This window comes from Mycobacterium sp. E787 (assembly GCF_001668725.1).
Taxonomy (GTDB): Bacteria; Actinomycetota; Actinomycetes; order Mycobacteriales; family Mycobacteriaceae; genus Mycobacterium.
Genome location: NZ_LZKL01000050.1, coordinates 110,899 through 165,795 on the forward strand (window position 1 = coordinate 110,899; position 54,897 = coordinate 165,795).

At 69.9% G+C, this 54,897-nt stretch carries 60 protein-coding genes and 3 pseudogenes (1 of these 63 only partly in view); 32 read left to right on the forward strand and 31 right to left on the reverse strand.

Annotated features, from left to right (window positions below):
* On the reverse strand, positions 1–1,149 hold the 5' portion of the coding sequence (locus A5705_RS10550) for a glycosyltransferase (protein ID WP_068277398.1). The gene continues 27 nt to the left of window position 1, outside the view; the window shows 1,149 of its 1,176 coding nt (coding positions 1–1,149); its start codon is at positions 1,147–1,149; its stop codon lies beyond the left edge, outside the window.
* Between the two features lie 88 nt (positions 1,150–1,237).
* On the opposite strand from A5705_RS10550, the gene A5705_RS10555 reads away from it, so the two are divergent.
* Positions 1,238–2,164 (forward strand): cation diffusion facilitator family transporter, encoded by a 927-nt coding sequence (locus tag A5705_RS10555; protein WP_068277322.1) that lies wholly within the window; start codon positions 1,238–1,240, stop codon positions 2,162–2,164.
* Here the strand turns inward: A5705_RS10555 and A5705_RS10560 are convergent.
* The 5 genes from A5705_RS10560 to A5705_RS10580 form a co-directional block, all read right to left on the reverse strand.
* Complete coding sequence (locus A5705_RS10560; RefSeq protein ID WP_231982402.1) at positions 2,158–3,036, reverse strand: alpha/beta fold hydrolase; 879 nt, start codon at positions 3,034–3,036, stop codon at positions 2,158–2,160. The two genes, A5705_RS10555 and A5705_RS10560, sit on opposite strands and share 7 nt — an antisense overlap.
* Positions 3,037–3,095: 59 nt before the next feature.
* A complete protein-coding gene (locus A5705_RS10565) occupies positions 3,096–3,809 on the reverse strand; it encodes a hypothetical protein (protein WP_231982403.1) in 714 nt (237 codons plus the stop codon).
* Positions 3,810–3,860: 51 nt separating this feature from the next.
* On the reverse strand, positions 3,861–4,220 hold the full coding sequence (locus A5705_RS10570; RefSeq protein WP_068277327.1) for a DUF732 domain-containing protein: 360 nt from the start codon (positions 4,218–4,220) through the stop codon (positions 3,861–3,863).
* A 12-nt stretch (positions 4,221–4,232) separates the two neighbouring features.
* Positions 4,233–5,171, reverse strand: coding sequence for a cytochrome c oxidase assembly protein (locus A5705_RS10575; protein WP_068277330.1), 939 nt, complete (start codon positions 5,169–5,171; stop codon positions 4,233–4,235).
* 473 nt (positions 5,172–5,644) lie between these two features.
* Positions 5,645–5,977 (reverse strand): DUF732 domain-containing protein, encoded by a 333-nt coding sequence (locus A5705_RS10580; RefSeq protein ID WP_369829594.1) that lies wholly within the window; start codon positions 5,975–5,977, stop codon positions 5,645–5,647.
* Between the two features lie 101 nt (positions 5,978–6,078).
* Here A5705_RS10580 and A5705_RS10585 point away from each other — a divergent pair, with 101 nt between their 5' ends.
* The 3 genes and pseudogenes from A5705_RS10585 to A5705_RS10595 form a co-directional block, all read left to right on the forward strand.
* On the forward strand, positions 6,079–6,816 hold the full coding sequence (locus A5705_RS10585) for a Clp protease N-terminal domain-containing protein (RefSeq protein WP_068277333.1): 738 nt from the start codon (positions 6,079–6,081) through the stop codon (positions 6,814–6,816).
* Between the two features lie 21 nt (positions 6,817–6,837).
* Entirely contained in the window at positions 6,838–7,347 is a 510-nt protein-coding gene (locus A5705_RS10590; RefSeq protein ID WP_068277335.1) for a hypothetical protein, read from the forward strand.
* Positions 7,335–7,847 (forward strand): annotated as a pseudogene (locus A5705_RS10595) (GNAT family N-acetyltransferase); the annotation flags it as partial. The gene A5705_RS10590 and the pseudogene A5705_RS10595, both read left to right, overlap by 13 nt.
* On the opposite strand, the pseudogene zapE reads toward A5705_RS10595, so the two are convergent.
* Positions 7,831–8,908 (reverse strand): annotated as a pseudogene (zapE, locus tag A5705_RS10600) (cell division protein ZapE). The pseudogenes A5705_RS10595 and zapE overlap by 17 nt on opposite strands.
* Here zapE and A5705_RS10605 point away from each other — a divergent pair.
* The 4 genes from A5705_RS10605 to msrB all read left to right on the forward strand — a co-directional run bounded on the left by A5705_RS10605 (position 8,907) and on the right by msrB (position 13,041).
* Positions 8,907–9,650 carry a pyrimidine reductase family protein gene (locus tag A5705_RS10605; RefSeq protein ID WP_068277339.1) on the forward strand — a complete coding sequence of 248 codons (744 nt, stop codon included), beginning with the start codon at positions 8,907–8,909 and terminating at the stop codon, positions 9,648–9,650. The pseudogene zapE and the gene A5705_RS10605 overlap by 2 nt on opposite strands.
* A gap of 24 nt (positions 9,651–9,674) precedes the next feature.
* Complete coding sequence (locus tag A5705_RS10610) at positions 9,675–11,234, forward strand: alpha/beta fold hydrolase (RefSeq protein WP_068277342.1); 1,560 nt, start codon at positions 9,675–9,677, stop codon at positions 11,232–11,234.
* Positions 11,235–11,308: 74 nt separating this feature from the next.
* On the forward strand, positions 11,309–12,619 hold the full coding sequence (gene aftC, locus A5705_RS10615; RefSeq protein WP_068277344.1) for an arabinofuranan 3-O-arabinosyltransferase: 1,311 nt from the start codon (positions 11,309–11,311) through the stop codon (positions 12,617–12,619).
* 11 nt (positions 12,620–12,630) lie between these two features.
* Positions 12,631–13,041, forward strand: coding sequence for a peptide-methionine (R)-S-oxide reductase MsrB (gene msrB / locus A5705_RS10620; RefSeq protein WP_156738484.1), 411 nt, complete (start codon positions 12,631–12,633; stop codon positions 13,039–13,041).
* A gap of 64 nt (positions 13,042–13,105) precedes the next feature.
* Here the strand turns inward: msrB and A5705_RS27115 are convergent.
* The 5 genes and pseudogenes from A5705_RS27115 to hemE form a co-directional block, all read right to left on the reverse strand.
* Positions 13,106–13,955: pseudogene (locus A5705_RS27115) on the reverse strand (endonuclease domain-containing protein).
* A gap of 109 nt (positions 13,956–14,064) precedes the next feature.
* On the reverse strand, positions 14,065–14,820 hold the full coding sequence (locus A5705_RS10625) for a class I SAM-dependent methyltransferase (RefSeq protein ID WP_068277349.1): 756 nt from the start codon (positions 14,818–14,820) through the stop codon (positions 14,065–14,067).
* Positions 14,817–15,524 (reverse strand): hydrogen peroxide-dependent heme synthase, encoded by a 708-nt coding sequence (hemQ, locus tag A5705_RS10630; protein ID WP_067882459.1) that lies wholly within the window; start codon positions 15,522–15,524, stop codon positions 14,817–14,819. The genes A5705_RS10625 and hemQ overlap by 4 nt, the downstream gene beginning before the upstream one ends.
* Positions 15,525–15,529: 5 nt before the next feature.
* Positions 15,530–16,882 carry a protoporphyrinogen oxidase gene (locus tag A5705_RS10635; RefSeq protein WP_068277352.1) on the reverse strand — a complete coding sequence of 451 codons (1,353 nt, stop codon included), beginning with the start codon at positions 16,880–16,882 and terminating at the stop codon, positions 15,530–15,532.
* On the reverse strand, positions 16,879–17,961 hold the full coding sequence (gene hemE, locus A5705_RS10640; protein ID WP_068277358.1) for a uroporphyrinogen decarboxylase: 1,083 nt from the start codon (positions 17,959–17,961) through the stop codon (positions 16,879–16,881). Before hemE ends, A5705_RS10635 begins: the two co-directional genes overlap by 4 nt.
* Positions 17,962–18,013: 52 nt before the next feature.
* Between hemE and A5705_RS10645 the strand changes: the two genes are divergently transcribed.
* From A5705_RS10645 to A5705_RS10655, 3 genes are all read left to right on the forward strand, one after another.
* Entirely contained in the window at positions 18,014–18,820 is an 807-nt protein-coding gene (locus A5705_RS10645; protein ID WP_068277405.1) for an enoyl-CoA hydratase/isomerase family protein, read from the forward strand.
* A 119-nt stretch (positions 18,821–18,939) separates the two neighbouring features.
* A complete protein-coding gene (locus A5705_RS10650) occupies positions 18,940–19,524 on the forward strand; it encodes a DUF3000 domain-containing protein (protein WP_231964505.1) in 585 nt (194 codons plus the stop codon).
* Position 19,525: 1 nt separating this feature from the next.
* Positions 19,526–20,821: a ribonuclease D gene (locus tag A5705_RS10655; RefSeq protein ID WP_068277359.1), complete on the forward strand. Its 1,296-nt coding sequence runs from the start codon at positions 19,526–19,528 to the stop codon at positions 20,819–20,821.
* Between the two features lie 165 nt (positions 20,822–20,986).
* Here A5705_RS10655 and dxs read toward each other — a convergent pair whose 3' ends face one another.
* Complete coding sequence (dxs, locus tag A5705_RS10660; RefSeq protein WP_067882468.1) at positions 20,987–22,912, reverse strand: 1-deoxy-D-xylulose-5-phosphate synthase; 1,926 nt, start codon at positions 22,910–22,912, stop codon at positions 20,987–20,989.
* A 175-nt stretch (positions 22,913–23,087) separates the two neighbouring features.
* Here dxs and A5705_RS10665 point away from each other — a divergent pair, with 175 nt between their 5' ends.
* Entirely contained in the window at positions 23,088–23,531 is a 444-nt protein-coding gene (locus tag A5705_RS10665) for a CBS domain-containing protein (protein ID WP_067882470.1), read from the forward strand.
* Positions 23,532–23,583: 52 nt separating this feature from the next.
* Positions 23,584–24,876, forward strand: coding sequence for an ArsB/NhaD family transporter (locus A5705_RS10670; protein ID WP_067882472.1), 1,293 nt, complete (start codon positions 23,584–23,586; stop codon positions 24,874–24,876).
* Positions 24,877–24,879: 3 nt separating this feature from the next.
* Here the strand turns inward: A5705_RS10670 and A5705_RS10675 are convergent, their stop codons facing one another.
* Both A5705_RS10675 and A5705_RS10680 read right to left on the reverse strand, forming a co-directional pair.
* Complete coding sequence (locus tag A5705_RS10675; RefSeq protein ID WP_068277360.1) at positions 24,880–26,073, reverse strand: class I SAM-dependent RNA methyltransferase; 1,194 nt, start codon at positions 26,071–26,073, stop codon at positions 24,880–24,882.
* On the reverse strand, positions 26,070–28,064 hold the full coding sequence (locus A5705_RS10680; protein ID WP_068277363.1) for an APC family permease: 1,995 nt from the start codon (positions 28,062–28,064) through the stop codon (positions 26,070–26,072). Before A5705_RS10680 ends, A5705_RS10675 begins: the two co-directional genes overlap by 4 nt.
* Positions 28,065–28,194: 130 nt before the next feature.
* Between A5705_RS10680 and A5705_RS10685 the strand changes: the two genes are divergently transcribed.
* Both A5705_RS10685 and A5705_RS10690 read left to right on the forward strand, forming a co-directional pair.
* Positions 28,195–28,878 carry a TrkA family potassium uptake protein gene (locus tag A5705_RS10685; protein WP_067882478.1) on the forward strand — a complete coding sequence of 228 codons (684 nt, stop codon included), beginning with the start codon at positions 28,195–28,197 and terminating at the stop codon, positions 28,876–28,878.
* Entirely contained in the window at positions 28,875–29,549 is a 675-nt protein-coding gene (locus A5705_RS10690; RefSeq protein WP_068277366.1) for a TrkA family potassium uptake protein, read from the forward strand. The genes A5705_RS10685 and A5705_RS10690 overlap by 4 nt, the downstream gene beginning before the upstream one ends.
* Here A5705_RS10690 and A5705_RS10695 read toward each other — a convergent pair whose 3' ends face one another.
* Together A5705_RS10695 and A5705_RS10700 are read right to left on the reverse strand one after the other, a co-directional pair.
* The gene (locus tag A5705_RS10695) at positions 29,550–30,185 is read right to left on the reverse strand and encodes a DUF3159 domain-containing protein (RefSeq protein ID WP_068277370.1); all 636 of its coding nucleotides are present in this window, start codon (positions 30,183–30,185) and stop codon (positions 29,550–29,552) included.
* A complete protein-coding gene (locus tag A5705_RS10700) occupies positions 30,182–30,550 on the reverse strand; it encodes an OB-fold nucleic acid binding domain-containing protein (RefSeq protein ID WP_067882483.1) in 369 nt (122 codons plus the stop codon). Before A5705_RS10700 ends, A5705_RS10695 begins: the two co-directional genes overlap by 4 nt.
* 136 nt (positions 30,551–30,686) lie before the next feature.
* On the opposite strand from A5705_RS10700, the gene A5705_RS10705 reads away from it, so the two are divergent.
* On the forward strand, positions 30,687–31,385 hold the full coding sequence (locus A5705_RS10705; protein WP_067882485.1) for a hypothetical protein: 699 nt from the start codon (positions 30,687–30,689) through the stop codon (positions 31,383–31,385).
* Positions 31,386–31,391: 6 nt separating this feature from the next.
* Here A5705_RS10705 and A5705_RS10710 read toward each other — a convergent pair whose 3' ends face one another.
* Entirely contained in the window at positions 31,392–32,132 is a 741-nt protein-coding gene (locus A5705_RS10710; RefSeq protein WP_068277373.1) for a DUF3710 domain-containing protein, read from the reverse strand.
* Complete coding sequence (gene dut / locus A5705_RS10715; RefSeq protein ID WP_067882489.1) at positions 32,132–32,608, reverse strand: dUTP diphosphatase; 477 nt, start codon at positions 32,606–32,608, stop codon at positions 32,132–32,134. The genes A5705_RS10710 and dut overlap by 1 nt, the downstream gene beginning before the upstream one ends.
* A gap of 25 nt (positions 32,609–32,633) precedes the next feature.
* Here dut and A5705_RS10720 point away from each other — a divergent pair, with 25 nt between their 5' ends.
* Positions 32,634–33,119 (forward strand): DUF3093 domain-containing protein, encoded by a 486-nt coding sequence (locus A5705_RS10720; RefSeq protein WP_067882491.1) that lies wholly within the window; start codon positions 32,634–32,636, stop codon positions 33,117–33,119.
* Positions 33,120–33,128: 9 nt separating this feature from the next.
* Here the strand turns inward: A5705_RS10720 and A5705_RS10725 are convergent, their stop codons facing one another.
* Positions 33,129–33,431 (reverse strand): DUF4193 domain-containing protein, encoded by a 303-nt coding sequence (locus A5705_RS10725; protein WP_003919098.1) that lies wholly within the window; start codon positions 33,429–33,431, stop codon positions 33,129–33,131.
* Between the two features lie 182 nt (positions 33,432–33,613).
* Between A5705_RS10725 and cei the strand changes: the two genes are divergently transcribed.
* The gene (gene cei / locus A5705_RS10730; RefSeq protein ID WP_068277376.1) at positions 33,614–34,264 is read left to right on the forward strand and encodes an envelope integrity protein Cei; all 651 of its coding nucleotides are present in this window, start codon (positions 33,614–33,616) and stop codon (positions 34,262–34,264) included.
* Positions 34,265–34,269: 5 nt separating this feature from the next.
* Here the strand turns inward: cei and A5705_RS10735 are convergent, their stop codons facing one another.
* Positions 34,270–35,163 (reverse strand): inositol monophosphatase family protein, encoded by an 894-nt coding sequence (locus A5705_RS10735; protein WP_231964506.1) that lies wholly within the window; start codon positions 35,161–35,163, stop codon positions 34,270–34,272.
* A 104-nt stretch (positions 35,164–35,267) separates the two neighbouring features.
* On the opposite strand from A5705_RS10735, the gene ppgK reads away from it, so the two are divergent.
* The 3 genes from ppgK to A5705_RS28855 all read left to right on the forward strand — a co-directional run bounded on the left by ppgK (position 35,268) and on the right by A5705_RS28855 (position 38,501).
* Positions 35,268–36,074, forward strand: coding sequence for a polyphosphate--glucose phosphotransferase (ppgK, locus tag A5705_RS10740; RefSeq protein ID WP_067882497.1), 807 nt, complete (start codon positions 35,268–35,270; stop codon positions 36,072–36,074).
* Between the two features lie 179 nt (positions 36,075–36,253).
* Positions 36,254–37,819 (forward strand): RNA polymerase sigma factor, encoded by a 1,566-nt coding sequence (locus A5705_RS10745; RefSeq protein WP_082956405.1) that lies wholly within the window; start codon positions 36,254–36,256, stop codon positions 37,817–37,819.
* A gap of 31 nt (positions 37,820–37,850) precedes the next feature.
* A complete protein-coding gene (locus tag A5705_RS28855; RefSeq protein ID WP_068277379.1) occupies positions 37,851–38,501 on the forward strand; it encodes a cutinase family protein in 651 nt (216 codons plus the stop codon).
* A gap of 116 nt (positions 38,502–38,617) precedes the next feature.
* Here A5705_RS28855 and A5705_RS10755 read toward each other — a convergent pair whose 3' ends face one another.
* Positions 38,618–39,034 (reverse strand): nuclear transport factor 2 family protein, encoded by a 417-nt coding sequence (locus A5705_RS10755; RefSeq protein WP_067882503.1) that lies wholly within the window; start codon positions 39,032–39,034, stop codon positions 38,618–38,620.
* Positions 39,031–39,513: a DUF4352 domain-containing protein gene (locus A5705_RS10760; protein ID WP_082956407.1), complete on the reverse strand. Its 483-nt coding sequence runs from the start codon at positions 39,511–39,513 to the stop codon at positions 39,031–39,033. The genes A5705_RS10755 and A5705_RS10760 overlap by 4 nt, the downstream gene beginning before the upstream one ends.
* Before the next feature lie 83 nt (positions 39,514–39,596).
* Between A5705_RS10760 and A5705_RS10765 the strand changes: the two genes are divergently transcribed.
* Complete coding sequence (locus A5705_RS10765; protein WP_067882506.1) at positions 39,597–40,013, forward strand: RidA family protein; 417 nt, start codon at positions 39,597–39,599, stop codon at positions 40,011–40,013.
* Here A5705_RS10765 and A5705_RS10770 read toward each other — a convergent pair.
* Positions 39,959–40,321, reverse strand: a complete 363-nt coding sequence (locus A5705_RS10770; RefSeq protein ID WP_067882508.1) for a DUF952 domain-containing protein — start codon at positions 40,319–40,321, stop codon at positions 39,959–39,961. The genes A5705_RS10765 and A5705_RS10770 overlap by 55 nt on opposite strands.
* Before the next feature lie 132 nt (positions 40,322–40,453).
* On the opposite strand from A5705_RS10770, the gene A5705_RS10775 reads away from it, so the two are divergent.
* The gene (locus A5705_RS10775) at positions 40,454–40,639 is read left to right on the forward strand and encodes a hypothetical protein (protein WP_067882666.1); all 186 of its coding nucleotides are present in this window, start codon (positions 40,454–40,456) and stop codon (positions 40,637–40,639) included.
* Positions 40,640–40,704: 65 nt separating this feature from the next.
* Entirely contained in the window at positions 40,705–41,667 is a 963-nt protein-coding gene (locus tag A5705_RS10780) for a YihY/virulence factor BrkB family protein (RefSeq protein WP_067882510.1), read from the forward strand.
* Here A5705_RS10780 and A5705_RS10785 read toward each other — a convergent pair.
* A complete protein-coding gene (locus A5705_RS10785) occupies positions 41,654–41,893 on the reverse strand; it encodes a DUF3039 domain-containing protein (RefSeq protein WP_067882512.1) in 240 nt (79 codons plus the stop codon). The two genes, A5705_RS10780 and A5705_RS10785, sit on opposite strands and share 14 nt — an antisense overlap.
* A gap of 45 nt (positions 41,894–41,938) precedes the next feature.
* Here A5705_RS10785 and A5705_RS10790 point away from each other — a divergent pair, with 45 nt between their 5' ends.
* From A5705_RS10790 to A5705_RS10800, 3 genes are all read left to right on the forward strand, one after another.
* Positions 41,939–42,376, forward strand: coding sequence for a DUF3099 domain-containing protein (locus A5705_RS10790; RefSeq protein WP_156738481.1), 438 nt, complete (start codon positions 41,939–41,941; stop codon positions 42,374–42,376).
* Between the two features lie 149 nt (positions 42,377–42,525).
* On the forward strand, positions 42,526–43,485 hold the full coding sequence (gene sigB / locus A5705_RS10795; RefSeq protein ID WP_067882516.1) for a sigma-70 family RNA polymerase sigma factor SigB: 960 nt from the start codon (positions 42,526–42,528) through the stop codon (positions 43,483–43,485).
* 135 nt (positions 43,486–43,620) lie between these two features.
* On the forward strand, positions 43,621–44,316 hold the full coding sequence (locus A5705_RS10800; RefSeq protein ID WP_067882518.1) for a metal-dependent transcriptional regulator: 696 nt from the start codon (positions 43,621–43,623) through the stop codon (positions 44,314–44,316).
* Between the two features lie 58 nt (positions 44,317–44,374).
* Here A5705_RS10800 and A5705_RS10805 read toward each other — a convergent pair whose 3' ends face one another.
* Complete coding sequence (locus A5705_RS10805; protein ID WP_067882521.1) at positions 44,375–45,430, reverse strand: DUF4192 domain-containing protein; 1,056 nt, start codon at positions 45,428–45,430, stop codon at positions 44,375–44,377.
* Between the two features lie 113 nt (positions 45,431–45,543).
* On the opposite strand from A5705_RS10805, the gene sthA reads away from it, so the two are divergent.
* Positions 45,544–46,950 (forward strand): Si-specific NAD(P)(+) transhydrogenase, encoded by a 1,407-nt coding sequence (gene sthA, locus A5705_RS10810; protein ID WP_156738486.1) that lies wholly within the window; start codon positions 45,544–45,546, stop codon positions 46,948–46,950.
* 13 nt (positions 46,951–46,963) lie between these two features.
* Here sthA and A5705_RS10815 read toward each other — a convergent pair whose 3' ends face one another.
* Complete coding sequence (locus A5705_RS10815) at positions 46,964–47,788, reverse strand: serine protease (RefSeq protein WP_369803368.1); 825 nt, start codon at positions 47,786–47,788, stop codon at positions 46,964–46,966.
* 141 nt (positions 47,789–47,929) lie between these two features.
* Between A5705_RS10815 and A5705_RS10820 the strand changes: the two genes are divergently transcribed.
* Genes A5705_RS10820 through A5705_RS10830 form a run of 3 tightly spaced genes read left to right on the forward strand, consistent with a single transcriptional unit; the run spans position 47,930 to position 50,700 of the window.
* Positions 47,930–48,901 carry a proteasome assembly chaperone family protein gene (locus tag A5705_RS10820; protein ID WP_067882527.1) on the forward strand — a complete coding sequence of 324 codons (972 nt, stop codon included), beginning with the start codon at positions 47,930–47,932 and terminating at the stop codon, positions 48,899–48,901.
* Positions 48,902–48,948: 47 nt separating this feature from the next.
* Positions 48,949–49,980 carry an alpha/beta fold hydrolase gene (locus A5705_RS10825; RefSeq protein WP_067882667.1) on the forward strand — a complete coding sequence of 344 codons (1,032 nt, stop codon included), beginning with the start codon at positions 48,949–48,951 and terminating at the stop codon, positions 49,978–49,980.
* Between the two features lie 33 nt (positions 49,981–50,013).
* Positions 50,014–50,700 carry a PhzF family phenazine biosynthesis protein gene (locus A5705_RS10830; protein ID WP_067882529.1) on the forward strand — a complete coding sequence of 229 codons (687 nt, stop codon included), beginning with the start codon at positions 50,014–50,016 and terminating at the stop codon, positions 50,698–50,700.
* A gap of 5 nt (positions 50,701–50,705) precedes the next feature.
* On the opposite strand, the gene A5705_RS10835 is transcribed toward A5705_RS10830, so the two are convergent.
* From A5705_RS10835 to A5705_RS10845, 3 genes are all read right to left on the reverse strand, one after another.
* The gene (locus A5705_RS10835; RefSeq protein ID WP_067882531.1) at positions 50,706–51,200 is read right to left on the reverse strand and encodes a peroxynitrite isomerase; all 495 of its coding nucleotides are present in this window, start codon (positions 51,198–51,200) and stop codon (positions 50,706–50,708) included.
* Positions 51,201–51,209: 9 nt separating this feature from the next.
* Positions 51,210–51,689, reverse strand: coding sequence for a transcriptional regulator NrdR (nrdR, locus tag A5705_RS10840; protein ID WP_067882533.1), 480 nt, complete (start codon positions 51,687–51,689; stop codon positions 51,210–51,212).
* Positions 51,690–51,790: 101 nt separating this feature from the next.
* Positions 51,791–52,288 carry a LysM peptidoglycan-binding domain-containing protein gene (locus A5705_RS10845; protein ID WP_067882535.1) on the reverse strand — a complete coding sequence of 166 codons (498 nt, stop codon included), beginning with the start codon at positions 52,286–52,288 and terminating at the stop codon, positions 51,791–51,793.
* A gap of 292 nt (positions 52,289–52,580) precedes the next feature.
* Between A5705_RS10845 and lexA the strand changes: the two genes are divergently transcribed.
* Complete coding sequence (gene lexA, locus A5705_RS10850; RefSeq protein ID WP_068277382.1) at positions 52,581–53,270, forward strand: transcriptional repressor LexA; 690 nt, start codon at positions 52,581–52,583, stop codon at positions 53,268–53,270.
* Positions 53,271–53,291: 21 nt separating this feature from the next.
* Here lexA and A5705_RS10855 read toward each other — a convergent pair.
* Positions 53,292–54,897, reverse strand: a 1,606-nt coding sequence (locus A5705_RS10855) for an LGFP repeat-containing protein (protein ID WP_082956412.1), incomplete at its 5' end; no start/stop codon positions are given.

Consider the following 54,897-nt stretch of genomic DNA (forward strand, 5'->3'; position numbering starts at 1 on the left):
GTCCTCCAGGAGATCGGCCGCGCGGGCGAGGCTGTCGGCGGATGTAGTCATCTGGGCCGCCACCTCGCGGGCGCGGGTCGCGTAGTCCGGGGCGAGGATGCGGCGCAGGTCGGCGACCAGCGTCTCCTCGGTGGTGAGCGTCAACTGGCGCCCCGACCCGACCTTGAGCCGCTCGAGGCCGGCCGCCCAGAACGGCTGGTCAAGCCAGAGCCAGAGCACCAGCGCGGGGATTCCGGCCCGCAGCCCGGCGGCCGTGCTGCCGGCGCCGCCGTGGTGCACGACCGCGCGGCACGCCGGCAGGACGGCCGCGTGGTTGACCGCGCTCACCACCTTGACCTGGTCGAAGCGCGGAACCCCGGCGAAGTCGTTGGGGCCGGCGCAGATCAGCGCGCGCTGCCCCAGCTGCGCGCAGGCCGCGCCGATCATGGCGACCAGCTCCGCCCCCGACGAGATCGGCGTGCTGCCCAGCCCGAAGCAGATCGGCGGCGGCCCCTCGGCGATCCACGACGAAACCTCGTCGTCGGCGTCGGTCGGCGCCCCGAGCGTCAGCGCGCCGACGAAGGGCCGCCGGCCGTCGGGCTCCACCCATTCGGCGGACGGTCCGGGCAGGCAGAGCTGGTCGTAGGCCTGGATTTCCAGCGGCTCATCCGGGGATCCGGCCTCGGGCAAGCCGAGCGCACTGCGCTGGGCCGCCGCGACGTCCTTGGTCATGCCCGCATACAGCGCCCCGGTGGACAGTAGCCGCGCCGGGAAGAAGTGCAGCGCGGCCAGCGGGATGCCGCAGTACTCGGCCACGACGCCGGCCACGTCCTGCTCGTTGAAGCCCGCCAGGAGCAGGTCGGCGCCCTTCGCCAGCGCCGTCAGCGTCGCCGTCTTCGCCGTCCAGACCCACGTCAGATGCTCCATGACCGCCGGCAGCGCGCCGATCGGATCCTGGGTTGTGCGGACGAACTGCGCCGCCGAGTCCATCTGCTCCCGGGTGTCCGGTCCGTAGGCGACCGCGGTGACCCCGGCCGCCTCGACGAGGGCCATCCTGTCGGGCGAGACCGCCATCCGCACGTCGTGACCCCGACGGAGCAGCTCCCGACCGACGGCGGCGCAGGGCTCGACGTCGCCCCGACTCCCATACCCGGCCAGCACGAACTTCACCGCCGGACCGTAGCAGTAAACCCGTTGCCGCACAGCGCCACCCGGGGCCGGCTTGAGTCACACCGCCCGCCCGGGCATATTAGGCGGTATGCATGTGATCAGCGGAGTCCGGGACCCGGCCGCGAGTTTCCCCCTCGCGACCACCGCCGACGACGCGCACGAGCGTCGCCAGGCCAACCGTGCCGTGGCCGTCAGCGCCGTCGGCCTGGCGGTGACGGGCCTCATCGAGTTGGCCATCGCACTGGTGTCCGGGTCGGTGGCCCTGCTCGGCGACGCGCTGCACAACCTGTCGGACGTGTCGACCAGCGCGCTGGTGTTCGTGGGGTTCCGGGCCTCCCGCAAGGTCCCGACCGAGCGGTACCCGTACGGCTACGAACGCGCCGAAGACCTCGCCGGAATCGGTGTGGCCCTGGTGATTTGGGGCAGCGCCGCCGTCGCCGGATTCGAAAGCGTCACGAAGCTGCTGCGTCATGGCGGCACGGTCCACCTGGGCTGGGGCATCGCGGCGGCGGCGGTGGGCATCGCGGGCAACCAGCTGGTGGCCCGCTACAAGTTGGTGGTGGGCCGGCGGATTCGCTCGGCGACCATGGTGGCCGACGCGAAGCATTCCTGGCTGGACGCGCTGTCCTCGGCCGGGGCGATGCTGGGGCTGATCGGCGTGGCGCTCGGCTGGGGCTGGGCGGACGCGGTCGCCGGGATCGTCGTCACGGCGTTCATCTGCCACGTCGGCTGGGAGGTCACCGCCGACATCGCTCACCGCCTGCTCGACGGGGTGGACCCCGAGATCATCACGACGGCCGAAACGGCGGCCGCCGCGGTGCCCGGCGTCCTGCACGCGCACGCCCGCGCCCGCTGGACGGGGCGCACCCTGCGGGTGGAGGTGGAGGGCTTCATCGACCCGAACACCCCGCTGGCGTCGGCCGACGAGATCGGCCGCAGCGTGGCCGCGGCGCTGACCCCGCAGATCCCCGAGATGCACAGTTTCACCTGGAGCGCGCGCGCCGCAACTCAGTGAAACGACTCGACGACCTCGATCAGCGCTTCGGGCGCTTCCCAATTCAGTAGGTGCCCGGCGTCGGGGACGCTCACCAGCCGCGCGCCGGGCACACCCTCGACGAGCCGGCGCGAATGGCTTTGCGGCGTCGTGCGATCCGCGGTGCCGACCATGACCACGGTCGGCACCCCTATCTCGCCCAGCCGCGGATACCGGTCTTCGCGCGAGAAGGCCCGCACGATCGGCAGCAGCGGCCCGTGTTCGTCCAGGTGTTGGTTGAACGCCTCCATGAACACCGAGACCATCACGGGCGACGGGCGCTTCCCGCACTGCGCGGCACCGAACAGCGCGGCGACGGTCGGGTTGCGCATCAGCCGTTGCAGGATGCCGAGTTGCAGCAGCGGGATCTGCAGCCGGTTCTGCGGCGCGCCGTCCAGGATCCGGCCCGCCCAGGTCGCGAACAACACCAGCCCGCGCAGCCGCCCCTGCACGTGGGCGTGGTCGAGCATTGAACGGATGCTGACGAACCCGCCCATCGAGTGGCCGACGAGCACGCCCTCGCGTACGTCGAAGTGCTCGAGGACCGCGGCGATGTCGGCCGCCATGGGTTCGGATCCGATCCCGTCGGAGCCGAGCGTGGAGCGACCGTGCCCGCGCTGGTCGAAGGCGATGACGCGAAAGCCGCGCGCCTGCAGCTCGTCCCACACGAGGTTCCACTCGACGACGCGGGCGGTGTAGCCGTGGACCAGGATGACCGGCGGTCCCTGCCCGGCGACCAGGGCGCTGAGCACCGTCCCGTCGGGGCGCTCGATGAAGACGTGCTCACCCTCCGGCTCGGCGGTAAGGCGTTCGCGCGGAAACGGATCCGGGTTGCGCGCTATCCGCGCCGCCACCGCCCGCGCGGCACCCCAGCCGACCAGGCCGGCCGCGCCGAGCGCCGCCGCACCGGTTCTCAGGACGGCAGCCCGCTCTTGACGGCCGCATCCTGCTTGCGCCCGAGGTCCAGAACGAAGTCCGGCGGCAGCGGATCGTTTGGCGGGCTTTCGAACTCGAGGACCGTGAACACCTTGCCCTCGGTGAACATCACGATCCCCTTCGACTTCGAGCCGTCGGGAGAAGGCCCCACGGCCATCTGGCCGGCGGTGCCCACGTCGGCCGGTGACGGGGCGGCCTTGACGCTCAACTCCTGAATCCCCTTGGCGCTCTGGTCAAGCGCCTGCGACGCGGCGCCCGCGTCGGGGTAGACGTAGATGGTGTCGTCGACCTTGCGCGAGCCGCCCTGATTCATGAACACACCCTCGACACCGGCCGGGTTCGAAACGGGCAGCGTCTGAAACAGGGTGAAGGTGTCGCCCGGCACCACGATGTCGGTTGGCTTGATCAGCAGGTTGCTGTAGTCGGACGGCTGGGCGGCGGCGCTGCTCGACGTCGGCGACGCCGACGACGCGGCGGATGTCGAGGACGTTGCCGACGTCGACGACGACGGGCCCGACGACTTGTTGCTTCCGCAGCCCGTGACGGCCACGCCGACCGCCAGGGTGCTCGCCGCCAAGCCGGCCGCCATCACCGATACCTTCATCTCCGTTGGCTCCTTTTGGGTGCGGTCGGCCCGCGCCGACGTCTCGCGCAACATAGCCGACCGCTCGCGCCACTGCACGGTATTCATGCGGATTTCACGTTTGCCAGAGCGGCGGGCTTCGCAAACCCCGAGCCGCGGCTAGTCGCCGACCGCGCCCTCGGGTTTGGGGCCGCGGCCGTCGCCGGTGATGTATTTGGGGCAGTAGGCGCCGACGGCGATCACCGTGAACTTGGCGGCGCCGTTGCCGGTGAAGCCGTTGCGCTGCTGCAGGTTTCCGATGATCTCGTCCTCGGACGCGCCGGTGTCCTCCAATTGGCACAGCGTCTTGGCGGCCGATACGGCGGCGTTCGGATCCTGGTAGCTGATGCCGGCGAATCTGAGCGCGGACAGGAAGTCGGCGTCGGTGGCCGGGTCGGAGTTGGGGTCCGGGTCGGCATACACCGGCGCGGCCAGGCCGATCGCGGCGACGGCGATTGCTGCCCCCCACAGAAGTCTCATGGCCTTGCCAGCTTAGCGCCGCCGGAACCGTTCGCGCAGTTCGGGATCGTTCTCCCACCACAATCCCGACGGCGCCGCGGTGTCGTCCGCGGTGGCCGGCGCCGCGTCCAGCTCGGCGTCGACCGCGACCGCGTGCGCCTTCTCGTCACGGGACAGCGCGCGCATCAGCACCAGCACGAACGGCCAGCCCACCACGTCGCCCAGGATCCACAGCACGCCGGCGCCGATCGTCTGATCGAGCCGCTGATCCGGGCCCCAGGTGCGGTGCAGCGCCGCGTAGTACGCCGCGCCGATCAACGAGCCCTGCCAGATGATCAAGCCCAGCACGCCGTCGCCGAGCGCCTCGACGACGGTGATCAGCAACGAGATGCCCTGGGGATAGCGTCGCGGCACGGGGTCGGCTTGCAGCCGGGCGTAGAAATAGCCAAAACCGATAGCCACCAACACGATTCGAGTGGGCGCGCCGATCCATTCGTTGTCCAGCGCCGCGGTGTACCAGGGTGTCAGGTAGAGCAGCCACGGCGTGCCCAGCATCGCCAGCGACGTGGTCAACGGGTGAGCGAGCACGCGCGCGAACCGGCTCGCCAACAGCCGGTCGAGGCGGTCGCGCCCGGCGGCGCCGAGCGCGTCGCGCAGCACGCTGATCGGCTTGCCCTGCGCGAGGAAGAACGGCACGACGTAGAGCAGCAACAGCACCTGCAGCGCGCGCATCCAGAACAGGACGTAGGAGTAGGCGCCGACCGCGCTCATCGTCGCCAGGACCCACACCGCCAGGCCGACCCAGAAGCAGCCGGCCTGCGCGGGCGTTACCGGTCGTTCGGCGGTGCGGCCGCGCCGGTAACACCAGGCGTAGGCGGCGGCCACCACCACGATCGCCGCCGCTGAGGCCAGGTCCAGACGCCAGGTCTGGACCAGGGCGGCCCACGTCAGCGGCCCCGGATCGGCGCGCATAGCCCCCTAGCCTATTGCCGAATGCCGCGTCCACCGCGATCGCCTCCGGGCTTCGCGTGTAGATTGGTTGGGGAAGCCATTCGAGTCGGGATTGCCACCTTCGAAATTTTCTCTGTAGATGAGCAGCTCACCATCGATTCGCCCATTCCTCATTAAGGACCCCGCCCGATGAACTCGTCGGAATTGTTTTCACATCGCTACGAGCCCGAGGTCGTGACCCGCAGCGGTCAGGATCTCGAACCGGTTCAACTTCCCACCTTTTCGGACCGCCCCAACAGCGACTCCGCGGCCACGACGCCACGCTGATCGGCGGGGCGCATCGGCAAACTGCGCTCGTTCTCGTGCGAGCGAGCCGGACGCCGGGCCAAAACGGTTGTGTGTCAGCACTATTCGGGTAACCGGCGCGAATCTGCAGGCGCACCAGGAGTTTCGGGGGCGGCCGGGGTCTCGTCTCGGCCCGACAAGGCGCGCGGCTACCCGCCGCCGTCGACCTTGGTGCTGGTGACCGTCAGCGACTGCGGGCAGTACACGTTGGCCGCGATGGCCGTGAACCTGGCGGCGTTGTCGCCGTGCAGCCCGGGATTCTGGGCCTGGACGGTCTTGACGACGTCGGCCATCTGCGTCCCCTTTTCCACCGCCTGGCACACCCATCGGCCGGCCCCGATGGCCGGGCCGGGGTCGGGAAAGGTGATGCCGGCCGCGTGCAGCGAGGCGATGAACGCGTCGTCGCTGCTGTCGGCGCGCGCCGGCCCGGCCATGCCGACCAGCGCGGCAAGGCTCGTCATCGTCAGGAGCAGCGGTTTCACGGCCCACTGATCGTCGCAGAACGACGGCGGCGGCGCATCTCCAAGTTCTATCGTCAACCGAAGGTTGACAACACGCGCGACGTCAACCTAGCGTTGACGGCATGTCCGAACCGACGCCCATCGCCTACCCCGTCCGCCTCGACGAGCTGATCAACGCGATCAAACGCGTGCACACCGACGTGCTCGACCAGCTCGCCGACGCGGTCCTGGCCGCCGAGCACCTCGGCGAGGTGGCCGACCACCTGATCGGGCACTTCGTCGACCAGGCCCGCCGCTCGGGGGCGTCGTGGAGCGACATCGGCAAGAGCATGGGCGTCACCAAACAGGCCGCCCAGAAGCGGTTCGTCCCCCGGGCCGAGGCCACCACGCTGGATGTCGAGCAGGGCTTCGGGCGCTTCACGCCGCGGGCCCGCGGCGCGGTGGTGGCGGCCCAGAACGCCGCGCACGAGGCCGGCAACGGCGAGATCACCCCCGACCATCTGCTGCTCGGCGTGCTCAGCGACCCGGCCGCGCTGGCGACGGTGTTGCTGCACCTGCAGCAGGTCGAGGCCGACACCATCCGGGCCGCCGTAACCCTGCCGCCGTCAGCCGGCGAACCCCCTGAGCTGATCCCGTTCAGCGGTCCGTCGCGCAAGGCGCTCGAGCTGACGTTCCGCGAGGCGCTTCGGTTGGGCCACAACTACATCGGCACCGAACACCTGCTGCTGGCGCTGCTCGAGCTCGAGGACGGGGCCGGCCCGCTGCACCGATCCGGCGTCGACAAGGAGCGCGTCGAGGCCGATCTTGTCGCCGCGCTCGAATCGCTGAGCGCCGGGAAGAACCCCTCCCCTTCGCCGTAGCGCGTGTGCGATCATGCGAGCATGCACCGCTGGCTGGTCGTCGTGTCCGCCTTGCTCGTCGCCGCCGCGAGCCTCGCGGCGCCCCGCGCGTGGGCCGGCGACGCACCGATCGGCCACATCGGCGACACCCTGCGGGTCGACACCGGCGACTACGTCGCCGACGTCACGGTCAGCAGCGTGGCCCCGTGCGACCCGCCCCCGGGGTTCGGCTACACGCGCAGCGGCGTCCCGATCAAGAGCTTCCCGGGGAGCACCCCCAACCGCGCCGACGTGACGGTCCGCGCGATCCGGGTGCCCAACCCGTACATCATGGCGACCGTGTTCAGCTTCGACGGGGTGACCCCCTTCGCCGACGCCTACAAACCGCGCGCCACCGACGCGCCCGACGCGCTGGACAACGTGCTCGTCAACGCGCCGAACGGGGCGATCGTGCGCGGTGGCGTGTATTGGGACGCCTACCGCGACCCGGTGTCCACCGTCGTCCTGCTGGACAAGAAGACGGGTTATCACCTCGCCCAATGGAATCTGTGACACTGGACGTCCGCGTCGTCACGGCGGGTGCGGTGGACGCCGCGCGGCTGGCTGACGTTGCCGCGCAGACCTTTCCGCTGGCCTGTCCCCCCGAGGCGGGCGCGGACGACGTCGCGTCGTTCATCGACACCAACCTGTCCGCCGGGCGCTTCGCCGAATACCTGGCCGATCCGGACCGCGCGATCATCACCGCGGCGCGGGGCGGCCGAATCATCGGCTACGCCATGCTGATTCGCGACGCCACCGACCCCACCACCGCCGAGCTGTCGAAGATCTACGTGCTGGCCGAGCACCACGGCACCGGGGCGGCGGACGCGCTGATGGGCCTGGCGCTGGCCACCGCCGAGGGCTGGGGCGCGCGGCAAGTGTGGCTGGGCGTCAACCAGGCGAACCAACGCGCCCAACGTTTTTACGCCAAGAGCGGTTTTACGGTCAACGGCACCAGAACCTTTCAGGTGGGCACCCGCACCGAGAACGACTACCTCATGGTCCGCCGGCTCGGGTCAGCGCCACCAGCCGTGACGTGGCCCGCAGGTACTTCTTCCGATAGCCGCCGGCCAGCATCTCGTCGCTGAAGATCCTGTCCAGCCGCTCCCCCGAAGCCACCACCGGGATGCCGGCGTCATACAACCTGTCGGTGAGCGAGACCAACCTCAGCGCGACGTTCTGGTCGTCGAGGCGGTGCACGCCGGTGACGAACACCGCCGTCACGCCCTCGATCAGCGTCAGGTAGCGCGACGGGTGCATGGTGGCCAGGTGTGCGCACAACGCGTCGAAGTCGTCCAGCGTCGCCCCGTGCACCTTCGCGGCGCGCGCGGCCACCTCCGCGTCGGACGGCGGCGGCGGGGCCGGCGGCAGGCCACGGTGCCGGTAGTCGGGGCCGTCGATGCGCACCGTGGTGAAAATACTTGCCAGCGCGCGCAGGAAATCCTGGGCGGCGAAGCGGCCTTCGCCGAGTTGCTCGGGCAGGGTGTTGGAGGTCGCGGCCACCGACACGCCCCGCTCGACCAGCGACGAGAGCAGCCGCGAGATCAGGGTGGTGTTGCCGGGGTCGTCGAGCTCGAACTCGTCGATGCACACCGCCGTGTAGTCGGCCAGCATCTCGATGCATTCGACGAAGCCGAACACCCCGGCGAGCTGGGTCAGCTCGCCAAAAGTGGCGAACGCCTTGGGAGTTGGCGGCTCGGGTCCCCCGCCGGGCAACTGGTAATAGGCCGAGGCCAGCAGGTGGGTCTTGCCCACGCCGAAGCCGCCGTCGAGATACAACCCCACGCCGGGCACGACGGCCCGCTTCCCGAACAGCTTTCGCCGGCCGGCCCGGCGCTGCACGGCCTGCCGGCAGAAGTCCCTGCACGCCTCGACGGCGGCGGCCTGGGTCGGCTCCGCGGGATCGGGTCGGTAGGTGGCGAAGCTCACGTCGGCGAACGTTGGCGGCGGCCGCAATTGGGCGATCAGTCGCTCCGGAGACACGCTCGGATGCCGGTCCACCAGGTGCGCCACCCGGGCAGCGGCGGACCCATCCATGCACCGAACTGTAGCGGCGTGCTGCAATCAAGCTCATGCTGACGCAGCTGGGGTCGACGCGTGAACTCGACGACGCCGAACTCTCCCGGCTGTACGGCTACCCCGACCGCGACGGCACCTGGCTGCGGGCGAACTTCATCACCAGCCTCGACGGCGGCGCCACCGCCGACGGCAGCAGCGGCGCGATGGGCGGGCCCGGCGACCGGCAGATCTTCAACCTGCTGCGGGAACTGGCCGACGTCGTCGTGGTGGGCGCGGGCACGGTGCGGATCGAGGGCTACTCCGGCGCGCACCTGGCCGTCGCGCAACGCCAGGAGCGGCAGGCCCGGGGCCAAAGCGAGGTCCCCCAACTGGCGATCGTCACCGGGTCGGGTCGCCTCGAGCGCGACCTGGCGGTGTTCACCCGGACCGAGGTGCCGCCACTGGTGCTCACCTGCACCGCGGCGGCCGACGAGACCCGCAGCCTGATCGGCGACCTGTGCGAGGTGCTCGACTGCTCCGGCGCCGATCCCGCGAAGGTCGACGAGGCCGCCCTGCTGCGGGCGCTCGCGGCGCGGGGAATGCGCCGCATCCTGACCGAGGGCGGGCCGACCCTGCTCGGCGCGTTCATCGAGGCCGACCTGCTCGACGAGCTGTGCCTGACGATCGCGCCGTACCTCGTCGGCGGCCTGGCGCGGCGCATCGCGGCGGGCCCGGCGCAGGTGCTGACCCGCATGGGCCGCGCCCACCTGCTCACCGACGACGCCGGCTACCTGTACGGCCGCTACGTCAAGGTTTGAAAAGTCGAAGCTACTGTGGTCGGCATGAGTCGGCAGATCGCATCCGCCACGGCGCTCCTCGCGGTGACCGCGCTGGTGGCCGGCTGCGTTCCCGGGCTGGCCGCCGACCCGCGCTTCGCGACCAATTCCGGCGCCCGACCGCAGGGCGTGGCCCCGAGCAAGCCGAAGCCGGCCGGTCCGCCACCGATCGCGGCGCCCAAGAACGACCTGGCCTGGCACGACTGCACGTCGAAGGTCTTCTCCGATGCGGCCGTCCCGGCGGCGCCGGGCGTGCAGCTGGATTGCGCGACCTACGACAGCGACCTCGACCCGGTCAACGGCCAGGGCGGGACGTTGACAATCGGTGTGGTGCGGGCGCGCTCGAACCAGACGCCGCACGACGCGGGCCCGCTGGTCTTCACCACCGGCTCGGACCTGCCGTCGTCGACGCAGTTGCCGGTGTGGCTGTCGCACGCGGGCGGCGACGTGCTGCAAACCCACCCCATCGTCGCCGTGGACCGGCGCGGCATGGGCATGTCGAGCCCGATCGACTGCCGGGATCAGCTCGACCGCCAGTCGATGCGCGACCAGGCGCAGTTCCAGCCCGGCGACGACCCGGTCGCCAACCTCTCCGACATCTCCAACACCGCCACCACGAACTGCACCGACGCCATCGCGCCCGGCGCGTCCTCCTACGACAACTCGCACGCCGCCTCCGACATCGAGCGGCTGCGCACGCTGTGGGACGTGCCCGCCGTCGCCCTGGTCGGGGTCGGCGACGGCGCCCAGGTGGCGCTGGCCTACGCCGCGTCGCGCCCCGACCGGGTCGCCCGGCTGATCCTCGACTCCCCGATTGCCTTGGGCGTCAACGCCGAAGCGGCCGCCGAGCAACAGGTCAAGGGTCAGCAGGCCGCGCTCGACGCGTTCGCCGCGCAGTGCGTCGCGGTCAATTGCGCGCTGGGGCCCGACCCCAAGGGCGCCGTCAGCGCGATGCTCGCCGACGCGCGCGGCGGCAAGGGCCCCGGCGGCGCACCGGTGGCCGCTGTCGCCGACGCCATCACCGTCGCGTTGGGCTTCCCGGCCGGAGGCCGCGTCGGCGCCACCACGAGCCTGGCCAACGCGCTGGCCGCCGCCCGGTCCGGCGACGCCGGCCAGCTGAACAACCTGATCAGCCACGCCTACGCGGTCACCGACTCGGACGGCCAGTTCGTCGGCTCCTGCAGCGACGCCATCAACCGCCCCACCCCCGACCGGGTGCGCGAGCTCGTCGTCGCGTGGGCGAAGCTCTATCCCCAATTCGGCACCGTCGCCGCGCTCAACCTGGTCAAGTGCGTGCACTGGCCCACGATTCCGCCGCCGGCGCCGCCGAAGAGCCTCAAGGTCGACGTCCTGTTGGCCGGCGTGCAGAACGACCCGATCGTCGGCACCGAGGGGGTGGCCCAGACGGCGGCCACCATCATCAACGCCAACGCGGCCAGCAAGCGGGTGATGTGGCAGGGCATCGGTCACGGCGCCAGCATCTATTCGCCCTGCGCGGTCCCGCCGCTGATCGGCTACCTCAACAGCGGCAAGCTACCCGGCACCGACACCTACTGTCCCGCCTGAGTTTCGGGGGCGCTCAGGCTCAATTGCCCGCCTCACCTTGCCCGCGACGCGGCCGCATCGTCGCCGGGCGGCCGGTGTACCGTGCGCTGGTGACCGCAGCTGACTCGACCCGAACCGGCCTGCGCGAGGGGATCCTGGCCGCCTTTCGCCCCCGCACCAGCGCACCGAGCGTCGCGACGATACTGCGATCGGTGCTGTGGCCGCTGGCGATCATGTCGGTGCTGCACCGCAGCATCATCCTGACCCTCAACGGCAACATCACCGACGACTTCAAGCCGGTCTACCGCGCGGTGCTGAACTTCCGGCACGGCTGGGACATCTACAACGAGCACTTCGACTACGTCGACCCGCACTACCTGTACCCGCCCGGCGGCACGCTGCTGATGGCGCCGTTCGGGTACCTGCCGTTCACGCCGTCGCGGTATTTGTTCATCCTGATCAACACCGTGGCCATCCTCATCGCCTGGTACCTGCTGCTGCGGATGTTCAAGTTCACCCTCTCCTCGGTGGCGGCGCCCGCCCTGCTGCTGGCGATGTTCTGCACGGAAAGCGTGACCAGCACCCTGGTGTTCACCAACATCAACGGCTGCGTGCTGCTGGCGGAGGTGCTGTTCCTGGGGTGGCTGCTGGACGGCAAAGTCGGGCACCAGTGGTGGGCCGGCCTCGTCATCGGGCTCACCCTGACGCTCAAACCCGTGCTCGGGCCGCTGCTGTTGCTGCCCTTGCTGAACCGCCAATGGCGGACGCTGGTGCCCGCCATCGCGGTCCCCCTCGTCGTCAACCTGGTCGCGTGGCCCCTCGTCAGCGACCCGATGGACTTCGTCACGCGCACGCTGCCCTACATCGGCGGCACCCGGGATTACTTCAACAGCTCGATCGAGGGCAACGGGGTGTACTTCGGCCTGCCGACCTGGCTGATCGTGTTCCTGCGGATCCTGTTCACGCTGCTCGCGATCGGCGCAATGTGGCTGCTGTACCGCTACTACCGCACCCGGGACCCGCTGTTCTGGTTCGCCAGCTCGTCGGGCGTGCTGCTGCTGTGCTCCTGGCTGGTGCTGCCGCTGGCCCAGGGCTACTACTCGATGATGCTGTTCCCGTTCGTGATGACCGTGGTGCTGCCCAACTCACTCATCCGCAACTGGCCCTCCTGGCTGGGGATCTACGGCTTCCTGACGCTGGACGACTGGCTGATCTACAAGTACATGCGGTACGGGCGCGCGCTGCACTACCTGAAGATCACCTACGGCTGGTCGCTCCTGCTGATCGTGACGTTCACCGTGCTCTACTTCCGCTACCTGGACGCCAAGGCCGAGGACCGGCTGGACGACGGCATCGATCCGGCGTGGCTGACGGCGGAACGGGAGAAGGCTAGCGTGGACGCATGACCTCTCCTGACTTGTCGCGTCCGAAGGTGCAGCTGTCCGACGACGAGTGGCGCCGAAAGCTGAACCCGCAGGAGTTCGAGGTGCTGCGCCGCGCCGGCACCGAGCGGCCGTTCACCGGCGAGTACACCGACACCAAGACCGAGGGCGTGTACCAGTGCCGGGCCTGCGGCGCCGAATTGTTCCGCAGCACAGAGAAATTCGAGTCGCACTGCGGCTGGCCCTCGTTCTTCGACCCGGCCAACTCCGACGCGGTGATTCTGCGCCCCGACCACTCGATGGGAACGACGCGCACCGAGGTGCTGTGCGCGAACTGCCACAGCCACCTGGGTCACGTGTTCGCCGGCGAGGGGTACCCCACCCCGACGGACCAGCGGTACTGCATCAACTCGATCTCGCTGCGGCTGGTGCCGGCGGGCTCGTAGTTACCCCTGCGTTCCCGCGACATATAACCAGTTGCGACGACACGCCGAAGCGCGTCGCAACCATTTATATCTCGCAGCATCCGCGGCGGATGAGTGCATCGCGCACGCGTCGCACGACGTCTGCCGGGCTTGTCCTCGGCGATCACCCGGATGACGATCCAGCCCAGCGCTTCGAGCCCGCGTATCCGCCGCTGGTCCCGGGCGTATTGGCGTCGGTCGCTGCGGTGCTGGTCACCGTCGTACTCGGCGGCGACTTTGTATCTTTCCCAGCCCATATCGAGCACGCCGACCGTTCGCCAGTTCTCGTTCACCGGTATCTGTGTCTCGGGAGCCGGCAGTCCGGCATCGATCAGCAAGAGTCGTAGCCAAGTCTCCTTTGGCGAGGCGGCGCCCGCGTCGACAAGCGGGAGTGCCGTGCGCAGCCGTCGCAGACCCCGCGCACCCGGGTACCGTTTGGCCAACTGCGACACGTCCTCGACACAAAACGGTGTTGCCCGCATCAAGGCGTCGAGTCGCGCCACCGCCTCGCCGGTGGGCAATTGCCGGGCCAGGTCGAACGCCGTGCGCGCAAGGGTGGTCACGGGCAGACCCGCGACCCGGGTGACCTCATCCGGTTGAACTCGCTGATTACGCGTGACCACGCCGATCGGCGCGTGCTGGTTACGCCAGATCAACTCGATGGGCGCGTCGTCGTCGATCCAGCGCGAGCCGTGCAGTGCCGCCGCGGCAAGGCCAGCCACCACGCCGCGTCGGCCCGACCACAGCCACGCCGCAACCGAGCGCGCTCGCAGCGACGGCGTGGCATGAACCGGCAGGTGAACGCCGGGATAGACGGCCCGGAACCTGCTGCGCAATTGGTAGGGAGTCAGGTGCCCCCGCCGCACCGCCTCGCTGCCGACAAACACCTCGTCCACAACCGTGGGACGTCAATGCTTGTGCGTCCGGATCCCCCAGACATAAACCGTTGCGACACATCTCGGCGTGTCGTCGCAAATGTTTACGTGTCGCGACAAGCCCCGGTGGCTAGTCCACGCGCGTGGCGTGGCATTCCCAGAACGGGGCGTGCACCCGGCCGCCCTCCAGCCACGGCTCCATCGCCCGGAACCGGTCCAGCAGCGCCTGCACCTGATCGGCCATGTCCGGGTTGCGCGCGGCCATCATCTCGATCGTCTGGGTGCTCAGGTTGACCAGATAGGTCGTCGGGCCGAGGTAAGTGATCTCCCACCCCGCGGGCGGCAGCACCTGACGAAAATCGTCCTCGGACAACGACCGCATCATTTTGAAGCCGTTGACGTCGTGCTCGCCGAACTCGAACATGTACAGCCGCGCCCCCGGCCTGGTCGCCCGGTGCAGCGCCCGCGCGTAGGCATTCTGCATGTCGCGGTCGGTGCTGAAGGTGTGGTAGAAGGCGCAGTCGACGACGGTGTCGAACCGGTTGTCGAAGCCCTCCAACTTGGTGGCGTCGGCCAGCTCGAAATTGACCGTCACACCGGCCTTTTCGGCGTTTTCGCGGGCCCGCTCCAGGGCACCCGCGGACCCGTCGATGCCGGTCGCGGAGTAGCCCTTCGACGCGTAGTAGATCGCGTGGTGGCCGGGGCCGGTGCCCGGGTCGAGCACCTCGCCCTTGACCGCGCCCAGCGCAACCAGCCGCTGGACCACCGGCTGCGGGCCGCCGATGTCCCACGGCGTGGCCGCGGGCAGCCCGTGCGACAGCCGGTCGTCGCGGTACATCTCCTCGAAGCGGGTGGGATCCGTCGGGTCGAACGGCGCGGTTGTCATGGCAGCGCCGCCACCAGCTGCTCGACCGGCACCCGCGGCCCGGTGAAAAACGGCGTCTCGGCGCGGGTGTGCCGGCGCGCGTCGGTGGCGCGCAGCTCGCGCATCAGGTCGACGATGCGGTCCAGCTCGGGCGCCTCGAAGGCCAGGATCCACTCGTAGTCACCCAGCGCGAACGCCGGGACGGTGTTGGCGCGGACGTCCTTGTACTCGCGCGCGGCCATGCCGTGCTCGGCGAGCATGCGACGACGTTCCTCGTCGGGCAGCAGGTACCACTCGTAGGACCGCACAAAGGGATACACGCAGATGTAGGCGCCGGGTTCCTCGCCGGCCAGGAACGCCGGGATGTGGCTCTTGTTGAACTCGGCCGGCCGGTGCAGCGCCACGCTGCTCCACACCGGCGCGCTGGCCCGCCCCAGCGTGGTGGTGCGCCGGAAGTCGGCGTAGGTCGCCTGCAGCGCCTCGACGCGTTCGGCGTGGGTCCAGATCATGAAGTCGGCGTCGGCGCGCAGCCCCGCCACGTCGTAGAGGCCGCGGACGACGACCCCGCGCTCCTCCTGTTGCTTGAAAAACCGGGCCGCGTCGTCGATCGCTTCCTTCCTCGTGTCACTCGAGTCCTCGCCCAGCACGCCGGGCCGCACGGAGAACACCGAGAACATCAGGTAGCGCAGCTGCGAGTTCAGGGTGTCGTAGTCGAGTTTGGCCATGGCACCTATCGTGCCACTTTCGCCCGGAGTGCCTCGACCGCGCGGCCGGCCGCCCCGACGCAGGCCGGTACACCGATCCCGTCGAGGTAGCTGCCGGCCACCGCCAGCCCCGGCGGGAGCCCGGCGCGCACCTCTGCGACCACCTCGGCGTGGCCGGGACCGTACTGCGGCATCGCCTCGATCCAGCGCTGCACGCGAGCGTCGACGGGGTCGACGGTCAGCCCGAACACGTCGACCAGGTCGCTCAGCGCCCACCCCAGCAGTTCGTCGTCGGCGACGCCGGCGGCCACATTGTCACCGAACCGCCCGAACGACAGCCGCAACAGCTGGGTGTCGCCGCGCGTGCCCCACTTGCGCGACGAGAGCGTGATCGCCTTGGCGCGCAACGGTTCCCCGCTGGCCACCAGCACGCCCGAACACTGCGGGAACGGCGTGTCGGCCGGCACCGCGAGCGCCACCACCGCCGCCGACGCGCTTTCGATCCGCCGCGCGGCGGCGCAGCTGCGCGGCGCGATTTCACCGACCAGCGACGCCAACCGCGGGGCCGGGATGGCCAGCACCACCGCGTCGGCATGCCACCGGGCGCCGGTGTCGTCCACCAGCGCCCAACCGGGCCCGGCCGGCTCGAGCCGCCGCACGGCGGCGCGCACCCAGCGCGGGCGGGCGCGCGCCACGAGCTCGTCGACGAGCACCCGGTAGCCGCCGTCGACCGCCCCGAACACCGGCGCGCCGGTGTTCGGCGGCAGCCCTTTGCGCACCGCGTCGGTCAGGCTGGTCGCGCCGCGGTCGAGGGCCGCCGCCACGCTGGGGGCCGCCGCGCGCAGGCCGATGGTCGCCGCGGAGCCCGCGTACACCCCGCTCAGCAGCGGGTCCACCGAACGGGCCACGACCTGCGCGCCGAACCGGTCGCCGACCAGTTCGGCCACCGCGGGATCGCTGCCCGGTTGCCAGCTGAACGGGCGGGCGGGTTCGGCGTCGATGCGCGCGACCGTGGCCTCGTCGACCAGCCCGGCCACCGAAGCCGACGACGACGGGATCCCGACGACGGTCCCCGCCGGCAGCGGGTGCAACCGCCGCTCGCTGAAGATCAGCGGCCGGGCCCCGGTGGTGCCCAGTTGGCGATCCGACAGGCCCAGCTCGGCCAGCAGCGCCGGCATCTCGGGCCGGCGCAGCACAAACGCCTCGGCGCCCACGTCCATCGCCTGCCCGCCGACCCGCTCGGTGCGCAGGATCCCGCCGAGGCGGTCGGCGGGCTCGAACAGCGTGATCGTCGCGTCCTCCCCGACCGCCGCGCGCAACCGGTACGCGGCCGTGAGACCCGAAATGCCGCCGCCCACAACACAATACGAGCGGCTCATAGCGAGTGGACCAGCGCGACCAGGTCGGTCAGGACGGCGGGATCGGTCTCGGGCAGCACCCCGTGACCGAGGTTGAACACGTGACCGGTCGCGCCGGCGTCGATCGCGCGGCGCCCGTCGTCGATGACGGCCCGCGCCGCGCGCTCGACCACCGGCCAACCCGCCAGCAGGACGACCGGGTCGAGGTTGCCCTGCAGCGCCGTGCCGGGCTCCACCCGGGCGGCGGCGTCGGCCAGCGAGGTGCGCCAGTCCACCCCGACGACGGCGGCCTGGCCGGGCTGCATGCCGCACTTCAGCGCCGACGACATCGCGCCGAGCAGCTCGGCGGTCCCGACCCCGAAGTGCGTCATGGGCAGGGCGTATTGCGCCAGCGTGGCGAACACCCGCGAGCTGTGCGGCAGCACGTACTGGCGGTAGTCGGCCAGCGACAGCGTGCCGGCCCACGAGTCGAACACCTGGATCGCGTCCACCCCGGCCTCGATCTGGCCCTGCAGGAACGCGACGGTGAGGTCGGTCAGCTTCTCCATCAGCGCGTGCCAGCTGTGCGGCTCGGCCAGCATCATCGCCTTGGTGCGGGCGTGGTTGCGGCTGGGGCCGCCCTCGACGAGGTAGGACGCCAGCGTGAACGGCGCGCCGGCGAAGCCGATCAGCGGAACGTCGCCCAGCGCGGCCACCAGCAGCGAAACCGCCTCGCGGATCGGCGCAATCGCCTGCGGGTCAAGCGGTTTCATTGCCTCGATGTCGGCGTCGGCGCGCACCGGGTGCGCGATCACCGGCCCGACGTCCGCGACGATGTCCAGTTCGACACCCGCCGCGCGCAGCGGCACCACGATGTCGGAGAACAGAATCGCCGCGTCGACGCCGTGGCGGCGCACCGGCTGCAGCGTGATCTCGCAGGCGACCTCCGGCTCGAAGCAGGCCGCCAGCATGCTGTGCCGCTCCCGCAGCGCCCGGTACTCGGGCAGCGAACGGCCGGCCTGCCGCATGAACCACACCGGCACGCGGCCGGGCTTGCGTCCGGTGACGGCGGCCAGATACGGCGACTCCGGCAGGTCGCGTCGGGCGTCGGGAACGTTCATCGGCCTCAATGCTGCCACGAGGCCCCAGCGGCGCCTGCGTAACATCGCGGTGGTGCCGATCAGCTACGACGAGTTCCCCAGCCTCCGCTTCGAACCCGGTTCCGAAGGCGTGCTGACCCTGGTGCTGGACTCCCCCGGGCTGAACTCGGTCGGGCCGCAGATGCACCGCGACCTGGCCGACGTGTGGCCTGTGCTCGACCGCGACCCCGCCGTGCGCGTCGTGCTGGTCCGCGGCGAGGGCAAGGCCTTCTCCTCCGGCGGCAGCTTCGACCTGATCGACGAGACCATCGGCGACTACGAGGGCCGGATCCGCATCATGCGCGAGGCCCGCGACCTGGTGCTCAACATGGTCAACTTCGACAAGCCCGTCGTCTCGGCGATCCGGGGACCCGCCGTCGGCGCGGGCCTGGTGGTGGCGCTGCTCGCCGACATCTCCGTCGCGGGCCGCACCGCGCGGTTCATCGACGGGCACACCAAGCTCGGGGTGGCCGCGGGCGACCACGCCGCGATCTGCTGGCCGCTGCTGGTCGGCATGGCCAAGGCCAAGTACTACCTGCTCACCTGCGAGACCCTGCTCGGCGAGGAGGCCGAGCGCATCGGCCTGGTCTCCACCTGCGTCGACGACGACGAGGTGCTGGCCACCGCCACCCGGATCGCCGAGAACCTGGCGCAGGGCGCGCAAAACGCCATCCGCTGGACCAAGCACAGCCTCAACTACTGGTACCGGATGTTCGGCCCGGCCTTCGAAACGTCGCTGGGCCTGGAATTCATCGGTTTCGGCGGCCCCGACGTTCGGGAGGGCCTCGCCGCGCACCGGGAGAAGCGCCCGGCCCGATTCACCAAAGGAACCGCGCCCTGAGCAGGCGATACGGCCTCCTCGAGGCCCCGATGAGCGCCGGTAACGGCTTGGTCGCGACGGGCGCGGGACTCGGCGCGCCTGTTTCGGCGTGTCGGCTGATGGGTCTAGCGTCGAACGCTGTGACAGCCTCAGCCGAACCGGCACCCTTCCGCGAGGCGGTGGCGGCAATGAACGCCGTGACCGTGCGGCCGGAGATCGAGCTGGGCCCGATCCGTCCGCCGCAGCGCCTGGCGCCCTACAGCTACGCGCTGGGGGCCGAGGTCAAGCATCCCGACCTCGAGATCGTCCCGGAGCGCTCCGAGGGCGACGCGTTCGGCCGGCTGATCCTGCTCTACGACCCGGAGGGCGCCGACGCCTGGGACGGCTACATCCGCCTGGTCGCCTACATCCAGGCCGACCTCGACCCCACCGAAGCCGTCGATCCCCTGCTGCCCGAGGTGGCGTGGAGCTGGCTGGTCGACGCGCTGCAGGCGCGCCTCGAACAGACCACCGCCCTGGGCGGCACCGTCACCGCCACCACGTCGGTGCGCTACGGCGACATCTCCGGGCCGCCCCGCGCCCACCAGCTGGAGCTGCGGGCGTCCTGGACGGCGACCACCCCGGCGGTCGGGGCGCACGTCGAGGCGTTTTGCGAAGTGCTCGAGCACGCCGCGGGCCTGCCGCCGACCGGGGTCACCGACCTGAGCTCGCGGTCACGCGCCTGACATGGGCGAAGCGGGTGCCGCTAGGCCCGACGACACCGCGCCCGACGACGCCGCGCCTGAACCCTGCCCGCTGCTGCAGCCTTCCGACGGGGTCCCCGATCTCGCGGTGAGCGTCCACGAGATCGAGGCGGCCGCGCGGCTGCTGGACCGCGGGCGCGGGCCGTTCGCGGTGGACGCCGAGCGGGCGTCGGGTTTCCGCTACTCCAACCGCGCCTACCTCATCCAGATCCGGCGGGCCGGGGCGGGCACCGTGCTCATCGACCCGGTCAGCCACGGCGCCGACCCGGTGACGGCGCTGCGGCCGGTCGCCGAGGTGCTGGGCAGCGACGAATGGATCCTGCACTCGGCCGACCAGGACCTGCCGTGCCTGGCCGAGGTCGGCATGCGACCCCCCGCCCTGTACGACACCGAGCTGGCCGGGCGGCTCGCCGGCTTCGACCGGGTGAACCTGGCCACCATGGTCGAGCGGCTGCTGGGGTTCGGCTTGGCCAAAGGCCACGGCGCCGCCGACTGGTCCAAGCGCCCCCTGCCCGCAGAATGGCTCAACTACGCGGCCCTGGACGTGGAATTGCTCATCGAGCTGCGCGCAGCGATCTCCGAGGTGCTCGCCGGGCAGGGCAAAACCGCTTGGGCCGCAGAGGAATTCGACTACCTGCGGGCCTTCAAGGGCGGCGACGCCGCCGGTGACGCCGCGCTCGCCCGGCGGGACCGCTGGCGCCGGACGTCCGGGATCCATCGGGTGCGCGACCGGCGCGGCCTCGCCGCGGTGCGCGAACTGTGGACCGCGCGCGACCGCATCGCCCAGCGGCGCGACATCGCCCCGCGCCGCATCCTGCCGGATTCGGCCATCATCGACGCCGCCCTCGCCGACCCGAAGACCGTCGAAGAGCTTGTCAAGTTGCCGGTGTTCGGCGGGCGCAACCAGCGCCGCAGCGCCGAGGTCTGGCTGGGGGCGCTGGAGGCGGCCCGGCGCAGCCAGGAGCCGCCGGAGGACGCCGAACCGCCCAACGGGCCGCCGCCGGCGGCGCGGTGGAGCAGGCGCAAACCGGAGGCCGCCGCCCGGCTGGAGGCGGCCCGGGCGGCGCTGGGTGAGCTGTCGGAGCGGGTCGGAGTCCCGACGGAGAACCTGGTCTCACCCGACCTGGTGCGACGGCTGTGCTGGGACTGGCAGCCCGCCGCGGACCCCGATGAGGCCGTCGACGAGTTCCTGCGGGCAGGGCAGGCGCGGGCGTGGCAGCGCGAACTCGTCGATCCCGTGCTGGCCCGGGCGTTGCAACCACCGGCCGACGACAGCTAGCACGCCCCCGTCCTGGGCCACAGCCGTTCAGCGTGAATCCTCGGCTTTGCGTGTGTATCCAGGGCGGAAAATTCGCCCGGATCCCGCCACCAGCTCACACCCAAAACCCAGGATTCACACCCAAAAGGCCTGCAGCCGCCCGGCGACAATCGCGACCAACGCGCCCTAGTCGAGGGGCTCCCGGACCTCCGCCTCGGAGACGGACGTGCCCAGCGCCGCCGCCCAACCGGTGATGCGGCGGGCCACGTCCTGGTCGGTCAGCCCCAGGTCGGCGAGCACCTCGCCCCGAGACGCGTGCTCGTAGAACCGCTGCGGCAGCCCCACGTCGCGGCAGGGCGTGTCGACCTCCGCGCGCCGCAGCGCCGCCGAGACGGCCGACCCCACCCCGCCGTTGACGCCGTTGTCCTCGAGGGTGACGACCAGTTTGTGCTGCGCGGCCATCTCGACCACGCCGTCGGACACCGGCAACACCCAGCGCGGGTCGATCACCGTCACGCCGATGCCCTGGTTGTGCAGCCGCTTGGCCACGGCCAGGGCCATCGGCGCGAACGCGCCGACCCCGACCAGCAGCACGTCGTGGTTGAGCCCCGTCGCCGGCACCGCCAGCACGTCGACGGCCGAAACGCCCGACCCGCGTCGCTCCAGGGCCGGAATGTCTTCGCCCACATCGCCTTTGGGAAAGCGGATGGCCGTCGGGCCGTCGTTGACGTCGAGGGCCTCGCCGAGCTCCTCGCGCAGGCGGGTCGCGTCGCGCGGTGCGGCCACCCGGATGCCGGGCACGATGTTCAGCATCGACAGGTCCCACATGCCGTTGTGGCTGGCACCGTCGGAGCCGGTGATGCCGGCCCGGTCGAGGACCATCGTGACGGGCAGCTTGTGCAGCGCCACGTCCATCATGATCTGGTCGAAGGCCCGGTTGAGGAAGGTCGAATAGATCGCCACCACCGGGTGCATGCCGCCCATGGCCAGTCCGGCCGCCGACGTGATCGCGTGCTGCTCGGCGATGCCGACGTCGAACAGCCGGTCCGGGAACTGCTGCCCGAACGCCGTCAGCCCGGTGGGGCCGGGCATCGCCGCGGTGATGGCCACGATGTCGCGGCGCTTGCGCGCGTAGCCGATGAGCGCCTCGGAGAACGTGGCCGTCCAGCCCGGGCCGGGAATCTTGGTGGCCCGGCCGGTGACCGGGTCGATCACGCCGCAGGAATGCATCTGCTCGGCCTCGTCGTCCAGGGCCGGCGCGTAACCCATGCCCTTGCGGGTGACGACGTGCACGATCACCGGGCGACCGAAGCCGCGGGCGTGGCGCAGCGCGGCCTCCACCGCGCGTTCGTCGTGGCCGTCGACCGGGCCGACGTACTTCAGGCCGAGGTCGGTGAACAGCAGCTGCGGGGACAGCGAGTCCTTGATGCCGGCCTTGACGCTGTGCATGAAGCGGTAGGCGATCTGGCCGACCAGGGGCAGCGAGCGCACCGCGTCGCGCCCCCGTTCCAGCACGTGCTCGTAGGCCGGCTGCAGGCGCAGCGTGGCCAGGTGGTCGGCGACGCCGCCGATGGTCGGCGCGTAGCTGCGGCCGTTGTCGTTGACGACGATGATGACCGGCCGGTGCGAGGCGGCGATGTTGTTCAGCGCCTCCCAGCACATGCCGCCGGTGAGCGCGCCGTCGCCGACGACGGCGACCACATGACGGTTGCGGTGCCCGCTGAGCTCGAACGCCTTGGCCAGGCCGTCGGCGTAGGACAGCGCGGCGCTGGCGTGGCTGGACTCCACCCAGTCGTGCTCGCTCTCGGCGCGCGACGGATAACCCGACAGGCCGCCCTTTTTGCGCAGGCTCTCGAAGTCGTGGGCGCGGCCCGTCAGCATCTTGTGCACGTAGGCCTGGTGGCCGGTGTCGAAGATGATCGGGTCGTGCGGCGAGTCGAACACGCGGTGCAGCGCCAGCGTCAGCTCGACGACGCCGAGGTTGGGCCCGAGATGTCCCCCGGTGGCAGCCACCTTGTGGATCAGGAACTCGCGGATCTCGGTCGCCAGATCGCGGAGCTGCCGTTGGGACAGGTACTGCAGATCAGCGGGCCCGCGGATCTGTTCCAGCATCCCGTTAGTCTACGCAGCGTTCGCACGGGAGACCGGAGTCCGCGTCCGGTCCTTGTTAGCCTCGGACCGCGGTGCGCCGGGAAGCCTGGTCGGCACGTTGTCCCCGAACCCGGAGTGCGCCGTGATCCTTGCCGTCGACCGACCGCGTCGACCCCCGCAGTCGTATCGTCGCACCATGCGCGCCGAGCAGATCGCCGAAGACTTTCCGATCGTCAGCATCGACGGGGACGCGCTGGACGCCGCGCGGCTGCTCGCCGAGCACCGGCTGCCGGGCCTCTTGGTCACCGACACGTCGGGAAACCCCTACGCGGTGCTGCCGGCTTCGCAGGTCGTCCGCTTCATCGTGCCGCGGTACGTGCAGGACGACCCCTCGCTGGCCGGGGTGCTCAACGAATCTACGGCCGACCGCTGCGCGGAGAAGCTGAGCGGCAAGAAGGTACGCGACGTGCTGCCGGACCACCTGCTCGACGTGCCGCCGGCCGACGCCGACGACACCATCATCGAGGTGGCGGCCCTCATGGCGCGGGAGAGAAGCCCGCTCGTCGCGGTGGTCAAGGACGGTACGTTGATCGGGGTCATCACGGCATCGCGGGTCCTCGCCGCGGCGCTGAAGCCTTGATTCCGGTGGATGTGGCGATCGAGCGGCTACGGGCGGAACCACGGGACAACCGATGAGCTTGATCGCGATCGTCGTGTTCGTCGTCGCCTACGCGCTGATCGCCAGCGACCGCGTCAACAAGACCGTCGTGGCGCTCACCGGCGCCGCGATCGTCGTCGCCTTGCTGCCGATCATCAACTCCGATGACGTCTTCTACTCACACGAGACCGGAATCGACTGGGACGTCATCTTTTTGCTGCTGGGCATGATGATCATCGTCAGCGTGCTGCGCCAGACCGGTGTGTTCGAGTACGTCGCGATCTGGTCCGCCAAGCGCGCCCGCGGCTCCCCCCTGCGCGTCATGATCCTGCTGGTGCTGGTCACCGCGATCGGGTCGGCCCTGCTCGACAACGTCACCACGGTGTTGTTGATCGCCCCGGTGACCCTGTTGGTGTGCGACCGGCTGGACATCAATGCGGCGCCGTTCCTGATGGCCGAGGCGTTCGCCTCGAACATCGGCGGCACGGCGACGTTGATCGGTGATCCGCCCAACATCATCATCGCCAGCAGGGCGGGCTTGACGTTCAACGACTTCCTGCTGCACCTGACACCGATCGTGATCATCGTGATGGCCGTCCTGATCGCGTTGCTGCCGCGCCTGTTTCGGGGTTCCTTCTCGGTCGACCCCGAGCGCGTCGCCGACGTCATGTCGCTGGAGGAGAAGGAGGCGATTCGCGATCGCAGGCTGCTCATCGCGTGCGGCATCGTGTTGGTGGCGGTGTTCGCCGCGTTCATCGCCCACTCGGCGCTGCACATGCAGCCCTCCATCGTCGCGCTGCTGGGCGCCGGCATCCTGATCCTGGTGTCCAGGCTGGAGCATTCGGATTACCTGTCCAGCGTCGAGTGGGAAACGCTGCTGTTTTTTGCCGGGTTGTTCATCATGGTCGGGGCGTTGGTCAAGACGGGCGTCGTCAAGACACTGGCACATCTGGCGATCACCGCCACCGGCGGCAACGCGCTGCTGGCCACCATGGTGATCCTGGTGGCATCGCTGGCGATCAGCGGCGTCGTCAACAACGTTCCGTACGCCGCGACGATGGCGCCCGTCGTCGCCGACCTGGCGCCGGCCCTGGGCGGACACGTCAACGCCGGCGCCTTGTGGTGGGCGCTTGCGCTCGGCACCGATTTCGGCGGCAACCTCACCGCCGTCGGCGCCAGCGCCAACGTCGTCGTGCTCGGGATCGCCGCGCGCGCCGACAATCCCGTCTCCTTCTGGGAATTCACCCGCAAGGGCGCATTGGTGACGGCGATCTCGGCGGCGCTGTCCGCCCTGTACCTGTGGCTGCGGTACTTCGTGTTGAGCTGAGCGCTAACAGGTCAGCAGCGCAACGGATTCGGTGTGATGAGTCAGCGGGAACGCGTCGAACACCTTGATCTTCTCGACGGCGTAGCCGTGTGCCCGGTACAGGCCGATGTCCCGCGCGAAAGAGGCCGCCTCGCAACCGATGTGGACCACGCGCGGCACCCGGGCGGCGGCCAGGAGGTCGATGATCTCGCGCCCGGCACCGGCGCGCGGCGGGTCCAGCACTGCGACCCCGGCGCTCCCGCGCTGCGCGGTCAGCGCGCGGCGGACCGAGTCGGTGACGACGTCCACCTGGGGCAGGTCGAACAGGGCGGCGCGCGCGGCGCGCGTCGCCGAGCGCGAGGTGTCGACGGTCAGCACCCGCCCCGACTCCCCCACCGCGTCGGCGAGCGCCGCGGCGAAAACCCCCGCGCCGCCGTAGAGATCCCAGACGGTCATGCCGGGACTCGGTTGCGCCCAGTCGAGGACCAGAGCGCTGTAGACCCGGGCCGCGTCCCGATGCGCCTGCCAGAAGGCCGTGACCGGCACCCGCCAGCTGCGCTCACCCACCCGTTGCACCGCCTCGTAGCCGCCCTCGACCACCGTGGTGTCGGTCCGCTTGCCCTGTCGCAGGGTGCGCACCACGTGCCGCTCGCCCTCGTCGTCGACGGCGACGTGCAACTGGGCGCGCGGGGGCCAGTCGGCCCGGGACAATCCGTCCAGCATTGCGGGCGGCAGCTGCGCGCAGCGCAGGTCGGTCACCAGCTCGTCGCTGTGGTAGCGGTGGAAGCCGGGCCGGCGGTCCTCGCCCACCTCCAGCCGGACCCGGGTGCGCCAACCGGTGGGCCCGGCATCCGGCGACAATTCCTCGGCGCCCGTTTCGGGGACGCTCCAGTCGTGCCCGCCCAGCCGGGACAGCTGGTTGGCCACGACCTGGGCCTTGACCGCGCGGGCCGCCTCGGGCGTGGCGAACGCCAGATCGCAACAGCCGGCGCCGTCGGCCCCCGCGATCGGGCACAGCGAGGCGACGCGGTCGTCCGACGGCTCGATCACCTCGACAACCTTTGCGTGCCAATAGGAGTCGCGCTCGGAGGTGATGCGCACCCGCACCCGCTCGCCGGGCAACGCGTAGCGGACGAACACGACGCGGCCGTCATGATGGGCCACACAGCTGCCCCCGTTGGCCGGGGGGCCGGTGACCAGCGTCAGCTCGGTGCTCAATCGAAGATCCCGCGACGGGCGTCGCCGGGCGCCGCGTGCGGGTGGAAGGCCTTCAGCCGCTCCGACGAATTCAATTGCCAGGGAACCGAAGTCACCATCACGTTGGGCATGAACAACAACCGGCCCTTGAGCCGCAGCGCGCTCTGGTTGTGCAGCACCTGCTCCCACCAGTGGCCCACCACATACTCCGGGATGAACACCGTGACCACCGTGCGCGGCGACTCCCTGCTGACCCGCTTGACGTAATCGAGGATGGGCCGGGTGATTTCACGGTAGGGCGAGGCGATGACCTTGAGCGGCACGCTGATGTCGCTTTCCTCCCACCTGTGCACCAGGTCGCGGGTTTCGGCGTCGTCGACGCTGACCGTGAGCGCCTCGAGCGCATCGGGACGGGTGGCGCGCGCGTAGGCCAGAGCGCGCAGTGTCGGCAGGTGCAGCTTGGACACCAGCACCAGGGCGTGGTTGCGGCTGGGCAGCACCACGTCGTGTTGGGCCGCCTCCTGCTCCTCCAATTCCAGGCTGACGGTGTGGTAGTGGCGGTGAATCATTTTCATGATGATGAACAGCAGGCTCATCGCGAAAAGGGCGATCCACGCACCGGCGAGAAACTTGGTGGCCAGCACGACCAGCAGCACCGCGCCGGTGGACAACAGGCCGACCGTGTTGACCACCCGCGAGCGCATCATCTTGCGCCGCAACCGCGGATCGGTCTCGGTGCGCAGCAACCGGGTCCAGTGCCGGACCATGCCGATCTGGCTCAGCGTGAACGAGATGAACACGCCCACGATGTAGAGCTGGATCAGCGCGGTGACCTCGCCGCGGAACGCGATGATCGCCAACAGGGCCGCCCCGGACAGGAACAGGATTCCGTTGGAGAACGCCAATCTGTCACCGCGGGTGTGCAATTGGCGCGGCAGGTAGCTGTGCTGCGCCAGGATCGAGCCGAGCACGGGGAACCCGTTGAACGCGGTGTTGGCCGCCAGCACCAGGATCAGCGCGGTCACCGTGGCGATCAGCAGGAACCCGATGTGAAAGCTGCCGAACACGGTTTCGGCCAGCTGCGTGACCAACGTCTTCTGGTAATAGTTCGGCGGGGCGCCGGTCAGCTGCCTGGCGGGATCCTCGACGAGTTTCACCCCGATCTTCTCGGCCAGCACGATGATGCCCATCAGCAGGGTCACCGCGATGCCGCCCAGCATCAGCAGGGTCGTGGCAGCGTTGCGCGACTTGGGCTTCTGAAACGCCGGCACCCCGTTGCTGATCGCCTCGACCCCGGTCAGCGCCGCGCACCCGGACGAGAACGACCGCGCCACCAGGAAGGCCAACGCGAAGCCGACGATCTGGCCGTGTTCGGCGTGCATCTCGAAACCGGCCGATTCGGCCCGCAGCGGGTTGCCCAGCACGAAGATCCGGAACAGACCCCAGCCGATCATGACCAGCACGCCGATGATGAACGCGTAGGTCGGGATGGCGAAGGCCAGCCCGGACTCGCGGACGCCGCGCAGGTTCAGCGCCATCACCAACAGGATGGCGCCGACGCAGAACCACACCTTGTTCTCCGCGACGATGGGGATCGCCGAGCCGATGTTCGACATCGCCGACGCCGTCGAAACGGCAACGGTCAGAACGTAATCCACCATCAGGGCGCTGGCCACCACGAGGCCGGCGGTGTCGCCGAGGTTGGTGGTGACCACCTCGTAGTCGCCGCCGCCCGACGGGTAGGCGTGCACGTTCTGCCGGTAGCTGGCCACCACGACCAGCATCACCGCGGCCACGGCCAGGCCGATCCACGGCGTCAGCGCATACGCGCTCACCCCGGCCACCGAGAGCATCAGGAAGACTTCCTCCGGCGCGTAGGCCACCGAGGACAGCGCATCGGAGGCGAACACCGGCAAGGCGATCCGCTTGGGCAGCAGCGTGTGACTCAGCCGGTCGCTGCGAAACGGCCGTCCGATCAGCAGCCGGCGCGCAGCGGTCGAAAGTTTGGACACGAGAGCCAAGAGTAAGCCCACCCGAGCTTGCTAGCGTTTCGTAGGCAAGAATGTTCGCGGACGGACCGAATCGGCTGGCTAGCCCAGGTAGCCGATTGAACAGCGCAGGACGCACCCGAGAGGACCCCAAGTGCGCGTGGTTGTGATGGGTTGCGGCCGGGTGGGCTCTTCGCTGGCCGACGCGCTCTCCCGGATCGGCCACGACGTGGCCGTCATCGACCGCGACAGCACCGCGTTCAACCGGCTGAGCCCCGAGTTCTCCGGCGAGCGGGTGCTGGGCCAGGGATTCGACCGGGACGTGCTGCTCAGCGCCGGCATCGAGGACGCCGACGCGTTCGCCGCGGTGTCATCCGGCGACAACTCGAACATCATCTCGGCCCGGCTGGCCCGGGAGACGTTCGGCGTGCGGCGCGTCGTCGCCCGGATCTACGACGCCAAACGCGCCGAGGTTTACGAGCGCCTCGGCATTCCGACGATCGCCACGGTCCCGTGGACCACCGACCGGCTGCTCAACACGCTGACCCGGGAAAGCGAGACCGCCAAGTGGCGCGACCCGACCGGCACCGTCGCCGTGGCCGAGGTCGATCTGCACGAGGACTGGGTGGGGCACCGGGCCACCGACCTGGAGCAGGCCACCGGCGCCAGGGTCGCGTTCCTGATCCGGTTCGGCACCGGTGTGTTGCCCGAACCCAAGACCGTGATCCAGGCCGGCGACACGGTCTATATCGCGGCCATATCCGGCCGCGCCGCCGAGGCGGTCGCCATCGCGGCGCTGCCGCCCAGTGAGGACCTCGAGGCGGGACCGCGCAAATGAAAGTAGCTGTCGCCGGGGCCGGCGCCGTCGGCCGATCGGTCACCCGCGAGCTCGTGGCCAACGGCCACGACATCACCCTGATCGAGCGCAACCCCGAACACGTCGACATCGACGCCATCCCGGCAGCGCACTGGCGGCTCGGCGACGCCTGCGAACTGAGCCTGCTGCAGTCGGTTCACCTGGAGGGCTTCGACGTGGTGGTCGCCGCGACCGGCGACGACAAGGCCAACGTGGTGCTCAGCCTGCTGGCCAAGACCGAATTCGCGGTGCCGCGGGTGGTGGCCCGGGTCAACGATCCCCGCAACGAATGGCTGTTCACCGACGCCTGGGGCGTCGACGTGGCGGTGTCCACGCCGCGCATGCTGGCCTCGCTGATCGAGGAGGCCGTCGCCGTCGGTGATCTGGTGCGGCTCATGGAATTCCGCCGCGGTCAGGCCAACCTGGTGGAGATCACCCTGCCCGACGACACCCCGTGGGGCGGCAAGCCGGTGCGCCGGCTGCAGCTGCCGCGGGACGCCGCGCTGGTGACGATCCTGCGCGGCCCGCGCGTCATCGTGCCGGAGGCCGACGAGCCGCTCGAGGGTGGCGACGAGCTCCTGTTCGTCGCGGTCGCCGAGGCCGAAGAGGAGCTGCACAAGCTGCTGCTGCCGGCCACCGAGGCGGCCGACTGATCAGTCGGCCGCCGTTTCGGCGCCCGCCTTGTCGCGGGCGGGCATCGCGCGCTGCGCGGCCCTGATCGCGGCGTAGGTCGCCAGCGCGGCCAGCAGCGTCAGCGGCCAGCCCATGCCGATGCGCGCCACGCCCAGCCAACCGGTCTGGTCGGCGTCGTAGAGGATCCGCTGGACCACGAACCGGGCGCCGAATACCAGCACCCAGCACAGCGAGGCGAAGTCGAACGCGTAGACGGCGCGGGGCACGTCGCGCCACGCCCGGTCGCGGCCGGTGGACCAGCTCCAGGCGTAGCCGACGAGCGGCCGGCGGATCAGCACCGACGCCACGAACACCACGGCCCACAGCAACGACATCCAGATGCCCAGCAGGAAATAGCCCTTCGACTGCCCCACGGCGTAGGCGATCAGCGCGCACACGGCCACGCCGATGAACCCGGAGAACGCCGGCTGGGTGGACTCGCGGCGAAGCAGCCGCCACAGCAAGACGAGCGCGGCCGCGGCCAGCGCGGCGCCGATGGCGGGCAGCAGACCCGACAGGCCGGACACCACCACGAAGACCACCACGGGCAGCGACGAGTAGACGACGCCACTCACCCCGCCCACCTGTTCCAGCAGGCGTTCCTTCGGGTTGGTCACCGCTGAATTTCGTAGTGCGGGTTGTAGATCGCCTTGGTCCCGTTGTCCAGCTTGCCCAGCCGCCCGCGGACGCGCAGCGTGCGGCCCGAGTCGATGCCGGGAATGCGGCGCTGGCCCAACCACACCAGGGTGACGGTGTCGGTGCCGTCGAACAGTTCGGCGCGGACCCCGCCGGAACACCCCTTGCCGTTCGTCTCCACGCTGCGCAGCGTCCCGACCATGGTGACCTCCTGGCCACGCTCGCAGTCGATCGCGCGCTGCGCGCCGGTACTTGCGACTTCGTCGGACAATTCTTCGGAGTCGAGCTGCTCCGGGTCCTCCGTCAACCGACGGGTGAGCCGGCGCAAATATCCTTGGGCCCCCATGGCCACTCCTGACAGTGCTGTAAAAGCATCGGTGCTTCCTCCATGCCAACGGACACCGTAGACCTCTTGGTTCCCCGGTGCCAATCGAATCAAACGGGAAGTTGGACCGGTGCGCACGGCCGGGCAATATCGAGGGATGGCGGTCGAGTTGCGGGGTGTCGCGACGGTGCTGCTGCCGGGCACCGGCTCCGACGACGACTACGTCTACCGGGCGTTTTCTCGCCCGCTGCGCGACGTCGGCGCGACGCTCATCGCGCCGCCGCCCCGGCCCGATCGGTTGATCGACGGCTACCTGTCCGCGTTGGACGACGCCGCGCGCGACGGCCCCATCGGCGTCGGCGGTGTCTCGATCGGCGCCGCGGTGGCGGCCGCGTGGGCGCTGGCCCATCCCGAGAGCACCGTGGCCGTCCTGGCGGCGCTGCCGGCCTGGGCTGGCGCCCCCGGCACCGCACCGGCGGCGCTGGCCGCGCGGCATTCGGCGTCCCAGTTGCGCGCCGACGGCCTGGCGGCGACGACGACGCAGATGCGCGCCTCCAGCCCGCCGTGGCTGGCCGACGAGCTGGCCCGATCCTGGCGCGCCCAATGGCCCCGATTGCCGGACGCCATGGAGGAGGCCGCCGCCTATGTCGCGCCCAGTTGCGCGGACCTGACCGGGCTGGTGCCACCGCTGGCGGTGGCGGCCGCCCTCGACGACCCGATCCATCCGCTGCAGGTGGCCGTCGACTGGGTCACCGCGGCACCGCGCGCGGCGCTGGTGACGGTGACGTTGGACCAGATCGGCGCGGACCCCGCCGCGCTGGGCGCGGCCTGCCTGGCCGCCCTCGCCGAGCTGTAGGGAGTGTCAACCGCCGGTCGTGGTGCGCAGCTGCTGCATGGCCGATCCCTCGGCGCTGCGGCGCGCGGCCGGCTCGTTCGGCGGCTGTTCCTGCGCCTGCTGCTGCTGCGCGGCCGCGGCCGCCCGCAGCTGTTCGGCCATCGGCTCGGGCAGCTGGACGGGCAACGGCGTGCGGACCGGCAGCGGCGTATCGCCGCGGCGAACCACCGTGTCCGCCAACGCTGCTCGCGCCTCCTGCTCCAGCGCTGCCATCGTCTCGTGCGAGCCGTTGACGACGCAGCGGATCATCCAGCGATAGCCGTCGACGCCGATGAACCGCACCACGCCGGTGGCGGTGCCGACCACCTCGCGGCCCCACGGGCCGTCCTTGATGCTGACCTTGGCCGAGTCGTTGCGCAGCGACTCGGCGAGCTCGCCGGCCACCTCCCGCCACAGGCCACCCGTCTTGGGCGCGGCGTAGGCGGCGATCGTGAAACGACCGTTGGGCGTGACGACCCACACCGCGCTCGGCACCCCGGTCTCGGTCAGCTCGACCTGCAGTTGGCCGGCCTCCGGCATGGGAATCAGGACCGAACCGAGGTCGAGCCGCGCCAACTCGGCGACCGCGGGATCGTCGAAGTCGTCGATGTCGAACGGGCCCTCGAGCTCTTCGCCGTCCTCGCCGGCCGGCTCGGGGGGAGCCTGGGCCCCGACCTCGTCCGTCGGGTCGCCGCCGCCTTTGTCTGAGCGTCTACCGAATGCAGCCATCACAAACTCGCATGTCCTCCGGAGGAACCGTGACCACCATCGCCACGGGATGTTTCGGCCAGCCCGGCCTCGTCGAACGACGACACCTCGACCAGCTCGGCCAACTCGACGCGCTGCACCAGCAATTGGGCGATCCGGTCCCCCCGATGCACCACGATCGGCTCGACCGGATCGAGGTTGATCAACGCGACCTTGATCTCGCCGCGATAACCGGCGTCGATGGTGCCCGGGCTGTTCACGATCGAAAGCCCAACGCGCGCAGCCAATCCCGAACGCGGGTGCACCAGCCCCACCATCCCGAACGGGATGGCGACCGCGACCCCCGTTCGCACCAGGGCGCGCCGCCCCGGGTCCAGGGTGACGTCTTCGGCGCTGTAGAGGTCGACCCCGGCGTCGCCGTCGTGGGCGCGAGCGGGCAGCGGAAGTTCGGGGTCGAGGCGGACAACTTTGACTTGCAAGGCCAGACTGGTCGACACGGGGCCACAGACTACCCTTGACCGCGTGTCCTCTACGCGCGTCGCGCCGCACAGCGTGCGATATCGCGAACGGCTGTGGGTGCCGTGGTGGTGGTGGCCACTGGCTTTCGGGCTGGCCGCGCTGATCGCCTTCGAGGTCAACCTCGGTGTTCGCACCCTGCCCGACTGGCTGCCGTACGCAACGCTGTTCGTGGTGGCCGCGGGTGCGCTGCTGTGGCTGGGCCGGGTCGAGATCCGCGTCACCGAGGACTCGTCCGCGGCGGGCGGCGTGCAGCTGTGGGCCGCCGACGCGCACCTACCGGTCAACGTGATCGCCCGGTCCGCCGAGATAGCGCCGTCGGCGAAGTCGGCGGCTTTGGGCCGCCAGCTCGATCCGGCGGCCTACGTGCTGCACCGGGCGTGGATCGGCCCGATGGTGCTGGTGGTCCTCGATGACCCGGACGATCCCACGCCGTACTGGCTGGTGAGCTGCCGTCACCCGGAGCGGGTGCTGTCGGCGCTGACACGCTGAGCGCAGCTATCAGGCTGCGCAGTCGGTACAGATCATCACGCCGTTCTTCTCACTGGCGAGACGGCTGCGGTGTTGCACCAGAAAGCAGCTCGAGCAGGTGAACTCGTCGGCCTGCTTGGGGATGACGCGGACGGAGAGCTCTTCCCCGGAAAGGTCGGCCCCCGGCAACTCGAAAGATTCAGCTGATTCGGATTCGTCGACGTCGACCACGGCCGAGGCCGCCTCGTTGCGTCGCGCTTTGAGCTCCTCCAGCGAGTCTTCCGAGACATCGTCGGTCTCGGTGCGCCGCGGAGCGTCATAGTCGGTAGGCATATTCTCCCCTGCCCTATCCCCTCTAACAGGCCTCGTTTATCTCAAGCAACGCTTTGTACCAGCGTCGAACGCATCCACCAAACGATTCGTGCCCGTATCACGCCCCATTAACGTGTGAGTTACGTCACACACCCGGATTGACCCTTGCCTCGAGTCTCAAACGATGCATTTAGAGTGCACATGTGGTCGCACAAATTACCGAGGGTACCGCTTTCGACAAGCGCGGTAGGCCCTTTCGGCGGCGCAATCCCCGGCCCGCCATCGTGGTGCTCGCGCTCCTGGTGGTGGCCACCGGCGTGGTGTGGACGATGGCCCTGACGCGGCCGGCCAAGGTGCACGAGGCCGTGCTGTGCAACCCGCCGCCGCAGCCGGCCGGGTCGACGGCACCCCAGCTCGGCGAGCAGGTGTCGCGCAGCGCCATGGCCGACGTCACGCCCGCCAAACTCGCCGACACCAAGGTCCGGGTCCTCAACGCCAGCGGCCGCGGCGGCCAGGCCGGCGACGTCGCGGGCGCCATGAAGGACCTCGGCTTCGCGCAGCCCACCGCCGCCAACGACCCCGTCTACGCCGGCACCAGGCTGAACTGCCAGGGTCAGATCCGCTTCGGCACGGCCGGGCAGGCCACCGCGGCCGCCGTCTGGCTGGTGGCGCCGTGCACCGAGTTGTTCAACGACAACCGCGCCGACGATTCCGTCGACCTGGCCCTCGGCACGGAGTTCACCGCGCTGGCCCACAACGACGACGTCGACGCGGTGCTGGCCAGCCTCAAGCCCGGCGCCACCGAGCCGACTGATCCCACCCTGCTGCAAAAGATCCACGCCAGCAGCTGCTGAGGCGCTCAGTCCGGCAGCGGCTCGAGGCCGTCGAAGCGGTCCAGGGCCGCCAGCAGCTCGTCGGCGATCCCGGGCGCGGCGGCCACCACCAACCCGGCGCTGCCCGACGGGCCGTCCGGCTCGGTCACCAACACGCGGGCCCCGGCCTCGGACGCGATCAGCGCACCCGCGGCGCGGTCCCAGACCTGCAGCCCGTGCTCGTAGAAGGCGTCCAGCCGGCCGGCCGCGACCATGCACAGGTCCAGCGCCGCGGAACCGATGCGACGGACGTCGCGCACCACCGGCAGCAGCTGCGCCACCAACGCCGCCTGGCTCGCGCGGCGGCGACGCGAGTAGCCAAAGCCGGTGCCCAGCAACGCCATCGACAAATCGTCGACCGCGGCGCACCGCAGCGATTCGGTCCCCCGCTCGTCGATGACGTGCGCGCCGAGCCCGGCCGCGGCCGAGTACACCCGGCCGGCGACGACGTCGGCGACCGCCCCCGCCACCGACACGCCGTCGATCTGGGCGCCCACCGACACCGCGTAGGCCGGGATGCCGTAGACGAAATTCACCGTGCCGTCGATGGGATCGAGCACCCAGGTGACCGCCCCGGCGGGACCGTTCGCGCCGTCGGCGGGCCCACCGCCCTCCTCGCCGAGTATCGGGTCACCGGGCCGCAGCTCGGCCAGCCGATCGCGCAGCAGCCGCTCGGTCTCGGTGTCGACCACGGTCACCGGATCGGTGGGGGTGGTCTTCGACCGCACGGCGCCGCTGCCCGCCGCGGACAAGCTCGCGGCCCGGCCGCCGAACACCTCGGCGCGGCGGCGCCGCACGAATTCTGCGGCCTCGGCGGCCAACTCTTCGGCCACCGAACGCAGCTGCGCGGGCTCGGCCTGCTTTTCGGGGGGGCGCGTCACGTAGTCCATCGCAGCACAGCCGCCACCGCCGCGCAGACCCGCCAACCGGCGCGGCCGCCCGGGCTAAGGTGGGCGGACAGGCCAATTCTCGCCGAGGAGTCTCGATGACCAGCACCGACTCGACCACGGACACGCCACCCACAACGCTCACCGGCAAGCCGCAACGGCGCGGGTTCGGCATCGACGTCGGCGGCAGCGGCATCAAGGGCGGAATCGTCGACATGGACACCGGGCTGTTGATCGGCGAACGGATCAAGCTGTTGACCCCGCAGCCGGCGACGCCGTCGGCCGTCGCCAAGACCATCGCCGAGGTGGTCCACGGGTTCGGCTGGACCGGCCCCCTGGGGGTGACCTATCCCGGCGTCGTCACCCACGGCGTCGTGCAGACCGCCGCCAACGTCGACAAGGCCTGGATCGGGACCAACGCGCGCGACGTCATCAGCGCCGAACTGGACGGCCAGGAGGTCGTGATCCTCAACGACGCCGACGCGGCCGGGCTCGCCGAGGAACACTACGGCGCGGGCAGGAACCAGTCGGGCCTGGTGGTGCTGCTGACGTTCGGCACCGGGATCGGCTCGGCGGTCATCCACAACGGGACGCTGATCCCCAACACCGAGTTCGGGCATCTCGAAGTGGGTGGCAAAGAGGCCGAGCAGCGGGCGGCGTCGTCGGTCAAGGAGCGCAACGGCTGGAGCTACGAAAAGTGGGCCACGCAGGTCACCCGGGTGCTGGTGGCCATCGAGAACGCGATCTGGCCGGACCTGTTCATCGCGGGCGGTGGCATCAGCCGCAAGGCCGACAAGTGGCTGCCGCTGCTGCAGAACCGCACCCCGGTGGTGGCCGCCGCGCTGCAGAACACCGCGGGCATCGTGGGCGCGGCGATGGCGGCCACTTCGGATGTGACTCACTGAATTTTGGCCGGTAGGCGGGTACAAGCGGCCGCTGTCGTTACAATGGTGCTCGGCGACCGCCCAGAACAAAGCGTGCAACCACACGCACGCCGATATCAACGCCGACATTCGACATAGCAGACACTTTCGGTTTCCCATGCCCATACCCACCGAAAGTGCGTCCAAACGAAGGGGTGTAAGTGGCAGCGAGCAAGGCAAGTGCGGCAACCGACGAGCCGGTGAAACGCACCGCCACGAAGTCTCCGTCGTCCCCCGCTAAGCGATCGGCAGCGAAGGCCGCCAACGGCGCCGCCCCGGCGAAACGGGCCACCAAGACTGCGCCGCGGGCCACCAAGCCCACCAAGGGGCACGAGGCTTCGGCTCCCGGCGCGGCCGGCGAGGCCCCGAAGAAGACCCGCTCCGCCGCCAAGGCGGCCGCCAAGGCGCCGTCCGCCCGCGGCGCGAAGGCCGCCGCCAAAGCCGCTCCCGACGAGGCCGACGCCAACCTGGAGGTCCTCGACACCGACGGAGCGGTCGAGGATCTCGACGCCGAACCCGACCTCGACGGTGAGCCCGTCGAAGATCTCGACATCGACGCCGAGGACCTCAACCTCGACGACCTGGAAGAAGACGTCGCCGCCGAAGGCGAGGACCCCGAACTCGAGGCGGCCGAAGACGGCGAGGACGACGCGGCCGCGGCGCCCGCCGCCAAGACCGCCAAGGCCGCCGAAGAGGACGAGGATATCGCCGAGCCCTCCGAAAAGGACAAGGCGTCGGGCGATTTCGTCTGGGACGAGGACGAATCCGAGGCGCTGCGGCAGGCCCGCAAGGACGCGGAACTCACCGCGTCCGCGGACTCCGTTCGCGCGTACCTCAAGCAGATCGGCAAGGTCGCGCTGCTCAACGCCGAGGAAGAGGTCGAGCTCGCGAAGCGGATCGAAGCCGGCCTGTACGCCACCCAGCTGATGACCGAGCACGCCGAGCGCGGCGACAAGCTGCCCGCCGCCCAGCGCCGCGACATGATGTGGATCTGCCGCGACGGCGACCGCGCCAAGAACCATCTGTTGGAAGCCAACCTGCGCCTGGTGGTTTCGCTGGCCAAGCGCTACACGGGCCGCGGCATGGCGTTCCTCGACCTGATCCAGGAGGGCAACCTCGGCCTGATCCGGGCGGTCGAGAAGTTCGACTACACAAAGGGATACAAGTTCTCCACCTACGCCACCTGGTGGATCCGTCAGGCCATCACGAGGGCCATGGCCGACCAGGCGCGCACCATCCGCATCCCGGTGCACATGGTCGAGGTGATCAACAAGCTGGGCCGCATCCAGCGCGAGCTGCTTCAGGATCTGGGCCGCGAGCCCACGCCCGAGGAGCTGGCCAAGGAGATGGACATCACGCCCGAGAAGGTGCTCGAGATCCAGCAATACGCGCGCGAGCCCATCTCCCTGGACCAGACCATCGGCGACGAGGGCGACAGCCAGCTCGGCGACTTCATCGAGGACAGCGAAGCGGTGGTGGCCGTCGACGCGGTGTCGTTCACCCTGCTGCAGGACCAGCTGCAGTCCGTGCTGGAGACGCTGTCTGAGCGCGAAGCCGGCGTCGTACGGCTGCGCTTCGGCCTCACCGACGGCCAGCCCCGCACCCTCGACGAGATCGGGCAGGTTTACGGCGTGACCCGCGAGCGCATCCGCCAGATCGAATCCAAGACGATGTCGAAGCTGCGCCACCCCAGCCGTTCGCAGGTGTTGCGCGACTACCTCGACTGAGTGACACTCCGGTTGACTACGCCGACCAGACGTGAGTTCCCGCCAGATTGCTCGATTCCTTGGTGCCGCAGTCCTAACCACGGCATCTGTCAGCATTCCTTCCGCCGCAACCGCAGCCCCATGCCCCGACATAGAGGTGGTCTTCGCCCGCGGCAGCGATCAGCAGCCTGGCGTTGGCTGGGAAGGGCAGGGATTTGTCGATTCGCTGCAGCCGCAGGTCGGCGGGAGGTCCGTCGGGGTGTATCCGGTCAATTACCCCGCGCGGGGCAATGATTTGGCCAACTCCGCCTCCGCCGGCGCCATAGATGCGCGCACCCATGTCGAGTACATGGCGGCGAACTGTCCGAACACCAAGATGGTGCTCGGTGGATATTCGCTGGGCGCGGTCGTGATCGATCTCATCACCGCAGCCGGTGTGCCGCCTCAGGGCTTCATCCCCGCGCCGATGCCGCCGGAGGTCGCTGACCACGTTGCCGCGGTCGCCCTCTTCGGAAATCCGTGGGTCAAATCGCCGGGGGCGCCGCTGGCCGACAACAGCCCGCTGTATGGGGCTAAGACCATCGACTTGTGCAATCCTGGGGATCCGATTTGCTCCGACGGACGGAATACGTCGGCGCACAATCACTATGTGCAGTCCGGGATGGTCGATCAGGCCGCGACCTTCGCCGCAAGCCGGCTCTAGCCGAACGCGGACCGGCTCCATTCGCGCTGCGCGAATAACGGCCGCCGATCCCACACCGGCATCGGCGGAAACACCCATCGACGCCTACGCGTTCACAATCTCCCCACGAAGAACACCTAGTGCGCGACTACCTCGACTGACCCGCTGGGGTCGTAGTACAGCTCCTGGCGGGCGATCCGGCCGTCGCGATAGCGGTAGATCACCACGTACGTCGAGCGCAGGCGTTGCCCACCGTGGGCCCAGTCGAATTGGACGCGCACGAACGCCGCGTCCGCACCGGGTGTGATGGCGTATTCCGCCGCTTCGTAGCGGATTTGGGCGCAGTCCGCGATGGTGAGCGCGATGAACTCGAGCGCGCGCTCGACGCCGTCGATGCGGACAGGCCAATCGAACAGCCGCGCCGTCGGGCTCACGTACACCACGTCGGGCTGATAGAGGTGCCGCGCGACCGCCGGGTCGCCGGCCGCGAAAGCCCTCGCGAAGCACGCCTCCTGCGCTACGAGCGCGTCCTGCGAGATGCCGCGCGCCGTCATCGGAGCGCCCCGAGCACCTGGACGGTCGCGCCGGAGGAACATACCCGGTCGTGGACCTCGACGGCGGCGGCGAGCATCCCTTTTGGGACGTCGAACGCGCACGTGACGCGAGCCTGCTTGCCGGGATTGATTTCGATCGTGTCTTCGCCGCCGCCGGCGGTCACGGCGTCGTCGTAGGTCTTGCCCGCCAGGTCGTTGAGCTCTTCGTTCTGGCAATACATGGCTCGCAGCTCGTCGCCGATGTTGCGGACAGTGATGTCGACGAGCACGAAAGCGCCTTGCGCGGTGTGGATTCCGATGCCTGGTGTGCCGACGTTGACCCGGTGCACGGTGAACGCGAACTTCCCATCGCGGACCTCATGGTTCAACGAGACGGTCGGAAACGAACCTTCTGCCGGGCTGTGACAGCCGGTCACCGCGGTCGTCACCGCCAGTACAGCGACAGCGCGCGAGGGCACGGGTGCGGGTGTTTTGCCCACAGAGCACTCCTACCACCGCCGGCTTCCCGCCACAATGGTTGCCGGGCAAGTGAAGTCGTGCGCTGCGGTCGTACTATGATCCCATGCCGGCAAACCGCACTCTGATCTCCTCCGGCTCCGACTTCGAGTCGGCGGTCGGTTATTCGCGTGCGGTGCGGATCGGCCCGCACGTGGCGGTGGCCGGAACGACCGGCGCCGGACCCGCCGGCGATATCGCCGCGCAGACGCGAGATGCGTTGCGGCGCATCGACATCGCGCTTCAGCAGGCCGGCGCGGCGCTCACCGACGTGGTGCGCACCCGCATGTACGTGACCGACATCTCCCGCTGGCGTGAGGTCGCCGCGGTGCACGCGCAGGTCTTCGGCGGCATACGGCCGGTGGCGACCATGGTGGAGGTTTCCGCACTGATCGCGCCCGAGTTGCTGGTGGAGATCGAGGTCGACGCCTACGTGGCGGAACCCGGCTCCGGAGGAAACACGCCATCGGGACCCGGCGGATAGGCGGTGACGTCGATCACAGCGTCGGCCGGCAGCGGGCCGTACAGATGCGGGAACAGCATCGAGTCCGGATCCGTTGCCACTCCGGGTTCCCAGCGCACGGGCGAGTCCAGTCGGGCCGGATCGATGTGCAACAGGACCAGATCGTCGCGGCCCCGGTAGAGCCGGTTGGCCGGCAGGTGCACCTGCTCGGGCGTCGACAGATGGATGAATCCGGCGCCGGCGTCCGGGTGAATTCCGCCGCGATCACGGGCGCGGGACCACTCCTGGCGGCCGCACAGGTGCACCAAAAGGCCGGGGGTGAGGGCCACAGCGCTCACCTTAAACGGGCACGTCGGCAAAACCGCGGTGGCTCGTGAGAAACGACACACCCGATAACGATCGGGGAACAAGGCGAAAACGCCATACGTCTGAGACAGTGAATGTACGAGAACGGAGAAGCCATGAATGCAACTCTGACCAGTCCCGAGCTGACCAGAGCGGACCGCTGCGATCGTTGCGGCGCCGCGGCTCGAGTCCGCGCCAAGCTGCCTTCTGGGCTTGAGCTTCTCTTCTGCCAGCACCACGCAAACCAGCACGAGGCCAAGCTGGCCGAGCAGGACGCCGTGCTGGAGGTCAGCGCGAGCTAGTCCCGCGGAACTCACCCATCGGCAATGTGGGCGGTGCGGGCAGCCATCGGTAATGCTGGACGGGTATGAGCGATCAGGTCGCAAAGCCGTCCCGCCACCACATCTGGCGAATCAGTCTGAGGACCCTGGCTAAAAGCTGGGACGACTCGATTTTCTCCGAGTCGGCGCAGGCCGGATTCTGGTCGGCGCTGTCCCTGCCGCCGCTGCTGCTGGGGCTGTTGGGGACCCTGGCCTACGTGGCGCCGCTGTTCGGGCCGGACATGTTGCCCACCATCGAACATCGGGTGATCTCGACGGCGCACAGCGTGTTCTCCCCCAGCGTGGTCAACGAGATCATCGAGCCGAGCATCCGGGATATCGCCAACAACGCCCGCGGAGAGGTGGTTTCGCTGGGTTTTCTGATCTCGCTGTGGGCGGGGTCATCGGCGATCTCGGCGTTCGTCGATTCCGTCGTCGAGGCGCACGACCAGACGCCGTTGCGGCATCCCGTGCGCCAGCGGCTGTTCGCGCTGTTCCTGTACGTGGTCGGGTTGCTGGTGGTGGTGGTGACCGCCCCGCTGGTGGTGCTGGGCCCGCGCAAGATCTCCGAACACATCCCCGTCGGCCTCGCCAACGTGCTGCGTTACGGGTACTACCCGGCGCTGATCCTGGGCCTGATGGTGGGGGTGATGATCCTGTACCGGGTGTCGCTGCCCGTGCCGCTGCCGTCGCATCGCCTGATCTTCGGCGCGGTCCTGGCCACGGCGGTCTTCGTGATCGCCACCCTGGGCCTGCGGATCTACCTGAGGTGGATCACCAGCACCGGCTACACCTATGGCGCGCTGTCCACGCCCATCGCGTTCCTGTTGTTCGCCTTTTTCGGCGGTTTCGCGATCATGATCGGCGCCGAGCTCAATGCCGCCATCCAGGAGGAGTTCCCGGCACCGAAGACGCACGCCCACCGGCTGCGCAACTGGGTGCTGGCGCGGACGCGGGGCCGCAAGCAGACGGTCGAATCGCCGCCGAGCGGCGTGATCAGTCCCTCTTGAGCCGCTCGTAGATCCGCTTGCAGTCCGGGCACACCGGCGAGCCCGGTTTCGCCGCCCGGGTGACCGGAAACACCTCGCCGCACAGCGCCACCACATGGCTGCCCATGACCGCACTCTCGGCGATCTTGTCCTTCTTCACGTAATGGAAGTACTTCGGGGTATCGCTGCCGGTCCCGTCGTCGACGCGTTCGTCGGTTTCGGTGCGTTCGATCGTCTGGGTACGCATGCCTCACATTGTGCCTCCTGACTCGCCATTACCGGAACGGATCTGTTGTGGGAGAGTGGAGGTATGAAGCACGGCGAACAGCTAGGCTTCGACGGCTTTGACGACACCGGCCGCCCGGTCCTGATCACCACCGCCGCCCCCTCGTACGAGGAGGAGCATCGCGCGCGGGTGCGTAAGTACCTGACGCTGATGGCGTTTCGGATTCCGGCGCTGATCCTGGCGGCCGTCGCGTACGGCGCCTGGCACAACGGTCTGATCTCCCTGGCGATCGTCGCGGTCTCGGTGCCCTTGCCCTGGATGGCGGTGCTGATCGCCAACGACCGGCCGCCTCGCCGCTCCGACGAACCGCGGCGCTTCGACGAGGCCCGCCGGCGGACTCCCCTGTTCCCCCGCGCCGAACAGCGGGCGCTCGAACCGCGGCGGGCGCCCGGCACGCAAGCTCACACGCCGACCTGGGAGCAGCACGACCCCGGTTCCCGGTAACCGGCCGCCGCGCGCACTTCTCAGGACATTCTCAGGTCGTCGGCACATTTCTGCACGTCAAGGCGTGTGAGATCGCGGCGGGGCGGGAACTCCCAGGCTGGGTCCGTCGTTGAACCACATGACAGTACAAAGCCGAACGGGAGGTCGCTATGGCGAATGCCGGCACAAGCAGGATCGACGGCGATCTGGACGCTCAAAGCCCCGCAGCGGACCTGGTGCGCGTATACCTCAATGGCATCGGTAAGACCGCCCTGCTCAACGCGGCAGGCGAAGTCGAGCTGGCCAAGCGCATCGAGGCGGGCCTGTACGCCGAGCACCTGCTGGAGACCCGGAAGCGCCTCGGCGAGAACCGCAAACGCGATCTCGAGGCCGTCGTGCGCGACGGCGAGGCCGCCCGCCGCCACCTGCTGGAAGCGAACCTGCGCCTGGTGGTTTCGCTGGCCAAGCGCTACACGGGCCGCGGCATGCCGCTGCTGGACCTCATCCAGGAGGGCAACCTCGGCCTGATCCGCGCGATGGAGAAGTTCGACTACACAAAGGGTTTCAAGTTCTCCACGTACGCGACGTGGTGGATCCGTCAGGCCATCACCCGCGGCATGGCCGATCAGAGCCGCACGATCCGGCTGCCTGTCCACCTGGTCGAGCAGGTCAACAAGCTGGCGCGGATCAAGCGCGAGATGCACCAGAACCTGGGACGTGAGGCCACCGACGAGGAGCTGGCCGCCGAGTCCGGCATCCCGATCGAGAAGATCAACGACCTGCTCGAGCACAGCCGCGACCCGGTGAGCCTGGACATGCCCGTCGGCTCCGAGGAAGAGGCCCCGCTGGGCGACTTCATCGAGGACGCCGAGGCCATGTCCGCGGAGAACGCGGTGATCGCCGAGCTGCTGCACACCGACATCCGCAGCGTCCTGGCCACTCTCGACGAGCGCGAGCACCAGGTGATCCGGCTGCGCTTCGGCCTGGACGACGGGCAGCCGCGCACGCTGGACCAGATCGGCAAGCTGTTCGGGCTGTCCCGCGAGCGCGTCCGCCAGATCGAGCGCGACGTGATGTCCAAGCTCCGCAACGGCGAGCGCGCCGATCGGCTGCGGTCGTACGCGAGCTGAGGCCCGCGCCCAGAAGCAAGTAGCAAGACGGTATGCCCGCTGCGTCACACGCGGCGGGCATACTGCTTGCCGGGGAGGCGTTGCACCCATTCGCGCAGCTTGCCAAGTAGACTCGGCGTCAATGGAGGGTGCTGGATGAACGAGCTGGTCGATACCACCGAGATGTACCTGCGAACCATCTACGACCTCGAGGAAGAGGGCGTGACGCCGCTGCGCGCCCGGATCGCCGAACGTCTCGAGCAGAGCGGTCCCACCGTCAGCCAGACGGTGTCCCGGATGGAGCGCGACGGGCTGGTCCACGTCGCCGGCGACCGCCACCTGGAGCTCACCGACAAGGGCCGCGCGCTGGCCGTCGCCGTCATGCGCAAGCACCGCCTGGCCGAGCGACTGCTCGTCGACGTGATCGGGGTGCCGTGGGAAGAGGTGCACGCCGAGGCCTGCCGGTGGGAGCACGTGATGAGCGAGGATGTCGAACGCCGGTTGGTGAAGGTGCTCAACAACCCCACCACCTCCCCGTTCGGCAACCCCATCCCCGGCCTGTTGGACCTCGGCGTCGGCCCGGATTCCGGCTCCGACGAGGCCAACCTGGTCCGCCTGACGGAGCTGCCCGCCGGATCGCCGGTCGCGGTGGTCGTCCGGCAGCTCACCGAACACGTCCAGGGGGACATCGACCTGATCACCCGCCTCAAGGACGCCGGCGTCGTGCCCAACGCGCGGGTGACCGTCGAGACCAGCCCGGGCGGGGGCGGGGTCACCATCCTGATTCCGGGCCACGAGAACGTCACCCTGCCGCACGAGATGGCCCACGCCGTCAAGGTCGAAAAGGTCTGAGCTACCCCGGCCCGGCGGCGATCCGCTTCGCCCGGCTGCGCCGCGCTCGCGCTCGCCACTAACCCGCCCGGCGGCCGAACGCCCGTCGCGGCGGCAACCGCACCCCCAGCCGCTTGGCCAGCCGATAGCCGGTGACCGCCAATTCCCGGATGCTCTCCGGCCGCACACCCGACTGCAACGCCTGGTCCAGCATCCCGGCCATCCGATGGCCGGGGTCGCAGCGCAGCGCGGCGTCCAGCGACACGCCGGCGAGCGGTCCGTCCCCACGGGCGTACGCGCTGAACGCGAGCAACACCAGCGCCTCCACCCGCCACGGCGCGGGCAGCGAACGTGCCAGCAGCGCCCACAGCGACTCCGCGTCGCCGGCGCGCTCACCGACCGCCAGCGCGTACAGGGTGTCGCGCACCTGCACGTCGGTCAGGGCGCAGCCCAGCGCCGCGAGCTCGGCGCCGGACGGCGTCTCGCCGCCCGCGACGCGCGCGGCGGCGGCCAGCGCGTGCCGCACGTCGCGGCGGGCGCAACCCGCCGGATCGGCGCGCTGCGCCGCCTCCCGCTTGGCCGCCCGCCGCCGCAGCGCGTCGGCCAAGCCGGCGCTGCGCGCCGCGTCGACCGCGATCACGGCCTGCAGCTCGGCGCGCCGTCGGTAGAGCCGCCTGCCGTCCAGCACCGCCGCGGCGGCCAGCGGCGACGCCGAGGGGTCGTCGATCGCGCCGCCGGCGCCGCAGCCGTCCACGCAATGCCACCGGCCGCCCCGCTCGACCCGGTCCACCACATGCGCGGCCCACAGCCGAATGTCGTGCTGCGCCAACGCCTCTGCGAGCGCGGCGCACAGCTGCCGGTGTTCGTCGTTGCACCCCGGGCAGTGCGCCCCGTCGGCGTCGACGATCACCGCGATCGCGGCCTCGGGTTCGGCGGCGGCGGCGATCTCGGCGAGATGCCCCACCCGGTCGGCGACGTCCTCGGACAGGTCGACCCGCATCACGCATCCCAGGCCGCCGCCGTCCAGCGACACCAACACCAGTGAATTCTCCGGAACGAAGCCGAGAACGGCCGGTAGCGCCGCGATCAGCGCGCCGGGGCGGTTGAGTTCGAAATCAGCTCGATGCGTCGTCATGGGCACCAACGCTGACGCCCGGCACCGTCAGGCCGTGCGCCCGCGCCGCGGGCGGGCGGCTCGTCTGTGGAGAAAGTCTGGACTGTGGGCCTTATCGTCTATCCATGGGTTCGATGCAGGAGTACGACATGGTCGTCATCGGTTCGGGACCGGGCGGCCAGAAGGCCGCCATCGCCTCGGCCAAGTTGGGCAAGTCCGTCGCCATCATTGAACGCGGCCGGATGCTCGGCGGCGTGTGCGTCAACACGGGGACCATCCCGTCAAAGACGTTGCGGGAGGCGGTGCTTTACCTCACCGGGATGAACCAGCGCGAGCTGTACGGGGCCAGCTACCGCGTCAAGGACAGGATCACGCCGGGCGACCTGCTGGCGCGGACCCAGCACGTGATCGGCAAGGAAGTCGACGTGGTGCGCAACCAGCTGATGCGCAACCGGATCGACCTGCTGGTCGGGCACGGCCGCTTCGTCGACCCGCACACCGTCGTCGTCGAGGACCCGGGCCGCCGCGAGATGACCACCGTCAGCGGCGAATACATCGTCATCGCCACCGGCACCAGGCCGGCGCGGCCGTCCGGTGTCGAGTTCGACGAGGAACGCGTGCTGGACTCCGACGGGATCCTCGATCTCAAGACGCTGCCGGCCTCGATGGTCGTCGTGGGCGCCGGGGTGATCGGCATCGAGTACGCCTCCATGTTCGCCGCGCTGGGCACCAAGGTGACCGTGGTGGAAAAGCGGGACGACATGCTGGACTTCTGCGACCCCGAGGTCGTGGAGGCCCTGAAGTTCCACCTGCGCGACCTGGCGGTGACGTTCCGGTTCGGCGAGGAGGTGACCGCCGTCGACGTCGGCTCCGCCGGCACCGTCACCACCCTGGCCAGCGGCAAGCAGATCCCGGCCGAAACGGTCATGTACTCCGCGGGACGCCAGGGGCAAACCGATCACCTCGACCTGCACAACGCCGGCCTCGAGGTGGAGGGCCGCGGGCGGATCTGGGTGGACGAGAAGTTCCAGACCAAGGTGGAGCACATCTACGCCGTCGGCGACGTGATCGGCTTCCCGGCGCTGGCCGCGACCTCGATGGAGCAGGGCCGCCTGGCCGCCTACCACGCGTTCGGGGAGGCGTGCGAGGGCATCACCGACCTGCAGCCGATCGGCATCTACTCGATCCCGGAGATCTCCTATGTCGGGGCCACCGAGGTGGAGCTGACGAAGAACTCGGTGCCCTACGAGGTGGGGGTGGCGCGGTACAAGGAGCTGGCCCGCGGCCAGATCGCCGGCGACTCCTACGGGATGCTCAAGCTGCTGGTGTCCACCGAGGATCGCAAGCTGCTCGGGGTGCACATCTTCGGCACCAGCGCCACCGAGATGGTGCACATCGGGCAGGCCGTGATGGGTTGCGGCGGCACGGTGGACTACCTGGTGGACGCGGTGTTCAACTATCCGACCTTCTCCGAGGCCTACAAGGTCGCCGCGCTGGACGTGACGAACAAGATGCGGGCGCTGTCGCAGTTCCGCCGCTGAGCGCGCACTGTCCCTAGCAGCTGTCGTCGAGGTCGTTGGGCACCGGGTCGCCGGGACCGCCGGCCTCGGCGCGGGCCAGCAGTTGCGCGGTCTGGACGTCGAACGGCGCCGAGTACGAGACGTTGGCCGCGCACCCGCCGCGCTCGAATCCGCCGATCACCCCGGTCAGCGTGGTGCCGCTGACCCACGGCGCGCCGCTGGTGCCGTCCACCAGCCCCTCGCACACCAGCGAGGGAAACCCGTTGTCGTTGACCGACGTGATGGCCTGGCAGCCGATGGGCGAGCCGCCCACCCCGGCCGCGTACCCCAGCACGGTGACGTGACTGCCCGGCGGGGGCGCGGTGCCCAGCGTCAGCGCCAAGCCGACGCGCGACTCGACCGAACCGCCCGTGTCGTTGCTCACCCGCGCGATCGCGTAGTCCGCGTGCGGGTCCTTGCCCGCGGTCCAGCGCGGGTCGAGGTAGACCGCGTCGGCCTTCCACATGTCGCCCGGAGCGGGCGCGGCGTCACCGACGAAGCCCGGGACGAAGGTGATCTTGGCCGCCCCCGCCAGGCAGTGCGCCGCGGTCATCACCAGGTTTCCGCCCGCCGAATGCAGGACGGCACCCGTGCAGACGTGCAGCGGGCCGTCGTTGATGAAGATCGCCCCGACGCGCCGGTCCGGGTCGACGGGACGAGCGACCGCCCGCTGCTGCGGCTGGCTGAGCCGCTGCACCGGCGCGGTGGCCACGTCGGCCGAGACGACGGGGCGCGCGGCATGGTCGGCGGGCCTGGTGCACGACGTCAGAAACGTCACCAGGCCGACCCCCGAGCACAGCAACACCGTCGATATGCGCATTTGGTGTCCATCATGCCTGACCATGGGGTGGCGGGCAGCGTCGAACCCGCCGGAAAGGTTGCCGCCGGAGTTGGGGTGCCCGTCGATTCGGGGGACACTTGTTAGGGCACCCTGGAGTGATTCCCGAGAGGAGGGAGCCCGATGGCTCGCCATCACAGCGCGGACGACGACGACTATCAGCCCGGGCAGCCCGGCATGTACGAGCTGGAATTCCCGGCGCCCCAGTTGTCGACGGCCGACGGCCAGGGCCCCGTTCTGGTGCACGCCCTGGAGGGCTTCTCCGACGCGGGTCACGCGATCAGGCTGGCCGCCACCCACCTGCGGGCGGCGCTGGACGCCGAGCTGGTGGCGTCGTTCGCGATCGACGAATTGCTGGATTACCGCTCGCGGCGGCCGTTGATGACCTTCAAGACCGATCACTTCACCCACTACGACGACCCGGAGCTGAGCCTCTACGCGCTGCGCGACAGCGTCGGCACCCCGTTTCTGTTGCTGGCCGGCATGGAGCCGGACCTGAAGTGGGAGCGGTTCATCACCGCGGTGCGCCTGCTGGCCGAGCGCCTGGGCGTACGGCGAACGATCGGCCTCGGCACCGTCCCGATGGCCGTCCCGCACACCCGGCCGATCACGCTGACGGCGCATTCCAACAATAAGGAGCTGATCTCCGACTTCCAGCCCTGGATCTCGGAGATCCAGGTGCCGGGCAGCGCGTCCAACCTGCTGGAATACCGCATGGCCCAACACGGTCACGAGGTCGTCGGCTTCACCGTGCACGTCCCGCACTACCTCACCCAGACCGACTACCCCGCGGCCGCGCAGGCGCTGCTCGAGCAGGTGGCCAAGAGCGGGTCGCTCGAGCTGCCGCTGTCGGCGCTGACCGAGGCCGCCGAGGAGATCCGGGCCAAAATCGACGAACAGGTCCAGGCCAGCGCCGAGGTGGCTCAAGTGGTGGCCGCGCTCGAGCGACAGTACGATGCCTTCATCGACGCTCAGGAGAACAGGTCGTTACTAACGAACGACGAGGACCTGCCTAGCGGCGACGAGCTTGGTGCCGAGTTCGAGCGATTCCTTGCCCAGCAGGCAGAGAAGAAGAACGACGACGACCAGACTTGAGCCTCTTCAAAACGCCCATAGCCCGGGCCGACACCAAGGTTGGCGAGATGACCGAGCGGAAGCGCAAGAGCAACCTTCGCCCGGTGCGCGAGGTGACGGCCCCCACGCTCGAGTTCCGCACCATCCACGGCTACAAGCGGGCCTACCGGATCGCCGGCTCGGGGCCGGCGATCCTGCTGATCCACGGCATCGGCGACAACTCCACCACGTGGAATGCCGTACAGGCCAAGCTCGCCCAGCGGTTCACGGTCATCGCGCCCGACCTGCTCGGCCACGGCAAATCCGATAAACCGCGCGCCGACTACTCGGTGGCCGCGTACGCCAACGGCATGCGTGACCTGCTGTCCGTGCTCGACATCGAGCGGGTGACGATCATCGGCCATTCGCTGGGCGGCGGGGTGGCCATGCAATTCGCCTACCAGTTCCCGCACATTGTCGAGCGGCTGATTCTCGTCGCCGCGGGCGGCGTCACCAAGGACGTCAACGTCGTCTTCCGGCTGGCCTCGCTGCCGATGGGCAGCGAGGCGCTGGCGTTGCTGCGGCTGCCGCTGGTGCTGCCCGCGGTACAGCTGGCGGGGCGGCTGGCGGGCCTGGCGATCGGGTCGACCGGCCTGGGCCGCGACCTGCCCAACGTGCTGCGCATCCTCGACGACCTGCCGGAGCCGACGGCCTCCGCGGCGTTCAGCCGGACCCTGCGCGCGGTGGTGGACTGGCGGGGCCAGATCGTCACCATGCTGGACCGATGTTATCTGACCGAGGCCATCCCGGTGCAGATCGTCTGGGGGACAAAGGATGTGGTGGTCCCGGTCCGGCACGCGTGGATGGCACACGCCGCGATGCCCGGCTCCCGCCTGGAGATCTTTCAGAACTCGGGCCACTTCCCGTTCCACGACGACCCCGCCCGCTTCATCGACATCGTCCAGCGCTTCATCGACAGCACCGCCCCCGCCGAATACGACCAGGCCGCACTGCGCGGCCTGCTGCGCACCGGGGGCGGCGAGAAGACCGTCACCGGCCCGGCCGACACCCGCGTCGCCGTGTTGAACGCCATGGGATCCGACGAGCGCAGCGCCACCTGACAATTGCGTTGACCCGGCTCGTACAGTCGGGTCATGGGTATCGATGTGACGGTGGTGCGTGTGTTCACCGATCCGGAGGGGAATTTCGGCAATCCGCTCGGCGTGGTCGACGCGAGCCAGGTCGGCGGCCCGGACCGGCAGCGGCTGGCGACCCGATTGGGTTACAGCGAAACGGTTTTCATCGATATCCCGGCCGCCGGCGCGACCACCGCGCAGGCGAGGATCTACACCCCCCGCACGGAGCTTCCGTTCGCCGGTCACCCGACCGTCGGCGCGGCGTGGTGGCTGCGCGAAAACGGCCGGCCGATCAAAACGCTGCAGGTGCCGGCGGGCCTGGTCCAGGTGAGCTATCCGGGCGAACTGACGCGAATCAGCGCCCGCTCGGAGTGGGCCCCGGAATTGGCCATTCACGAATTCGGTTCCGCCGACGACGTTTTGGCCGCCGACCCGGCCGACTTTCCCGTCGACGTCGCGCACTACCTGTGGGCCTGGGTCGATCGGCCGGCCGGCTCGGTGCGTGCGCGGGGGTTTTTCGCAAACCTCGGCGTGCCGGAGGACGAGGCGACCGGCTCGGCGGCGATGCGGATCACCGACTACCTCAGCCGCGACCTGCACATCACGCAGGGCAAGGGGTCGGTCATCGACACCACGTGGAACGCCGAGGGGTGGGTGGGCGTGGCGGGGCGCGTCGTCAACGACGGTGTCCGGCAGGTCGACTGAGCGACTCAGACCCGGCGGTGCAGCACCGCGTCGAGGTGATCCTGTAAGGGCTGCCCCACCGCGCCCATGCGCACCTTGTAGGACAGCTCGTCGCCGTCGATGCGCAGCGACCGGCCAAGCGCCGTAACCTCTTTGGCGGTCGGGGTCAGGCCGATTGTCCCGCCGGAACCCGTCGACAGCTCGACGTCGATGCGGTCGCCGGTCACCGAATAGGTGCCCACCTCGATTTCGGTGATGCCGCTCGGGTGGGCCAGCACCAGCTCGACCTCGCCCGGCCGCGGCGCCCGCAGATATCCCGTCTCGGCGTGCAGCGGCTTGCCGTCGGTGACCGCCTTGGTCTTTTGCGAATAAGCCAGAAACGGCTTGCCCACATGGGAGAACACGACTTCCTCGAAATAGTCGAAGGGCTGGATCGTCGGGTACTTGCCCGAGCCCCGACCGGCCCAGGTCCCCAACAACGGCGCCAGCGCCTCCAGATCGGGGTGCAGATCGGGCGGCATAACGACAGCCTAGCGAGCGGCCGGCTCCGGATCCGTCGACAGTTTGCGGTGCGCGCGCAGCGCCTCGATCTCGCGCTCGAAATCCTCCGCGGACGAGAACGACCGGTACACCGACGCGAACCGCAGGTACGCCACCTCGTCCAGATCGCGCAACGGGCCCAGGATGGCCAGGCCGACCTCGTGGCTGGGCACCTCCGGCGACCCCGCGGCGCGCACGGTGTCTTCCACCTGCTGGGCAAGCAGATTCAGCGCGTCGTCGTCGACCTGGCGGCCCTGACATGCCCGACGGACCCCGCTGATGACCTTTTCCCGGCTGAAGGGCTCGGTGACGCCGCTGCGTTTGACCACGGCCAGCACCGCGGTTTCGACGGTGGTGAAACGTCGCCCGCACTCGGGGCAGGACCGGCGGCGCCTGATGGCCTGGCCCTCGTCGGTCTCCCGCGAGTCGATCACCCGGGAGTCGGGATGACGGCAGAACGGACAGTGCATGACCGCTCCTTCGCCGTGCTCACATCCGGGGTCGCAGAACACCCCGAGCGTACCCGTGCGCTCCCCGGCTTGGGACGGACACCTTTCGCCGATTCGCCGGGTCAGCCGACCGGCGCGATCAACGTCTGGCCCGCGGCCAGCGAGGGTGAGTTGAGGTCGTTGAGTTCGCGGATCCGCTCGGCGACCTGGCGGGCCGGCGCGTCGGGCGCCACCCGGTGCGCGACATCCTGCAGGGACTCCCCGGGCTCGACCCGCACGACGGCCAGCCGATCGGGGACCGCGGCGGTCGCTCCCGCGGAATCGCCGTTGACCGCCTGCCCGATGTTGGCGACCAGGCCCAGCCACAGGGTGATGGCCGCGGCGACCAGCGCCAGCCCCACCGTCGTCGCCAGCGTGACGGGCCGACGCGTCCGGTGCGGGGCAACCGACATCGCCACACCGGTGCCGTGGTAGCGCGGCGCCGCACCCGCCGGCCTGGCCGGGCCGGGCCGGTGAAAACGCGCAAGGCCGTCCCGGCCGTGGCGGAGACCCTGCGCCGGCCCGTTGACCGGGCGCCGGACGCCGGACGTACGCGGCGCGACTGTGTGGATGATGGTCATCTGCGTTCCTCCGGTCAACTCATTCTCGCTCGTGTGTTCGACTATAGTCGCTCGTGTGTTCGATAACCGAACATTTGAGCGAAGCGTGTCGGACGAGCAAAACGCTAGAGCACCCCACCGACAACTTTCGGGGCGCGACCTCTGACATGGCGTTGAGATACCCGATCGATCGAAGAGTTACACCTTTGTTATTCGGCCGCTCCGGGGGTGTTTCGGCGGGCCGCCGCCGCAGCACGACACGCGAGTCGAACACATGTTTGATTCTTCGCCCCGGTGCGGCTACATTCGGTGCATGAGCGACAGCAACGACACCCCATCAAGCAGCTCGCCCCCCGCAGATTCCTCGCTGACCGAACGGCAGCGAACCATTCTCAACGTCATCCGCGCGTCGGTCACCAGCCGCGGCTACCCGCCGAGCATCCGGGAGATCGGCGATGCCGTCGGACTGACCTCGACGTCCTCGGTGGCGCACCAACTGCGCACGCTGGAGCGCAAGGGATACCTGCGCCGCGACCCGAACCGGCCGCGGGCCGTGGACGTCCGGGGCGCCGAGGACGCCACCGACGCGGCGCCGGTCACCGACGTCGCGGGCTCGGACGCCCTGCCCGAGCCCAGCTACGTCCCCGTGCTGGGGCGCATCGCCGCCGGTGGGCCGATACTCGCCGAAGAGGCCGTCGAGGATGTTTTCCCGCTGCCCCGCGAGTTGGTCGGCGAGGGCACGCTGTTCTTGCTCAAGGTGGTGGGCGATTCGATGGTCGAGGCCGCGATCTGCGACGGCGACTGGGTCGTGGTGCGCCAGCAGCACGTCGCGGACAACGGGGACATCGTGGCCGCCATGATCGACGGCGAGGCCACGGTCAAGACGTTCAAGCGCGCGGGCTGTCAGGTGTGGCTGATGCCGCACAACCCGGCGTTCGACCCGATCCCGGGCAACGACGCCACCGTGCTCGGCAAAGTCGTCACGGTGATCCGCAAGATCTAGCCGCGCTCGGCCGGCCCTGACTCAGTCGGCCTTGTGGAAGCCGTTGGCTTGCGCGACTTCTTCGCTGGACAGCCACAATTCGGCCAGGGTGTCGTGATAGAGGGGGCTGCCGGGCGTGTAGTACAGGCCGAAGCTCGCGCTGGCCTTGATCGGATAGCCGTCGGGCACCTGGTACGGGTCGTCCAGCGGCAGGCGGATCGTCGGGCGCCGACCGGGTGCCGACGCCCCGCCGGCCGCTGAGGCCACCTCCGACGGCTCCTCGTCATCCGCGGCAGCGTGCCGACCGACGCGGGATTCCGCGGCGGCCACGGCCGCCGCCTCGGGAACGACCGTGCGGGACGGCCCGGCCTCCTCGGCGGCGGCCCCCTCATGGCCCACCTCCTCGTGGCCCGTCCCCTCGTAGCCGGCCTCCTCGTAACCGGCCTCTTCGTAACCGGCCTCCTCGTAGCCGGCCTCTTCGTAGCCCGCCTCCTCATGGTCGGCGCCCTCGTAGCCGGCCTCCTCGCGGCGGTCCTGCACGGGCACGTCGGGATAGCCCACCTCCGACAGTGCCGCCGCCGAGACGATGGGTATGGAATCCGTGTCCACCGCGTCGGGATTCTCGTCTTCGGCGACTGCATCCTCGAATTCGGTTGCGCCGTGGTCGGATTCGCCTTCGCCGTACCCACCGGCCGCTCGGCTCCAGCTGACCCGCCCCGCGGATTCGGCGTCGGCGTGCGGCTGGCCTTCGGCCGCCGCGACGTCTCCGACCGGGAAATGGTCGGTCGCGAGGTCGGCGTCTTCGCGCTCCCAGTGCCCGTCAAGCGGGCCCTCGTAACCGGCATGGACGTCGCGCTCGGGTTCGTAGGCGGCGGTGACGGGGCCGCGGCGGGCGCGGCGCCGGCGCATTCCCACCGCCGTCAGCGCCAACAGGGCGATCAGCAGCAGCACCCCGACGGCGGCCGCCACCCACCACCAGCGCCAGGCGAACTTCTTGCCGTGCGAGGGCATCGCCGCGGTGCTCGGCTGGTTCTGCCCCGAGACCTGCAGGCCGGACAGCAAGGGAGCCAGGTTCGACGGGTCGGTGCTGAACGAGTTCTTCGCGCGGTTCCACGAGATCTTGCCGCCGGTGAACTGCTGCGAAACCACGTCGCCGTCGACGGCCTGATCGCCGACCGGGGCACCGAGCTTGCCGTTGGGGCCGCGGAGCTTGTCCCACGCGGCCTTCATCGCGCCCCGCACCACGAACGCGCCGTGATCGGGGGTCCAGAAGATCACCGGCTTGTCGGCCGCCGCGAAGGTGGCGACGCGGCTGGAGGGGCCGATGCCGCCGTCGGACTCGTTGGCGGTGGGGTAACCGAGGTCGCTGCCGGCCGGCCCGCCCAGCGACTCGTACTTGGCGAGGATGTCGCTCTCGAGGGCGTTCGCACCGGTGGCCGGGTTGAAGAACACCTTGCCGCCGGCGAAGTTCTGGGCGATCCCGTCGCCGCCGATCGGGTAGTTGCCGCCCTGCTTGGCGCCCAGCGGGCCGGGGGCGCCCCCGGCCGCCCGCCAGGCCATGTTGATGGCCGCGGCGGGGTCGATCGCGACCTGCAGGCCCGGCCATGTTGATGGCCGCGGCGGGGGGGGGGGCGGGGGTAGGCAGGGT

Excerpts from the sequence above, each read along its gene's own strand:
- A5705_RS10625 (WP_068277349.1), bottom strand. The coding sequence starts at position 14,820 with ATGACAACCGCGCCGTTCGACCCGACGGATCCCACCCGCTTCGAGGAG.
- A5705_RS10585 (WP_068277333.1), top strand. The coding sequence starts at position 6,079 with ATGTCCGAACCGACGCCCATCGCCTACCCCGTCCGCCTCGACGAGCTG.
- A5705_RS10805 (WP_067882521.1), bottom strand. The coding sequence starts at position 45,430 with ATGACGACGCATCGAGCTGATTTCGAACTCAACCGCCCCGGCGCGCTG.
- A5705_RS10570 (WP_068277327.1), bottom strand. The coding sequence starts at position 4,220 with ATGAGACTTCTGTGGGGGGCAGCAATCGCCGTCGCCGCGATCGGCCTG.
- A5705_RS10725 (WP_003919098.1), bottom strand. The coding sequence starts at position 33,431 with ATGCCTACCGACTATGACGCTCCGCGGCGCACCGAGACCGACGATGTC.
- hemE (WP_068277358.1), bottom strand. The coding sequence starts at position 17,961 with ATGAACGTTCCCGACGCCCGACGCGACCTGCCGGAGTCGCCGTATCTG.
- A5705_RS10820 (WP_067882527.1), top strand. The coding sequence starts at position 47,930 with ATGGCTCGCCATCACAGCGCGGACGACGACGACTATCAGCCCGGGCAG.
- A5705_RS10785 (WP_067882512.1), bottom strand. The coding sequence starts at position 41,893 with ATGCGTACCCAGACGATCGAACGCACCGAAACCGACGAACGCGTCGAC.
- A5705_RS10765 (WP_067882506.1), top strand. The coding sequence starts at position 39,597 with ATGCCGGCAAACCGCACTCTGATCTCCTCCGGCTCCGACTTCGAGTCG.
- A5705_RS10710 (WP_068277373.1), bottom strand. The coding sequence starts at position 32,132 with ATGGCTGCATTCGGTAGACGCTCAGACAAAGGCGGCGGCGACCCGACG.
- lexA (WP_068277382.1), top strand. The coding sequence starts at position 52,581 with ATGAGCGACAGCAACGACACCCCATCAAGCAGCTCGCCCCCCGCAGAT.
- sigB (WP_067882516.1), top strand. The coding sequence starts at position 42,526 with ATGGCGAATGCCGGCACAAGCAGGATCGACGGCGATCTGGACGCTCAA.
- A5705_RS10775 (WP_067882666.1), top strand. The coding sequence starts at position 40,454 with ATGAATGCAACTCTGACCAGTCCCGAGCTGACCAGAGCGGACCGCTGC.
- A5705_RS10815 (WP_369803368.1), bottom strand. The coding sequence starts at position 47,788 with ATGCGCATATCGACGGTGTTGCTGTGCTCGGGGGTCGGCCTGGTGACG.
- A5705_RS10780 (WP_067882510.1), top strand. The coding sequence starts at position 40,705 with ATGAGCGATCAGGTCGCAAAGCCGTCCCGCCACCACATCTGGCGAATC.
- A5705_RS10700 (WP_067882483.1), bottom strand. The coding sequence starts at position 30,550 with ATGGGGGCCCAAGGATATTTGCGCCGGCTCACCCGTCGGTTGACGGAG.
- A5705_RS10605 (WP_068277339.1), top strand. The coding sequence starts at position 8,907 with ATGCTGACGCAGCTGGGGTCGACGCGTGAACTCGACGACGCCGAACTC.
- A5705_RS10635 (WP_068277352.1), bottom strand. The coding sequence starts at position 16,882 with ATGAGCCGCTCGTATTGTGTTGTGGGCGGCGGCATTTCGGGTCTCACG.
- nrdR (WP_067882533.1), bottom strand. The coding sequence starts at position 51,689 with ATGCACTGTCCGTTCTGCCGTCATCCCGACTCCCGGGTGATCGACTCG.
- A5705_RS10575 (WP_068277330.1), bottom strand. The coding sequence starts at position 5,171 with ATGCGCGCCGATCCGGGGCCGCTGACGTGGGCCGCCCTGGTCCAGACC.
- A5705_RS10555 (WP_068277322.1), top strand. The coding sequence starts at position 1,238 with ATGCATGTGATCAGCGGAGTCCGGGACCCGGCCGCGAGTTTCCCCCTC.
- A5705_RS10825 (WP_067882667.1), top strand. The coding sequence starts at position 48,949 with ATGACCGAGCGGAAGCGCAAGAGCAACCTTCGCCCGGTGCGCGAGGTG.
- A5705_RS10705 (WP_067882485.1), top strand. The coding sequence starts at position 30,687 with ATGGCGGTCGAGTTGCGGGGTGTCGCGACGGTGCTGCTGCCGGGCACC.
- dxs (WP_067882468.1), bottom strand. The coding sequence starts at position 22,912 with ATGCTGGAACAGATCCGCGGGCCCGCTGATCTGCAGTACCTGTCCCAA.
- A5705_RS10670 (WP_067882472.1), top strand. The coding sequence starts at position 23,584 with ATGAGCTTGATCGCGATCGTCGTGTTCGTCGTCGCCTACGCGCTGATC.
- A5705_RS10830 (WP_067882529.1), top strand. The coding sequence starts at position 50,014 with ATGGGTATCGATGTGACGGTGGTGCGTGTGTTCACCGATCCGGAGGGG.
- A5705_RS10755 (WP_067882503.1), bottom strand. The coding sequence starts at position 39,034 with ATGACGGCGCGCGGCATCTCGCAGGACGCGCTCGTAGCGCAGGAGGCG.
- sthA (WP_156738486.1), top strand. The coding sequence starts at position 45,544 with ATGCAGGAGTACGACATGGTCGTCATCGGTTCGGGACCGGGCGGCCAG.
- A5705_RS10845 (WP_067882535.1), bottom strand. The coding sequence starts at position 52,288 with ATGACCATCATCCACACAGTCGCGCCGCGTACGTCCGGCGTCCGGCGC.
- A5705_RS10655 (WP_068277359.1), top strand. The coding sequence starts at position 19,526 with ATGGGCGAAGCGGGTGCCGCTAGGCCCGACGACACCGCGCCCGACGAC.
- hemQ (WP_067882459.1), bottom strand. The coding sequence starts at position 15,524 with ATGGCCAAACTCGACTACGACACCCTGAACTCGCAGCTGCGCTACCTG.
- A5705_RS10835 (WP_067882531.1), bottom strand. The coding sequence starts at position 51,200 with ATGCCGCCCGATCTGCACCCCGATCTGGAGGCGCTGGCGCCGTTGTTG.
- A5705_RS10590 (WP_068277335.1), top strand. The coding sequence starts at position 6,838 with ATGCACCGCTGGCTGGTCGTCGTGTCCGCCTTGCTCGTCGCCGCCGCG.
- ppgK (WP_067882497.1), top strand. The coding sequence starts at position 35,268 with ATGACCAGCACCGACTCGACCACGGACACGCCACCCACAACGCTCACC.
- A5705_RS10800 (WP_067882518.1), top strand. The coding sequence starts at position 43,621 with ATGAACGAGCTGGTCGATACCACCGAGATGTACCTGCGAACCATCTAC.
- A5705_RS10665 (WP_067882470.1), top strand. The coding sequence starts at position 23,088 with ATGCGCGCCGAGCAGATCGCCGAAGACTTTCCGATCGTCAGCATCGAC.
- A5705_RS10610 (WP_068277342.1), top strand. The coding sequence starts at position 9,675 with ATGAGTCGGCAGATCGCATCCGCCACGGCGCTCCTCGCGGTGACCGCG.
- A5705_RS10565 (WP_231982403.1), bottom strand. The coding sequence starts at position 3,809 with ATGAATACCGTGCAGTGGCGCGAGCGGTCGGCTATGTTGCGCGAGACG.
- A5705_RS10690 (WP_068277366.1), top strand. The coding sequence starts at position 28,875 with ATGAAAGTAGCTGTCGCCGGGGCCGGCGCCGTCGGCCGATCGGTCACC.